This window comes from Streptomyces sp. NPDC028298 (assembly GCF_055565895.1).
In genome coordinates, this window is the sequence record NZ_JBVHTL010000010.1 from 58,059 (window position 1) to 115,729 (window position 57,671).

General features: G+C 71.8%; 44 protein-coding genes and 1 pseudogene (2 of these 45 cut by a window edge). 18 read left to right on the forward strand and 27 right to left on the reverse strand.

Annotated features, from left to right (window positions below; genetic code table 11):
- Positions 1–394, reverse strand: partial view of a hypothetical protein gene (locus tag ACZ4TO_RS34935; RefSeq protein ID WP_468026305.1) — the 5' portion only. 128 nt of this gene lie to the left of the window's left edge; 394 of the gene's 522 nt are visible here — the first part of the coding sequence; the start codon lies at positions 392–394; the stop codon falls past the left edge of the window.
- Between the two features lie 298 nt (positions 395–692).
- Here ACZ4TO_RS34935 and ACZ4TO_RS34940 point away from each other — a divergent pair, with 298 nt between their 5' ends.
- Complete coding sequence (locus ACZ4TO_RS34940) at positions 693–1,070, forward strand: nuclear transport factor 2 family protein (protein WP_468026306.1); 378 nt, start codon at positions 693–695, stop codon at positions 1,068–1,070.
- Positions 1,071–2,554: 1,484 nt separating this feature from the next.
- Here the strand turns inward: ACZ4TO_RS34940 and ACZ4TO_RS34945 are convergent.
- The 4 genes from ACZ4TO_RS34945 to ACZ4TO_RS34960 all read right to left on the reverse strand — a co-directional run bounded on the left by ACZ4TO_RS34945 (position 2,555) and on the right by ACZ4TO_RS34960 (position 8,899).
- Positions 2,555–2,716, reverse strand: coding sequence for a hypothetical protein (locus ACZ4TO_RS34945; RefSeq protein ID WP_385047366.1), 162 nt, complete (start codon positions 2,714–2,716; stop codon positions 2,555–2,557).
- 159 nt (positions 2,717–2,875) lie between these two features.
- On the reverse strand, positions 2,876–4,321 hold the full coding sequence (locus ACZ4TO_RS34950; protein WP_382790587.1) for an aldehyde dehydrogenase family protein: 1,446 nt from the start codon (positions 4,319–4,321) through the stop codon (positions 2,876–2,878).
- A gap of 275 nt (positions 4,322–4,596) precedes the next feature.
- Complete coding sequence (locus ACZ4TO_RS34955) at positions 4,597–6,264, reverse strand: PucR family transcriptional regulator (protein WP_382790590.1); 1,668 nt, start codon at positions 6,262–6,264, stop codon at positions 4,597–4,599.
- A gap of 205 nt (positions 6,265–6,469) precedes the next feature.
- A complete protein-coding gene (locus ACZ4TO_RS34960) occupies positions 6,470–8,899 on the reverse strand; it encodes an ATP/GTP-binding protein (protein ID WP_468026307.1) in 2,430 nt (809 codons plus the stop codon).
- A gap of 301 nt (positions 8,900–9,200) precedes the next feature.
- Here ACZ4TO_RS34960 and gabT point away from each other — a divergent pair, with 301 nt between their 5' ends.
- Together gabT and ACZ4TO_RS34970 are read left to right on the forward strand one after the other, a co-directional pair.
- Positions 9,201–10,535 carry a 4-aminobutyrate--2-oxoglutarate transaminase gene (gene gabT / locus ACZ4TO_RS34965; protein ID WP_382790597.1) on the forward strand — a complete coding sequence of 445 codons (1,335 nt, stop codon included), beginning with the start codon at positions 9,201–9,203 and terminating at the stop codon, positions 10,533–10,535.
- 525 nt (positions 10,536–11,060) lie between these two features.
- The gene (locus ACZ4TO_RS34970) at positions 11,061–11,711 is read left to right on the forward strand and encodes a phosphatase PAP2 family protein (RefSeq protein WP_385047354.1); all 651 of its coding nucleotides are present in this window, start codon (positions 11,061–11,063) and stop codon (positions 11,709–11,711) included.
- Here the strand turns inward: ACZ4TO_RS34970 and ACZ4TO_RS34975 are convergent.
- The 8 genes from ACZ4TO_RS34975 to ACZ4TO_RS35010 form a co-directional block, all read right to left on the reverse strand.
- Entirely contained in the window at positions 11,650–13,485 is a 1,836-nt protein-coding gene (locus ACZ4TO_RS34975) for a chitinase (protein WP_468026308.1), read from the reverse strand. The two genes, ACZ4TO_RS34970 and ACZ4TO_RS34975, sit on opposite strands and share 62 nt — an antisense overlap.
- A 121-nt stretch (positions 13,486–13,606) precedes the next feature.
- Positions 13,607–14,065 (reverse strand): hypothetical protein, encoded by a 459-nt coding sequence (locus ACZ4TO_RS34980; protein ID WP_382790604.1) that lies wholly within the window; start codon positions 14,063–14,065, stop codon positions 13,607–13,609.
- A gap of 239 nt (positions 14,066–14,304) precedes the next feature.
- On the reverse strand, positions 14,305–15,732 hold the full coding sequence (locus ACZ4TO_RS34985; protein ID WP_382790607.1) for an NAD(P)/FAD-dependent oxidoreductase: 1,428 nt from the start codon (positions 15,730–15,732) through the stop codon (positions 14,305–14,307).
- Between the two features lie 27 nt (positions 15,733–15,759).
- A complete protein-coding gene (locus ACZ4TO_RS34990) occupies positions 15,760–16,560 on the reverse strand; it encodes an ABC transporter permease (protein ID WP_361683034.1) in 801 nt (266 codons plus the stop codon).
- Positions 16,561–17,490, reverse strand: a complete 930-nt coding sequence (locus tag ACZ4TO_RS34995; RefSeq protein ID WP_382790611.1) for an ABC transporter permease — start codon at positions 17,488–17,490, stop codon at positions 16,561–16,563.
- Positions 17,490–18,644 (reverse strand): ABC transporter ATP-binding protein, encoded by a 1,155-nt coding sequence (locus ACZ4TO_RS35000; RefSeq protein ID WP_468026309.1) that lies wholly within the window; start codon positions 18,642–18,644, stop codon positions 17,490–17,492. Before ACZ4TO_RS35000 ends, ACZ4TO_RS34995 begins: the two co-directional genes overlap by 1 nt.
- A 5-nt stretch (positions 18,645–18,649) precedes the next feature.
- Positions 18,650–19,897, reverse strand: coding sequence for a polyamine ABC transporter substrate-binding protein (locus ACZ4TO_RS35005; RefSeq protein WP_382790617.1), 1,248 nt, complete (start codon positions 19,895–19,897; stop codon positions 18,650–18,652).
- 76 nt (positions 19,898–19,973) lie between these two features.
- Positions 19,974–21,500 (reverse strand): gamma-aminobutyraldehyde dehydrogenase, encoded by a 1,527-nt coding sequence (locus ACZ4TO_RS35010; protein ID WP_468026310.1) that lies wholly within the window; start codon positions 21,498–21,500, stop codon positions 19,974–19,976.
- A 208-nt stretch (positions 21,501–21,708) separates the two neighbouring features.
- On the opposite strand from ACZ4TO_RS35010, the gene ACZ4TO_RS35015 reads away from it, so the two are divergent.
- Positions 21,709–22,290 (forward strand): NADAR family protein, encoded by a 582-nt coding sequence (locus ACZ4TO_RS35015; protein ID WP_468026311.1) that lies wholly within the window; start codon positions 21,709–21,711, stop codon positions 22,288–22,290.
- Positions 22,291–22,417: 127 nt separating this feature from the next.
- The gene (locus tag ACZ4TO_RS35020) at positions 22,418–24,019 is read left to right on the forward strand and encodes an MFS transporter (protein WP_468026423.1); all 1,602 of its coding nucleotides are present in this window, start codon (positions 22,418–22,420) and stop codon (positions 24,017–24,019) included.
- Between the two features lie 24 nt (positions 24,020–24,043).
- Here the strand turns inward: ACZ4TO_RS35020 and ACZ4TO_RS35025 are convergent, their stop codons facing one another.
- Positions 24,044–24,877, reverse strand: coding sequence for a DUF4190 domain-containing protein (locus tag ACZ4TO_RS35025; protein ID WP_468026312.1), 834 nt, complete (start codon positions 24,875–24,877; stop codon positions 24,044–24,046).
- A 498-nt stretch (positions 24,878–25,375) separates the two neighbouring features.
- Between ACZ4TO_RS35025 and ACZ4TO_RS35030 the strand changes: the two are divergent.
- Positions 25,376–26,530: pseudogene (locus tag ACZ4TO_RS35030) on the forward strand (adenosine deaminase).
- Positions 26,531–26,548: 18 nt separating this feature from the next.
- Entirely contained in the window at positions 26,549–27,232 is a 684-nt protein-coding gene (locus ACZ4TO_RS35035; protein ID WP_468026313.1) for a glycerophosphodiester phosphodiesterase, read from the forward strand.
- A gap of 7 nt (positions 27,233–27,239) precedes the next feature.
- On the opposite strand, the gene ACZ4TO_RS35040 is transcribed toward ACZ4TO_RS35035, so the two are convergent.
- From ACZ4TO_RS35040 to ACZ4TO_RS35065, 6 genes are all read right to left on the reverse strand, one after another.
- Complete coding sequence (locus ACZ4TO_RS35040; RefSeq protein ID WP_468026314.1) at positions 27,240–27,767, reverse strand: hypothetical protein; 528 nt, start codon at positions 27,765–27,767, stop codon at positions 27,240–27,242.
- 63 nt (positions 27,768–27,830) lie between these two features.
- A complete protein-coding gene (locus ACZ4TO_RS35045) occupies positions 27,831–29,195 on the reverse strand; it encodes an FAD-dependent oxidoreductase (protein WP_468026315.1) in 1,365 nt (454 codons plus the stop codon).
- 168 nt (positions 29,196–29,363) lie between these two features.
- Complete coding sequence (locus ACZ4TO_RS35050) at positions 29,364–29,876, reverse strand: hypothetical protein (RefSeq protein ID WP_468026316.1); 513 nt, start codon at positions 29,874–29,876, stop codon at positions 29,364–29,366.
- On the reverse strand, positions 29,860–30,351 hold the full coding sequence (locus ACZ4TO_RS35055) for an RNA polymerase sigma factor (protein WP_382791272.1): 492 nt from the start codon (positions 30,349–30,351) through the stop codon (positions 29,860–29,862). Before ACZ4TO_RS35055 ends, ACZ4TO_RS35050 begins: the two co-directional genes overlap by 17 nt.
- Positions 30,352–30,446: 95 nt before the next feature.
- Complete coding sequence (locus ACZ4TO_RS35060; protein WP_468026317.1) at positions 30,447–31,085, reverse strand: class F sortase; 639 nt, start codon at positions 31,083–31,085, stop codon at positions 30,447–30,449.
- A complete protein-coding gene (locus ACZ4TO_RS35065; RefSeq protein ID WP_365485978.1) occupies positions 31,082–31,477 on the reverse strand; it encodes a sortase-dependent protein in 396 nt (131 codons plus the stop codon). Before ACZ4TO_RS35065 ends, ACZ4TO_RS35060 begins: the two co-directional genes overlap by 4 nt.
- A gap of 405 nt (positions 31,478–31,882) precedes the next feature.
- Between ACZ4TO_RS35065 and ACZ4TO_RS35070 the strand changes: the two genes are divergently transcribed.
- The 3 genes from ACZ4TO_RS35070 to ACZ4TO_RS35080 all read left to right on the forward strand — a co-directional run bounded on the left by ACZ4TO_RS35070 (position 31,883) and on the right by ACZ4TO_RS35080 (position 40,842).
- Positions 31,883–34,444 carry a S8 family serine peptidase gene (locus tag ACZ4TO_RS35070; protein WP_468026318.1) on the forward strand — a complete coding sequence of 854 codons (2,562 nt, stop codon included), beginning with the start codon at positions 31,883–31,885 and terminating at the stop codon, positions 34,442–34,444.
- Positions 34,444–37,425 carry an FG-GAP repeat domain-containing protein gene (locus tag ACZ4TO_RS35075; protein ID WP_468026319.1) on the forward strand — a complete coding sequence of 994 codons (2,982 nt, stop codon included), beginning with the start codon at positions 34,444–34,446 and terminating at the stop codon, positions 37,423–37,425. Before ACZ4TO_RS35070 ends, ACZ4TO_RS35075 begins: the two co-directional genes overlap by 1 nt.
- 81 nt (positions 37,426–37,506) lie before the next feature.
- Positions 37,507–40,842 (forward strand): ATP-binding protein, encoded by a 3,336-nt coding sequence (locus ACZ4TO_RS35080; protein WP_468026320.1) that lies wholly within the window; start codon positions 37,507–37,509, stop codon positions 40,840–40,842.
- A gap of 31 nt (positions 40,843–40,873) precedes the next feature.
- Here the strand turns inward: ACZ4TO_RS35080 and ACZ4TO_RS35085 are convergent, their stop codons facing one another.
- From ACZ4TO_RS35085 to ACZ4TO_RS35100, 4 genes are all read right to left on the reverse strand, one after another.
- Complete coding sequence (locus ACZ4TO_RS35085) at positions 40,874–41,932, reverse strand: PucR family transcriptional regulator (RefSeq protein ID WP_468026321.1); 1,059 nt, start codon at positions 41,930–41,932, stop codon at positions 40,874–40,876.
- Between the two features lie 387 nt (positions 41,933–42,319).
- Positions 42,320–43,510 (reverse strand): ABC transporter substrate-binding protein, encoded by a 1,191-nt coding sequence (locus ACZ4TO_RS35090; RefSeq protein ID WP_468026322.1) that lies wholly within the window; start codon positions 43,508–43,510, stop codon positions 42,320–42,322.
- 51 nt (positions 43,511–43,561) lie between these two features.
- Positions 43,562–44,854, reverse strand: a complete 1,293-nt coding sequence (locus ACZ4TO_RS35095; protein ID WP_468026323.1) for a sensor histidine kinase — start codon at positions 44,852–44,854, stop codon at positions 43,562–43,564.
- Between the two features lie 74 nt (positions 44,855–44,928).
- The gene (locus ACZ4TO_RS35100; protein ID WP_382790667.1) at positions 44,929–45,585 is read right to left on the reverse strand and encodes a response regulator transcription factor; all 657 of its coding nucleotides are present in this window, start codon (positions 45,583–45,585) and stop codon (positions 44,929–44,931) included.
- Positions 45,586–45,857: 272 nt separating this feature from the next.
- Between ACZ4TO_RS35100 and ACZ4TO_RS35105 the strand changes: the two genes are divergently transcribed.
- Positions 45,858–46,490 carry a hypothetical protein gene (locus ACZ4TO_RS35105; RefSeq protein WP_468026324.1) on the forward strand — a complete coding sequence of 211 codons (633 nt, stop codon included), beginning with the start codon at positions 45,858–45,860 and terminating at the stop codon, positions 46,488–46,490.
- Between the two features lie 77 nt (positions 46,491–46,567).
- Here the strand turns inward: ACZ4TO_RS35105 and ACZ4TO_RS35110 are convergent, their stop codons facing one another.
- Positions 46,568–48,007: a gamma-aminobutyraldehyde dehydrogenase gene (locus ACZ4TO_RS35110; protein WP_382790673.1), complete on the reverse strand. Its 1,440-nt coding sequence runs from the start codon at positions 48,005–48,007 to the stop codon at positions 46,568–46,570.
- A gap of 187 nt (positions 48,008–48,194) precedes the next feature.
- Here ACZ4TO_RS35110 and ACZ4TO_RS35115 point away from each other — a divergent pair, with 187 nt between their 5' ends.
- The 7 genes from ACZ4TO_RS35115 (at position 48,195) to ACZ4TO_RS35145 (ending at position 55,609) form a co-directional block, all read left to right on the forward strand.
- Positions 48,195–48,710: an Lrp/AsnC family transcriptional regulator gene (locus ACZ4TO_RS35115; protein WP_339131888.1), complete on the forward strand. Its 516-nt coding sequence runs from the start codon at positions 48,195–48,197 to the stop codon at positions 48,708–48,710.
- Complete coding sequence (locus ACZ4TO_RS35120) at positions 48,695–50,077, forward strand: aspartate aminotransferase family protein (protein WP_382790676.1); 1,383 nt, start codon at positions 48,695–48,697, stop codon at positions 50,075–50,077. The genes ACZ4TO_RS35115 and ACZ4TO_RS35120 overlap by 16 nt, the downstream gene beginning before the upstream one ends.
- A 277-nt stretch (positions 50,078–50,354) precedes the next feature.
- A complete protein-coding gene (locus ACZ4TO_RS35125) occupies positions 50,355–51,092 on the forward strand; it encodes an ABC transporter ATP-binding protein (protein WP_382790679.1) in 738 nt (245 codons plus the stop codon).
- Entirely contained in the window at positions 51,074–52,762 is a 1,689-nt protein-coding gene (locus tag ACZ4TO_RS35130) for a hypothetical protein (RefSeq protein ID WP_468026325.1), read from the forward strand. Before ACZ4TO_RS35125 ends, ACZ4TO_RS35130 begins: the two co-directional genes overlap by 19 nt.
- Before the next feature lie 119 nt (positions 52,763–52,881).
- Positions 52,882–53,289, forward strand: a complete 408-nt coding sequence (locus ACZ4TO_RS35135; protein WP_382790685.1) for a VOC family protein — start codon at positions 52,882–52,884, stop codon at positions 53,287–53,289.
- 358 nt (positions 53,290–53,647) lie between these two features.
- A complete protein-coding gene (locus tag ACZ4TO_RS35140) occupies positions 53,648–54,763 on the forward strand; it encodes an LOG family protein (RefSeq protein WP_382790688.1) in 1,116 nt (371 codons plus the stop codon).
- Between the two features lie 186 nt (positions 54,764–54,949).
- Positions 54,950–55,609 (forward strand): LAETG motif-containing sortase-dependent surface protein, encoded by a 660-nt coding sequence (locus ACZ4TO_RS35145; RefSeq protein ID WP_382790691.1) that lies wholly within the window; start codon positions 54,950–54,952, stop codon positions 55,607–55,609.
- Positions 55,610–55,718: 109 nt separating this feature from the next.
- Here ACZ4TO_RS35145 and ACZ4TO_RS35150 read toward each other — a convergent pair whose 3' ends face one another.
- Positions 55,719–56,741 carry an ABC transporter ATP-binding protein gene (locus ACZ4TO_RS35150; protein ID WP_468026326.1) on the reverse strand — a complete coding sequence of 341 codons (1,023 nt, stop codon included), beginning with the start codon at positions 56,739–56,741 and terminating at the stop codon, positions 55,719–55,721.
- Positions 56,742–57,671, reverse strand: the 3' portion of a protein-coding gene (locus ACZ4TO_RS35155; protein ID WP_468026327.1) for an ABC transporter permease. It continues 822 nt past the right edge of the window; 930 of the gene's 1,752 nt are visible here — the last part of the coding sequence; the start codon falls outside the window, past its right edge; its stop codon occupies positions 56,742–56,744.

The following is a 57,671-nucleotide window of genomic DNA, read 5'->3' on the forward strand; positions in this document are numbered from 1 at the left end:
CGCAGACCTCTTCCCCAACGACCTCGCTCCGGCCCTCCAGGGCAAAGCCGGTGTCGCAGGAGATCGAGACGTCGCCCCATCCGTTCGGCCTGCCGTTGTAGCCGAGGACCAGGGGGTTGCCCGTGGCGATCTCGATGATCTCCGAGGAGACGCTGAAGAAGTTCAGTTCGAGGTCATAGCCGCAGAAGGTCGGGCAGCCCTTCTTGTAGCCGCAGACGCGGCCGTCGGCGGCCTTGCACTCGACGTCCGCGCCGTCGTCCGAGTCGACGTTCACGCCCAGAGACGCGATGCGGTCGAAGGCGATGCCGTTGTCGGCACCGCAGACAAGCCGGCCGCAGGAGTCGAGACGCGTCAGCCGCACCGTGTCGAGGTTGGCGATCAGGGGGCAGGCCATGCCTGGAACCTCCGTGCGCCTGGAGACCCGGCCCAGAACCAGCGGCGTCATCGAAAACAAAGCTGCGCCCTGTGCTGACGGGGACTCAATGCAGCCTCGGCGGCTTGCCCGCGGATCAGGTCCGGCACGGGGGGCGGCCGGTGAAGCCGTCCCAGCCAACGAGATACGTGCAACCAGCATTGACGTGCTCCGAACAGCGGTGATACAAGATCAACACGGTTTCTAGCGATCTTCTTCACGCAAAACGCACATCTCTTTGACGTCCCGGCACACCCCTTCGAACCAAAGGCTCCCTCTCATGCGATCCATCACCGGGCGACGTGTCGCCACCCTCGGCCTTCTCGCGGCGGCCACGATGCTGACTAGCGGCTGCGGCTCTGACGGCCCCCAATCCCCGAAGGCCGCTGTCGACGCGTTCTACGACGCCGGGATAGACGACGATGTCAACGCCCTCACTGACGCCCTCTGCCCGAAGTACAAGGGCGACGCCAAGGAGGTACTGGACGAAATGTTCAGGGCGGACCCGATTACCTCCATCAAGCACCGCAGCGAGACGATGAAGAGCGATCACGCAGTGGTCGTTGTCGATGAGAACAGCCCCGGAGCCACGACCACATACGTCCGCTGGGTCGTCACCCAGGACGACGGTTCCTGGCACGTGTGCGGAAAGGCCTGATGAGGGCCGGGCGATAACCCGAGGCCCGCCTTCTCATGACGGCCTGCCAGCTCGCGGCAGGCCGTTTCCATCAGCCGTGCGCCTTCACGGCTGGATGCCGCACTCGACAGCGTGGCAGTGCACAGCGACGCCTGGGGCACACACAACCAGCCTTTAGGAGCCTTCGGCCTTGTCCCACACAATCACGTTCCACGTAACGCGATTCTTCTGAGTGTCGCTCAACGCAGTGACGGTCCCGAAGGCAGGACGTCCCTCGTCTGTAATGAGGCACACGGTCCGACCCACTGGAACCAACGCATCGTAGGCCCCCTGAGTCTTGACTAGGTCAATGCATTCAGCAGGTGTGGTCTTACTCCCTTTGGGGAGCAGGACGACAGGGATGGACAGGCCTCCAATCTGCGCTTGCCCTGCGGAAGTGACAGCCTGGACCCAGATATCGGTTCCGCCGCCACTCGTTGGAGGGACGGTGTCGAAGTCGAAATACCCGTTGAAGATGAGCTTCCCAGTCCATCGAACGGAGTACTGACCAGCAGCTTCGGGTGTTTCCGGTCCGCCAGCTCCAGACGGCGCTGCCGGTTGCGCCGAGACAGTTTCTGTAGCTGTAGCTGTAGTCGTGGTTGTAGCTGTAACCGTCGCGACGCCACCCACCGGTGACTTGACCCCAGCGGCTGGCAGACCGATAAAGCCGACTACGAACGTCAGTACGCCCACTACCGCCGTAATGAGCGCCGCCATTGCGGACCAATGTTCGGGTGTCCTCTTCGGGCGACCCGGGACGGATGGTGAAGGCGATCGTGGAGGCACCGGCGGCGGTGCAGGAAATGACATGAGGCCCCCCGGATTCATGTGTAGCTCCGGAGTGTGACAGCGAGAAGGACGTCGCACAACTAATCAGCCACCCTTGTGACACAAGGGAAAAAAGTTGACGACTTATCTTGATGTCACGGTGATCGCTCCGGGCCTGGCACGCCTCAGCCATTACCTGAAGCCAGTTCTGCTCGGGCCTGCGTTCGACGAGCGACCTGTACATACTCACGTTGGCCGCCGCGAACATTTCGATGGCTCGCGGATCCGCTTGCAACGGTCGTGCCGATCTCGCGCGGTATCGGCTGGATCCGCACGCCACGCTTCCCCACGGTCGGGGTGCGCAGCGCGGCGGTGACCGTCGAGGCCCCGTGCCGTCTTGTACGGCTGGCCGCAGTATCCGCAGGTGTGCCCGTCGGCTACCGGACTGGGTCGCTCGGGTCACTGCCGTCGTCGGCCTGGTCGACGGCAGGCACGTGTCGAGCGGGGCGAAGTCCAGCGGCGGCGGCTCGACCGCGTCCGGCCCGTACGCGGAATCCGGGACGGGCGGCAGGGCGGTGCCCGGCTCCCCGTCACGAAATCGCCGCCGGTTTCGGGCTCCGGTTCTCGTCCTCGTCCGGAGACACGTACCGCTGCCCGTCGGCCAAGGCGCCGATCAGGATCTCCTCGGGCGCCACCGTTTACAGCTCCGGGGCACAGCAGCCGAGGAGCGCACCGGCGCCCACCGGGAGGTGCCGCAGGCCGGTGCCGCCGTACTCGGTGCCCGGCCAGTCGCATTTCTCGAACTTCTCCAGGTCAACCGAGTGACAGTCGCCCGGACCGTCACTCGGCAAGTCCGGCACTACGATGCCCTCCACAGCCCAGCGGTCGAAGCCGTAGCGGTGCTCGGAGCGAGAACCAGCTGAAAATCGGACGTCTTTGCACGTCAGCACGCTGGATACGCCGACGGCCCGAACCCCCGCACAGTCGGGCTCGGGCCGTCGGCCTCGGGTGGGTCTCCGTCAGAGTGCGAGACCCGTGAGAACGAGCACGCGCTCGTAGGTGTAGTCGTCCATCGCGAACTTGACGCCCTCGCGGCCCACGCCGGACTGCTTGGCGCCGCCGTACGGCATCTGGTCGGCGCGGTAGGACGGAACGTCGCCGATCACGACGCCGCCCACCTCCAGGGCGCGGTGCGCGCGGAACGCGGTCTGCAGGTCGTGCGTGAACACGCCGGTCTGGAGGCCGTACTTGGAGTTGTTGGCGGCCTCGAAGGCAGCCGCCTCGCCGTCCACCTTCTGCACGGTCAGGACCGGTCCGAAGACCTCCTCGCAGGAGATCGTGACGTCGGCCGGAACGTCCGCGAGCACGGTCGGGGCGTAGGAGGCACCGTCGCGCTTGCCGCCGGTGAGCAGCGTGGCGCCGGCCGCGACGGCCTCGTCCACCCAGGACTCGACGCGCTCGGCGGCGGCCTCGCTGACCAGCGGGCCGACGTCCGTCCTGTCGTCGGACGGGTCACCGGTGACCTGGGCCTCGACGGCGGCGACGATGCGCGGCAGCAGGCGCTCGTACACCGCGGCGTCCGCGATCACGCGCTGCACCGAGATGCAGGACTGGCCGCCCTGGTAGTTGGAGAAGGTCGCGATCCGGGTCGCGGCCCAGTCCAGGTCCGCGTCGCTCGCGAAGTCGGCGAGGACGACGGCCGCGCCGTTGCCGCCGAGCTCCAGGGTGCAGTGCTTGCGCGGCACCGAGTCCATGATCGCGTAACCGACCGTCTCGGAACCGGTGAAGGAGATGACGGGAAGGCGCTCGTCCTGGACCAGGGCGGGCATCTTGTCGTTGGCGACCGGCAGGATGCTCCAGGAACCGGCGGGCAGGTCCGTCTCGGCGAGCAGGTCACCGAGGATCAGGCCGGACAGCGGGGTCGCGGGCGCCGGCTTGAGGATGATCGGGGCACCCGCGGCGATGGCCGGGGCGACCTTGTGGGCGCACAGGTTCAGCGGGAAGTTGAAGGGCGCGATACCGAGGACGACACCCTTGGGGAAGCGGCGCGTGAGAGCCAGTCGGCCCTGGCCGCCCGCGTCGGTGTCGAGGCGCTGCGCCTCGCCGCCGTTGAAGCGGCGGGCCTCCTCCGCGGCGAACCGGAACACGGACACCGCACGGCCGACCTCGCCGCGGGCCCACTTGATCGGCTTGCCGTTCTCGGCGGAGATGAGCTGGGCGATCTCCTCGGTGCGCTCGGCCAGCCGGCGCGAGACGTGGTCGAGGGCGGCGGCGCGTACGTGGGCCGGGGTCGCGGCGAACTCGTCCCGCACGGCGTACGCGGCGGCCACGGCCTCCTCGACCTGGGCCTCGGTGGGCACGCTGACCTGGCCGACGAGGCGGCCGTCCCACGGCGAGGTGACGTCGAAGGCGGTCTCGCCGGTGGCCTGGCGGCCGGCGAGCCAGAAGGCGTGGGTTGAAGTCATGTGCGAGTCCCGGGCCCTTACGTAGTGGGGGTGACGACTGGGATGTTTCTGGTGGTGCTGCGCTTTCCCGTCCACGGTAGGTCCGCGAGCATCACCGGTCGTTTGTCCGACGCGTAACAGTCGGAGGGCGAGGTGCGCCGGTTTGGCCTGGTCGCCCGCGGGCGGGCGCCTCATGCCCGGGCGGGCCCCGCCGACGGCGGGACGAGGGGTCCGGGAAATCCGTGAGCGGGCCCCGTCACGGAGCCCCGTCGCGGAGCCCCGTCAGGGAGCCCCGTTCACTCGCCGGTCGCGGCCGTCGCCTTCAGGGCCAGCCAGAGTTCCATCCGGACGTCGGGGTCGTCCAGGGAGCGGCCGAGGATCTCCTCCACGCGGCGCATCCGGTAGCGCAGGGTGTGCCGGTGGACGCCCAGGTCGGCGGCCGCCGCGTCCCACTGGCCGTGCCGGGACAGCCAGGCCCGCAGTGAGGCGACGAGGTCCCCGCGGCCGGTGGCGTCGTGTTCGTGCAGGGCCCGCAGGAGGCCGTCGGCGAACGCGCGCACGGCGTCGTCCGCGAGCAGCGGCAGTACGGATCCGGCCGCCAGCTCCTCGTGCTCGACGAGGACCCTGCCGCGGCGCCTGGCGACGGACAGGGCCTGCTCGGCCTGCTTGTAGGCGGCGCGGGCGGCGATCGGCCCGGCGGGGGCCGAGAGCCCGACGACGATCTCGTCCTCGTCGCCCGCGGCCCCGGCGGACTGCTCGCGCGGGACGGCCCGCGCGGACTCCAGCCCGACGGCGTAGTCACCGCAGGCCGCGACGGCGGCGCCGCCGTCCACGGCGAGCACGACCAGCCGTTCCCCGTCGGGCACGACGAGCACGGACTCCCCCGCCCGCGCGGCGGCCGATTCGACGACCTCCGCGAGGCCGCCCAGGGGATCGCCCTTGACGTCGGGCACGGCGACGGCGGTCTTCGAGGGCGCGGCGGCGTTCACGCGCGCGTGACCGTCGGCGTGCGCCCGGCCGGCCGACCCGGACACCGACTCGGCGATGATCAGCCGGAAGGGGGCGTCGAGCAGTTCGCCGTACAGGTCCCCGGCGACGGCCCGCGCGTGGTCGGGTTCCCCGGCGAGCAGCATGCCGAGCACGGCCGCGCCGATCCGCTGCTCGGCGGCGTGCAGGGACCGCGAGCGTTCGGTGGTCAGGGTGAGCAGGGCGATGGCCGAGTGCACGGCGTAGCGCTCGGCGGTGCCGAGGGCGCCGGCGGTTCCGACGGCGAGCGCGGCGCGCGGCCTGCGTCCCGTGCCGAGGGAGTGCAGTTCGACGCGGTCCTCGCCGCCCACGACCGAGCTCGCGGGCGCGGGCCGCTCGCGCAGCCGCTCCACGTCGGGGGTGAGCCGGGCGGCGCGGCGGCCCGCCCAGTCGGGTGCGGCGGCGACGACGGCGCCGGAGGCGTCGTAGAGCGCGGCCCAGCCGTCGACCTGTCCGGCGAGCGCGGTGAGCAGTCCTTCGGGGCCGTCGTTCAGGGCCTGCTTGGTGAGTTCGCGCTGTGCTGCGAAGCCCGCGGTGACGGCGCGGTACTGGTCCGCGGCGATGGCCGCGGACACGGCCTTGCTGATGGCGAGGAAGGGGGTGCGCCGGGGCACTTCGAGGAGCGGCAGCCCCTCCTCGTCGGCGGCGTCGACGAGGGCCTTGGGGATCTCGTCGTAGTTGACCCCGACGGCGAAGCCGATCCCGACGACTCCGGCGCCGGCCAGCCGCTTCACGTACCGCCGCATGACCTCGGGGTCGTCCGCGTCCAGCTTGAGCGCGGTGATCAGCAGCAGTTCCCCGCCCTCCATGTACGGCACGGGGTCGGCGAGCTCGCTGACATGAGCCCAGCGGACGGGCACGTCCAGGCGGTCCTCGCCCGCGCGCACCGTGAGCTTGAGCGCGGAGTGGTGGACGAGCGAGGCGAGCGTGGGGGGCATGGGGCCTTCAGGTCGGTGTGAGCTCGGTGATCTCTGTGATCTTTTGGCCGCGGCGTATGAACGGCCTGTGTCGATTCTGCCTCACCGTACGGTCGCCGTGTGCGTTCATCCTCATACGCCCAGGTCAGCGGGTCCGCACGTCCTTACCTTCGGCCGACCGCCAGGCCCGCCCCGGCAGCCCTTTCACCCCGCGTCCGGCCGCCCCTCAGCCCCGCAGGTCCACCAGGAGCGGCGGGGCGTGTTCGCCGTCCACGCTGGTCAGCGACAGTACGGCGTGGCCGGGCGGGACGGCGTGGGCCAGTTCGGAGGCGGACCAGCGTTCCCGCTCGACCTGCCGCACGGTCACGGCGTCCGTGGTCACCGCCTTGCCGGTCACCAGTTTGCGCAGCGCGTGGATGGCGCGGGTCATGGGCTGGTCGGCGAAGACGGTGTGCTTGGCCACGTCGCGCGCCTCCACCCACTCGGTGCCCCAGGACTCGGCGAAGCGGCCGCCGTCCCAGGTCGTGACGCCGGAGAAGGCCATGCGGCAGCCGACCGCGCCGTACAGCGGTCCGTGCAGCGCCTCGGGGATGTCGCCGATGGTCCGCAGGGCGAGGACCACTCCGGCGTTGTGCGCCCGCAGGCCCTGGATGCGGCGTACGGTCTCGGCGGTCAGGGCGCCGGTCGCGTCGTCGAGGACGAGGCAGGCGAAGTGCCCGCGACGGTCGCCGCCGCGGACGACGGCGGCGAACTGGGCGAGCAGGAGCCGGGTGACGAGCTGCGACGCCTCTTCGTAGCCGCGTTGCGGGAGGTCTACGCGGACCCGCAGCGGATGATGGGCCACCGCCCGCAGCGAGAACGGCCGGGCGCTCGTGCCGGCGCCGAAGAAGTCGGCGAAGACGGGCCGGTCCAGCAGCGCGAGGCGGTCGGCCAGGACCGGGCCGGGGTCGTTCGGGCCGCCGCTCTGGCGCAGCCGTGCCTCCAGTTCGCGGAGCATCGCGGGGTGGCCCCCCGCCGACAGGTCCTGCCGCAGGGGCTCCAGCAGCGCGGGCACTCCTTCGAGCAGTTCGCGCAGCACGGGAATCGTGGGGAACGTGCCGTGCACGGCCCGGTAGGGACCGAGCAACTGGGCCAGGGCCGTGGCGGCGCGCCGCACGTCGACGCCGTCGGCGCCGCCGACCAGGCCTTCCGCGAGGAACGCGGCGGCCTCGTCGGCGTCGTCGCAGTCGGCGTACAGGTCCAGGTCGTGGACCGACTCGGGGTCGCCGAGCTTCACGACGACGTCGTACGACGCCTCGGGGCCGACCGGTGTCCCGGCCGCGGCCACGACCACGACGGCGCAGCGGGCGGTGAGGGCCTGCAGCCCCAGGGATTCGGCGACGGGCGCGACGAGGTGGCGGGTCTTGCCGGAACCCGCCGGTCCGACGGCGAGGAGGGAGGTGCCGAGCGTCGCCGGGCCGAGAGCGGCGCCCGCGCCGGAGTAGGCGAGCGGAGTGCGCTCCCTGGCGACCCAGCGGCCGAGCCGCACCTGGGCGGCGAGCAGGTCGTGGGAGGCGGCGCGGACGGGCAGGTCGCGGGCTCCGGAGGGATGGGTCCAGGCCGCCGCGCCGCGGCGCAGCACGGTGTCGCTGAAGACGCCGAGCTGTCCGTCGCGCCTGGCCCGGGTCCAGGCGCGCAGGATCCTGGCGCAGTCGACGTCGTTCATGCGCTCGGTCAGCACCTCGGAGGACAGCAGTTCCGCCGCCTTGTGCTGTCCGGTGGCCCTCAGTTCGGGCCATTCGGCCGGGGGGCCGGACGGCTCTTCCGGTGCGGCCGGGGAGGCCGTCACGGTGCCGGTCGCGGCGCCGGTGGCGGCCGGCCGGGATCCGAGGCGCTCCTTGAGGAGGGGCCACCAGCCGCCCAGCTTGGCGAAGGGCAGCACGACGAGCACGGTGACCAGCGTGTAGACGCCGTAGGTGATCCCGAGCGATGCGAACACGTCGTCGCCGCCGGCGATCAGCGCCACCAGGGACAGCACCGGATTGACGATCGGGAGGGGCTCCCAGCCGACGCCGGGGAAGGCGTCGGGCCACACGAACGTGAGGGTCAGCAGGGCCCCGAGGGCCGCGATGACGGCCCGGCCCGGCTGCGCGCGCTGCACGACGAAGTGGTGGGCGATCTCGCGCCAGCTTCCGAGGCGCCCCATCGTGTAGATCAGCGCGGCGAAGAAGAGGCCGTCGTAGACGACGCGGGCGTCCACGCCCTGCCAGCTCTTCGGGGCCGTCGTCCCGCCCCACCACCAGTCCTCCGGGGTGAAGAGTTTCAGGACGACCAGTTGGTAGGGGACGTTCCCCCGGCGCCACAGGGACCAGACGACGAGCCCGAGCACCAGGGGGATCACCAGGCCGACGATCGTCACGGAGGGCAGGCGCCGCCTCTCCTTCGACTCCCGGGGGGCGGTGTATCCGTACCGCCAGATCCCGAGGGCGGCCTCCGGGCGGGGCGCGTTGAGCCAGTCGCGCAGGGCGGGGCGGGCCGTCGGCGGGCCGGACGGGGCGGGCGGCGGGCTCGCGGGCCTGGGCGGAGCGCCCCCGGGGACGGCCCCGGGGGGTGCGGCCGGACGAGGCACGGGGTCGGCATGCGTGCCACGTGCGTCGCGCGTACCGTCGAAGTCCATCGTGTGCGCCCCCTGACCAGCCAGTCCGCCTGTCGCTCTCAGGCCAATCTAGTGGTCCCGCGGGGCGAGTTCACCGTTTACGCGGCCGGGCCCGCGGTGGGACGGGAGGACCGGGCGTCCGCTCCTCTATGTCCATCGCGGACAACGGATTCCTCCGACAACGCCCACATGGCGCATGCCGAGCCCCCCTCGTCGGCTCTAGCCTGCGAAGAAAGAAGGCAAGCGTCCGAAAACCCCCCGCCCGGACCGCCCCGCATCCGTCGGGGACCGTCCGGTTCGCAAGATCATCAGGGAGCCCCTCATGACCGCACTTCCGCAGGAGCGCCGCGTCGTCACCGCCATCCCCGGCCCGAAGTCGCAGGAGCTGCAGGCCCGCCGCACCGCCGTGGTCGCGGCCGGTGTCGGGTCGGTGCTCCCGGTCTTCACCACGCGCGCCGGCGGCGGGATCATCGAGGACGTCGACGGCAACCGCCTCATCGACTTCGGCTCCGGCATCGCCGTGACGTCGGTCGGCGCGAGCGCCGAGGCGGTCGTGCGCCGGGCCTCCGCCCAGCTCCAGGACTTCACCCACACCTGCTTCATGGTCACGCCGTACGAGGGTTACGTCGCCGTCGCCGAGGCGCTGGCCGAGCTGACCCCGGGCGACCACGCCAAGAAGTCCGCGCTGTTCAACTCGGGCGCCGAGGCCGTCGAGAACGCCGTCAAGATCGCCCGTGCGTACACCAAGCGCCAGGCCGTCGTCGTCTTCGACCACGGCTACCACGGCCGTACGAACCTGACGATGGCGCTGACCGCCAAGAACATGCCGTACAAGAACGGCTTCGGCCCGTTCGCGCCCGAGGTCTACCGCGTGCCGGTCGCCTACGGCTACCGCTGGCTGACCGGCCCGGAGAACGCCGGCGCCGAGGCGTCCGCCCAGGCCATCGACATGATCAACAAGCAGATCGGCGCCGACAACGTCGCCGCGATCATCATCGAGCCGGTCCTCGGCGAGGGCGGCTTCATCGAGCCCGCGAAGGGCTTCCTGCCGGCCATCAGCAAGTTCGCCAAGGACAACGGCATCGTCTTCGTCGCGGACGAGATCCAGTCCGGCTTCTGCCGCACCGGCCAGTGGTTCGCCTGTGAGGACGAGGGCATCGTCCCGGACCTGATCACGACCGCCAAGGGCATCGCGGGCGGTCTGCCGCTCGCCGCCGTGACGGGCCGCGCCGAGATCATGGACGCCGCCCACGCGGGCGGTCTGGGCGGCACCTACGGCGGCAACCCGGTGGCCTGCGCCGGTGCGCTCGGCGCGATCGAGACGATGAAGGAGCTCGACCTCAACGCCAAGGCCAAGCACATCGAGTCGGTCATGAAGACCCGCCTCGGCGCCATGGCGGAGAAGTTCGAGATCATCGGCGAGGTCCGCGGCCGCGGCGCCATGATCGCCATCGAGCTGGTCAAGGACCCGGCCACCAAGGAGCCGAACCCGGAGGCGGCCGGCGCGCTCGCCAAGGCCTGCCACCAGGAGGGCCTGCTGGTCCTGACCTGTGGCACCTACGGCAACGTCCTCCGCTTCCTGCCCCCGCTGGTCATCGGCGAGGACCTCCTGAACGAGGGTCTCGACATCATCGAGCAGGCCTTCGCCCGCATCTGACGACGACGGCACCCGCAGCACCGCGTCCCCGAATCCGCCCCCGGGCGGATTCCGCCGGGGGCGCGGTGCTGCGGCGTTCCCGTGGGGGCGTGTGAAGAAGGTGTGCGAGGTGCATGGCGGGACGCGAATCCGTCTGTCGGAGGCGCACCCCCTGCCGTAGGTTCTAACCAGATCAGGGATGCACCCGCCCGCAGGGAACTGTGGGCTGTACAGGGCCGAGGCCTCCCCAGCTTCGCCCTGGTCGTGCCCTCGCGCACACACCCGGAGCTTGCGGCTCCGGTTCTCCTCACCGATCGGACGGTCGCCCGCCCCAAACCCCCCGGGGCGCGCGGCATCTCCGGTCCTGCGGCCGCCCCGGAACCACCCCCCCTGTTCCGGGGCGGCCGACTCCTTCTCCGGCCGGCCCCCGGACCCCGCTCGTCCGCGGGCCCCTTCCTTCCGCTTGTTCGGCTCGGCCGCATTTCCGCCGTCGACGGCGGGTGGGCGCGCGCCGCGGCGGGCGCGGACAGTGGCAGGCTGTCCCCCATGTCCCGCACGCCTCTTCTGTTCGGCCTGCCCGGCCTGTGTTTCCTGCTCATCACCTGGCAGGTCGTGGCCGACGGTCCGCTCGTGCGTCTGGACGAGCGGCTGAGCGGCGGCCTCGTGCACCCGGACCGCTTCTCCGAACTGCTCGCCGACCTGGGCAGCGTCCAGGTGGCGGTCCCGGTGCTCACGCTGGCGCTGGTCCTCGTCGCCCTGCACAACCGTGCCACCGGTCTGGACCGCTGGTGGCTGCCCCCGGCCGCCGCCGCGGTCCTGATGCTTCTCGTGCCCGCGGTGATCGTGCCCCTGAAGGAACTCGTCTCCCGGCCGGGCCCCCCGGTCATGGGGCCCGGCACCGGCTTCTATCCCTCGGGGCACACCGCCACCGCCGCCGTCGCGTACGGCGCGGCGACCCTGCTCCTCCTTCCGCTGCTGCGCACCGCGGGCGCCCGCGGTGCGCTGCTGTGCGTGTGCGTGGCTCTCAACGCGGGCGTGGCCTTCGGCCTGGTCCGGCGCGGCTACCACTGGCCACTGGACGTGGTGGCCAGTTGGTGCCTCTGCGCGGTGCTGCTGTCGGCCCTGTGGCTCTTCGTCAGCCGAAGTACGCGTCGAAGTTCCGCGAGAACTCCCAGCCTCCGAACCGGTCCCAGTTGACCGACCACGTCATCAGACCGCGCAGGCCGGGCCAGGTGCCGTGGGTCGCGTACGAGCCGCAGTTGGTCTTCTTCGTCAGGCAGTCCAGGGTCTTGGTGACCTCGGCCGGGGCGACGTAGCCGTTGCCCGCGTTGGTGGTGGCGGGCATGCCGATCGCTATCTGGTCGGGGCGCAGGGGCGGGAAGACGTTGTTCGCGTCGCCCGCCACCGGGAAGCCGGTCAGCAGCATGTCGGTCATCGCGATGTGGAAGTCGGCGCCGCCCATGGAGTGGTACTGGTTGTCGAGGCCCATGATCGACCCGGAGTTGTAGTCCTGCACGTGCAGCAGGGTCAGGTCGTCGCGCAGGGCGTAGATCACCGGGAGGTACGCCCCGGCGCGCGGGTCCTGGCCGCCCCACTTCCCGGTGCCGTAGTACTGGTAGCCGAGCTGGACGAAGAACGTCTCCGGGGCCATGCTCAGGACGAACTTCGAGCCGTACTTGGCCTTGAGGGTCTTCAGGGCCGAGATGAGGTTGACGATCACCGGGGTGGTCGGGCTCTTGAAGTTCGTGTCGCTCGCGTCGAGGGACAGCGAGTGGCCCTCGAAGTCGATGTCCAGGCCGTCCAGGCCGTAGGTGTCGATGATCTTCGAGACCGAGGAGACGAAGGTGTCGCGGGCGGCCGTCGTGGTGAGCTGGACCTGTCCGTTCTGCCCGCCGATCGAGATCAGCACCTTCTTTCCGGCGGCCTGCTTGGCCTTGATCGCGGCCTTGAAGTCGGCGTCGCTCTCCACCGTGGGGCACTCGCTGACCGGGCAGCGGTTGAAGCGGATGTCGCCCGAGGTGACCGAGGTGGGTTCGCCGAAGGCCAGGTCGATCACGTCCCAGCTCGCGGGCACGTCGGCCATGCGTGTGTAGCCGGCGCCGTTGGCGAAGCTCGCGTGGAGGTAGCCGACGAGCGCGTGCGTGGGCAGGTCGGAGGAGCCTCCGCCGCCTCCGCCCGAGCCCGCCGAGGTGGTCGCGGTGACGGTCGCCGACTTCGCGGACTCGCCCGCGTCGTTGGTCGCGGTGACCTGGAAGGAGTACGCGGTGGAGGCCGTCAGCCCGCTCACGGTGGCCGAGGTCCCGGTGACGCTCTGGACCTTCACCCCGTCGCGGTAGACGTTGTAGCCGGTCGCGCCGGACACCGCCGTCCAGGACAGGCCGACCGACGAGGACGTGACCGTGCCGGCCGTCAGACCGCCGGGCGCGGCCGGCGGCTGTCCCACGTCGACGCCGGGGCCGGTCAGCGAGAGGTCGTCGGCCCAGTAGGAGCCCGTGCCGTACCAGCCGTGCGTGTAGATCGTGACCTGGGTGGTGGACGCGCCGGTGCGGAAGGTGGTGGCGAGCTGCTGCCAGTCGGCGGCGGACGGGGTCCAGGTGCTGACGTCGGTGGTGCCGGTGCCGCTCGCGCCGAGGTAGACGTAGGCGCCGCGGACGTAGCCGGAGAGGGTGTACTGCGCGTCCGGCTTCACGGTCACGGTCTGCGAGCACTGCGCGTAGTCGCTGCCGGCCGGGGTCGCCATCATCGCCGACCCGCCGCTGTGCACAGGCGAGTTGACGATCGTGGACGCCGTGCAGGTCCAGTTGCCCAGGCCCGACTCGAAGCCGCCGTTCTTGGCCACGTTCACGTCGGCCGCCTGGGCGGTGGTGGAGAGCGCCACCAGTCCGGGCACGGCCAGGACGGTGGCCGCGCAGGCGGCGAGCAGCCTGCGGCGGCGGGGTGCGAGGGGTCTGTCGTGTCTGGTGGGGGCCATGAGTGCCTCCGGGCAGGGGGGAGTTGGGGGATGGAGCGCGCGCCCAACTTGGTCCAGACCAATTCGGTTGTCAAGACCCCTGGCGGGCAACGGAGTTCACGTGACCGCCGGAACCTCCCCCTCACCACCGCCGGCCCTCCTCACCGGCGAGGCCGGCCGCGGCCTCGTGCATGGCCAGTTCGAGCAGCGCCGGATCCGTGAGCGTGCCCGAGCCGTCCGGCGCGACGAGCCAGCGGACCCCGCCGGTCGACCGTCCCGGGTAGGGCACCACGATCCAGGTGCCGAGGCCGGCCGTGCGCACGCCCGTGCCCAGCCACCGGGCGGCGGTGCCCGCGGGCACGAAGAAGCCCATCCGGGCGTCGCCGAAGTCGACGAGCACCGGCCCGGGCTGGTCGAGCACCCGGGTCAGGACGTCGAGGGTGGGATAGCCGAGCCCGGCCGGCAGGATCAGGACGTCCCAGGCCTTCCCCGCCGGCAGCAGCGCGACCCCGCGGGGGCTGCGCTCCCATTCCCATCGGCAGGCCTCGGGGTCGGGTGCCACGGATGCCAGCCACTCGACCGCCGCCTTGGGCCCTGTCATGACGGAACCTCCCTCTCGTGTCGACGCGGGTCGCGTCACAGAGGAGAGGGAGGTCCGGGCGGTTCATTACGCGGGTTCGGACGACGAATTGACAGAAATTCAGTTCGCCGGTCCCGCACGGGGCCGGGCGGTGCGCCGTCGTCGGCGGCCGGCCGCCGCGCCACCGGCGCCGAGCCGCCCCCGGTCACCGGTCACCGGTCACCGGTCACCGGTCACCGGTCACCGGGACGCGCGTGACCCTAGCTGTCGAAGCCGAGGCCGAGTTTGTCCATCGTCTTCAGCCACAGGTTGCGCCGGCCGCCGTGCGTGTCCGCGCGGGCCAGCGACCACTTGGTGAGCGCGATGCCGGTCCAGGCGAACGGCTCGGGCGGGAACGGCAGCGGCTTCCTGCGGACCATCTCCAGCTCGGTGCGTTCGGTGCGCTCCCCCGCCAGCAGGTCGAGCATCACCTCGGCGCCGAACCGGGTGGCGCCCACACCGAGGCCCGTGTAGCCGGCCGCGTAGGCGACCTTGCCCTGATGAGCGCTACCGAAGAACGCCGAGAACCGGGAGCAGGTGTCGATGGCGCCGCCCCAGGCGTGGGAGAAGCGCAGGCCCTCCAACTGCGGGAAGCAGGTGAAGAAGTGCTCGGCGAGCTTGGCGTACGTCTCGGGCCGGTCGTCGTACTCGGCGCGCACCCGGCCGCCGTAGGGGTAGATCGCGTCGTACCCGCCCCACAGGATGCGGTTGTCGGCCGACAGCCGGAAGTAGTGGAACTGGTTCGCCGAGTCGCCGAGGCCCTGGCGGTTCTTCCAGCCGACGGAGGCGAGCTGGTCGGCGGTGAGCGGTTCGGTCATCAGCGCGTAGTCGTAGACCGGGACGGTGTACGGGCGGACGCGCTTGACCAGGTTCGGGAAGATGTTGGTCCCGAGGGCCACCCGGCGGGCACGGACGGAGCCGTACGGGGTGCGGACGGCCATGCCGGCACCGGCCGGCCTCAGTTCGAGGGCGGGCGTGTGCTCGTAGACCCGCACGCCGAGCTCCACGCACGCGCGCTTGAGGCCCCAGGCCAGCTTGGCCGGGTGGAGCATGGCGACCCCGCGCCGGTCGTGCAGCCCGGCCAGGAAGGTCGGGGAGTCGACCTGTTCGCGCACCGCGTCGGTGTCGAGGAACTCGATGCCTTCGGCGAGGCCCCTGCGTTCCAGTTCCTCGTGCCACTCGCGCAGCTCGGCCGCCTGGTGCGGTTCGGTGGCGACGTCGATCTCGCCGCTGCGCTCGAAGTCGCAGTCGAGGGAGTAGCGGGCGACGGCCGCCTCGATCTCGTCGAGGTTGCGGGCGCCCAGCTCCTCCAGCTTCGCGATCTCGTCCGGCCAGCGGGTGAGCCCGTTGGACAGACCGTGGGTGAGGGAGGCGGCGCAGAAGCCGCCGTTGCGGCCCGAGGCGGCCCAGCCCACCTCGCGCCCCTCCACCAGGACGACATCCCGCCCGGGGTCGCGCTCCTTGGCGATCAGCGCGGTCCACAGTCCGCTGTAGCCGCCGCCGACGACCAGCAGGTCACAGGTCTCGGCGCCGGTGAGCGCGGGCTCGGGGTGGGGTTTGCCGGGGTCGTCCAGCCAGTACGGGACCGGCTGGGCGTCGGAAAGGGATTTCGTCCACTGATTACCACGGGTCATGGCGCTTGGGGCCATGATTTCAACTCCCTACAAGGGTGACGGTTATGCCTTCTGCCTGTTCCGGCGATTTCCGATGATCATTCCGGACAGGACGAACAGTACGGCGACGAGGAACATGGCCGTACCGATGACATTGATCTGAACGGGTGTTCCGCGCTGCGCCGAACCCCAGACGAACATGGGGAACGTGACGGTCGAGCCGGCGTTGAAATTGGTGATGATGAAATCGTCGAAGGAGAGCGCGAAGGCGAGCAGCGCGCCCGCGGCGATTCCGGGGGCCGCGATGGGCAGGGTGACCCGCAGGAACGTCTGCGCCGGTCCGGCGTAGAGGTCCTGGGCGGCCTGTTCCAGCCTCGGGTCCATCGACATGACGCGGGCCTTGACGGCCGTGACGACGAAGCTGAGGCAGAACATGATGTGGGCGATCAGGATCGTCCAGAAGCCGAGCTGGGCGCCCATGTTGAGGAACAGGGTGAGCAGCGAGGCGGCCATGACGACCTCGGGCATCGCCATCGGCAGGAAGATCAGCGAGTTCACGGCGCCGCGTGCGCGGAAGCGGTAGCGGACGAGCGCGAAGGCGATCATCGTGCCGAGGACGGTGGCCCCGATCGTCGCCCAGACGGCGATCTGGAGGCTGAGCCCGAGCGAGCCGCACATGTCGGCGACGCCGCACGGGTCCTTCCAGGCGTCGGTGGAGAACTGCTGCCATTCGTAGTTGAAGCGCCCCTTCGGTTTGTTGAAGGAGAACACGGTGACGACGACGTTGGGCAGCAGCAGATAGGACAGCGTCAGCAGTCCCGCGATGACGACGAGATGGCGCTTGAGCCAGTTGACGAAGGGCATTTAGACCAGATCCTCCGTCCCGGACCGGCGGATGTAGACCGTGACCATGAGGAGAATCGCGGCCATGAGAATGAAGGAGAGCGCGGCGGCCGTCGGATAGTCCAGGATCCTCAGGAACTGGGTCTGGATGACGTTGCCGATCATGCGGGTGTCGGTCGAGCCGAGGAGTTCGGCGTTGACGTAGTCACCGGCCGCCGGGATGAAGGTGAGCAGCGTTCCGGAGACCACGCCCGGCATCGACAGCGGGAAGGTGACCTTGCGGAAGGTCGTCCAGGGCCTGGCGTACAGGTCGCCCGCGGCCTCGTGCAGCCGGCCGTCGATGCGCTCCAGCGAGGTGTAGAGCGGCAGGATCATGAACGGCAGGAAGTTGTACGTCAGACCGCACACCACGGCCAGGGGTGTGGCGAGGACGCGGTCGCCCGCGGTCCAGCCGAGCCAGTCCGTGACGCTCAGGATGTGCAACGAGTTCAGCGCGTGCACGACCGGACCGCTGTCCGCGAGGATCGTCTTCCAGGCCAGGGTGCGGATCAGGAAGCTGGTGAAGAAGGGCGCGATCACCAGGATCATGATCAGGTTGCGCCAGCGGCCCGCGCGGAAGGCGATCAGGTAGGCCAGCGGGTAGCCGAGCAGCAGGCACAGGACCGTGGCGGCGGCCGCGTAGGAGACCGAGCGCAGGAACTGCGGCCAGTACTCGGCGAGCGAGTCCCAGTAGGTCGCGAAGTGCCAGGTGACCTTGTAGCCCTCCTCCAGGGAGCCCGTCTGCACGGACGTGGAGGCCTGGTAGATCATCGGCAGCGCGAAGAAGACGACCAGCCAGAGCAGGCCGGGCAGCAGCAGCCAGTACGGGACCAGGCGGCCCCGCTTCTTCGGCGGCTTCTGCTCGGGCGCCGGCGCGAGGGGTGGCGCTTCGGCCTCGGTGACGGTGGCCATCAGGCGGCCTCCTCCTCGGCCGTGTCGACACCCGCGTCGATGTCCTGGGCCGCGTCGAGGCCGAAGGTGTGCGCCGGGCTCCAGTGCAGGACGACGTCCGCGCCGGGGACGAGCCGGGAGTCGCGCTCGATGTTCTGGGCGTAGACCTCGAACTCGGGGCAGACGGCGCTGTCGATGACGTACTGCGTGGACACACCGATGAAGCTGGAGTCGGCGATCTTGCCGGTGATCCGGTTGCGGCCGGCGGGTATCGCGCCCGCGTCGTCGGCGTGCGTGAGGGAGATCTTCTCCGGGCGGACGCCGACGAGCACCTTGCCGCCGGCCCCCGTCGGTGCGGAACATCGCGCCTGGGGCAGCACCAGCTTGCCGCCGCCCGCCTTGAGGACGATGTCCTCGCCGCTCCTGGTGTCCACCTCGGCCTCGATGAGGTTCGAGGTGCCGAGGAAGTTGGCGACGAACGTGGTCTGCGGGTTCTCGTACAGGTCGGCGGGCGAGCCGAGCTGTTCGACGCGGCCCGCGTTCATCACGGCGACCGTGTCGGCCATGGTCATGGCCTCCTCCTGGTCGTGCGTGACGTGGACGAAGGTGATGCCGACCTCGGTCTGGATCCGCTTGAGTTCGAGCTGCATCTGGCGGCGCAGCTTGAGGTCGAGGGCGCCGAGGGGCTCGTCCAGGAGCAGCACCTTGGGGTGGTTGATGAGCGCGCGGGCGACCGCGACGCGCTGCTGCTGGCCGCCGGAGAGCTGGTGGGGTTTCTTGCGTGCCTGCTCGCCGAGCTGGACGAGGTCGAGCATCTCCTCGACCTGCTTCTTGACGCTCTTGATCCCGCGCCGGCGCAGGCCGAAGGCGACGTTCTCGAAGATGTCCAGGTGCGGGAAGAGCGCGTACGACTGGAAGACGGTGTTCACCGGCCGCTTGTACGGCGGCAGGTTGGTCACCTCCTGGTCGCCGAGGTGCACGGTGCCGGAGGAAGGTTCCTCCAGACCGGCGATCATGCGCAGGGTGGTGGTCTTGCCGCAGCCCGAGGCACCGAGCAGGGCGAAGAAGGAGCCGTGCGGCACGGTCAGGTCGAGCGGTTGCACGGCGGTGAAGCCGTTGTCGTACGTCTTGCTGATTCCGGAGAGGCGGACGTCGCCGCTGTTTTCTGTCGTCATGATCGTCACGCCCCTGTGAGCTTCGCGAACTTCTCTTCGTAGGCGGTCTCTTCCTTCTGGCTCAGCGCGCGGAAGGAGTGGGACCTGGCCTGCATGGCCTTGTCGGGGACGATCAGCGGGTTGTTCGCCGCGTCCTGGTCGATCTTGGCAAGGTAGGGCTTCACGCCTTCGACCGGCGTCGCGTAGTTGATGTACGCGGCGAGCTCGGCGGCCTGCTGAGGCTCGTAGTAGAAGTCGATCAGCCGCTCGGCGTTCGTCTTGTGACGCGCCTTGTTGGGGACCAGCAGGTTGTCGGTCGACGTCATGTAGCCGCTGTCGGGGATGACGAAGTCGACGTCCGGGCTGTCGTTCTTGAGCTGGACGATGTCGCCGGCCCAGGCGACACAGGCCGCGATGTCGCCCTTGGTCAGGTCGGACGTGTAGTCGTTGCCCGTGAAGCGGCGTATCTGGCCCTTGTCGACGGCCTTCTGGAGCCGGGCGATCGCCGCGTCGAAGTCGTCGTCGGTGAACTTCGCCGGGTCCTTGCCCATGTCCAGCAGGGTCATGCCCATGGTGTCGCGCATCTCGGACAGGAACGAGACGCGGCCCTTGAGCTTCGGGTTGTCGAGGAGGTCGGAGACCGACTTCACCTCGATCCCGTCGAGGGCCTTCTTGTTGAAGGCGACGATGGTGGGAATGCCCTGCCACGGGTACGAGTAGGCGCGTCCCGGGTCCCAGTCGGGGTTGCGGAACTGCGGCGACAGGTTGGTGTAGGCGTGCGGCAGGTTGGACGGGTCGAGTTTCTGCACCCAGCCCAGGCGGATCACGCGCGCGGCCAGCCAGTCGGTGAGGACGATCAGGTCACGGCCGGTGGGCTGGCCCGCGGCGAGCTGCGGCTTGATCTTGGCGAAGAACTCGTTGTTGTCGTTGATGTCCTCGGTGTACTTGACCGAGATGCCCGTCCGCTTGCGGAAGGTCTCCAGCGTCGGGTGGTGCTTGCCGCTGTCGTCGAGGTCGATGTACTCGGTCCAGTTGGAGAAGTTGAGGGTCTTCTCCGTGGCCGAGTGGTCCTGGGCGGACGTGCCGCCCTGGGTCCTGCCCGCCGCGGGGATCCCGCAGGCGCTCAGCGCCCCGAGTCCGCCGACGGCCAGCGCGCCGCCCGCCGAGGCGCGCAGCAGTGAACGACGGGTGAGGGACGCCCTGCCGTTGCGGAAGCTGCGCCGCATGGCGGCCAGTTGCACCGGGGACAGGCGTTCGGGCTCGTACTGCTCCATGCTCTGGTGCCCTTTCGAGAGGGTCGCGGCCGTGGTCGCGGCCTGGTCTGCCACAGGGCCGTAGCCGGTGAACGGACTACGGCCGGTCCCCGAAGACCGTGCGGTGCCAGTCCTTCCTGGCGACCGCGGTGTTGTCGAACATGACGTGCTTGACCTGTGTGTACTCCTCGAAGGAGTAGGCGGACATGTCCTTGCCGAAGCCGGATGCCTTGTAACCGCCGTGCGGCATCTCGCTGATGATCGGAATGTGGTCGTTGACCCATACGCAGCCGGCCTGGATCTCGCGGGTCGCGCGGTTGGCCCGGTAGACGTCGCGGCTCCAGGCGGAGGCGGCCAGTCCGTAGGGGGTGTCGTTGGCCAGCGCGATGCCCTCGTCGTCGGTGTCGAACGGGAGCACCACGAGGACCGGGCCGAAGATCTCGGCCTGCACGATCTCGCTGTCCTGCCCGGCGTCGGCGACGAGCGTGGGCGCATAGTACGCGCCGCTCTTGAGGTCTCCCTGTGGAGCCTCACCGCCGGTCACCACGCGCGCGTAGCCGCGGGCCCGGTCGACGAATCCGGCGACGCGGTCGCGCTGGGTGTGCGAGATCAGCGGGCCGAGGTCGGTGCCGGGCGCGAACGGGTCGCCCACGCGGACGGTCGCCATCAGGGCGGCGGTGCGCTCGACGAACGCGTCGTAGAGCGGCCGCTGCACGTACGCGCGCGTGGCGGCCGTGCAGTCCTGGCCGGTGTTGATGAGCGACCCGGCGACCGCGCCGTTCACGGCGGCCTCCAGATCCGCGTCGTCGAAGACGAGGAAGGGGGCCTTGCCGCCGAGCTCCAGGTGGAGGCGCTTGACGGTCGAGGTGGCGATCTCGGCGACGCGCTTGCCGACGGCGGTCGACCCGGTGAAGGACGTCATGGCGATGTCGGGGTGGCCGACGAGGTGTTCGCCTGCCTCCTTGCCAAGACCCGTGACGATGTTGACGACACCGTCCGGGATGCCCGCGTGGGTGGCCGCCTCGGCGAACAGCAGGGAGGTGAGCGGGGTCAGCTCGGCGGGCTTCAGCACGATCGTGTTGCCGGCCGCGATGGCCGGGAGGATCTTCCACGCGGCCATCTGGAGCGGGTAGTTCCAGGGCGCGATGGAACCGACGACCCCGATGGGCTCGCGGCGTACGTACGAGGTGTGGTCGCCGGAGTACTCACCGGCCGACTGGCCCTGCAGATGCCGGGCTGCGCCCGCGAAGAACGCGGTGTTGTCGATGGTTCCCGGGACGTCGAACTCGCGGGTCAGCTTGAGGGGCTTTCCGCACTGCAGCGACTCGGCCTGCGCGAACTCCTCGGCCCGCTCGGCGAGCACGGCGGCGAACCGGTGCAGCGCGTCGGACCGCTCGCCCGGGGTGGTGGCCGCCCAGCCGGGGAAGGCCGCGCGGGCGGCGGCGACGGCCGCGTCCACGTCGGCGGTGCTCGCCAGCTCGTAGGTGTACACCTCCTCGCCGGTGGCGGGGTCCACGACCGCGTGCGTGCGACCGGAGGTGCCCTGGGTGAGACGGCCTCCGATGTACTGCGCGCCGTCCGCGAGGCGGTCCTGCGCCTGGAAGCGATGGCCCGGATTGTGCATGTCGCTCTCCTCCGCCGTCCTCCCCGTCGAGACGGGGGTCGGCGTAGCTCCAGCTCGATTTGAGTGCCGATCCTGGCAGAGCAAAGGGACTCCAACAAGTGATTCCGTTGTTGCCTTTTGGTTACGCGACGGAATCCTTTGACCAGGTGTCGAGTCCTCCCGGAAAAGGCGGGACGGTGTGTCAGTGGTGCGTGCCAAAGTGGCGTGCATGGGGATGATCGACACTCGGGACGCGCTGGTCAGTGCTGTCGCGTCCGGGACACCGGTGAAGTATCTGCATTTCTGGGGGCACCGCCCGAGGCCGGACGGCCAGGTGGGGACGAGCTGTCTCAGCCAGTGGTGGCCGTCACCCTTCGTGGTCGAAGGGATCGCATACGCTACGGCCGAGCACTGGATGATGGCGTCCAAGGCCCGCCTCTTCGGCGACGCCGAGGCCGAGCGGCAGGCGGTCGGCGCGGCGAGCCCCGCGCTCGCCAAGAAGGCCGGACGGCTGGTGCGCGGCTTCGACGAGACCGTCTGGCGGCGCGAGCGGTTCGGGATCGTCGTCGAGGGCAGCGTCCACAAGTTCTCCGCCGACCCCGGCCTGCGGGCGTTCCTGCTGGGCACGGGCGGGCGGGTGCTGGTCGAGGCGAGCCCCATGGACCGCATCTGGGGCATCGGGCTCTCCGCGAACGACGACGGCGCCTTCGACCCGCGCCGCTGGCGGGGTGAGAACCTGCTGGGCTTCGCCCTGATGGCGGCACGGGAGCGACTGCGCGCGGCGCCGACGCCCACGGAGGCGGGCGCCTAAGAACCGCGCCCGAGGGCGGTACCCCAGGGGCAGGGGCGGCGGTCACCGGAGGCCGGGGGCGGCTCCGGGGTGGCGATCACCGGATGCGGCAACGCCCCCACCGGCCAAAACTGTCCGTGTGACGGGCATGTACGCGAAGCAGAACCACGTCTCGTCCACCGCGCCCGGCGCGCCCCGCCAGTCCCTGGCGCTGGCGGCGATGCTGTTCGCGGTGGCGATGACCTTCATCGACCAGACGATCGTCTCCATCGCGGCGCCGGACATCGTCCGCGAACTGGGGCTCTCGGCGTCCGGCATGCAGTGGGTGGTCAACGCCTACCTGCTGTCGCTGGCGGCCTTCTTCGCCCTCGGCGGGCGGCTGGCCGACCTGCTCGGGCCGCGCCGGGTCGTGGTCGTCGGCACCCTCGTGTTCGTCGTCTCGTCGGTGCTGTGCGGCTGTGTGCCCAAGGGAGACTTCGCCCAGACGTGGCTGATCGTCTTCAGGGCGACCCAGGGCCTGGGAGCCGCCCTCCTGTTCCCCGCGGCACTGGCCGTGGTCGTGGCCGTGTTCCCGGTGGAGCGGCGCGGCCGGGCGCTGGCGCTCTTCTTCGGGCTGTCGGGAGCGCTGACGGCCATCGGACCGCTGCTGGGCGGCTGGCTCACGGCATGGACCTGGCGGGCGATCTTCTGGGTCAACGTGCCCGTCGCCGTGGTGGCGCTCGTCCTGACCGTGCTGGCGCACATCCCCGACCGGCGGCGCGACGAATCGCTGGACGTCGTCGGGGCCGTGCTCATCGCGGTGGGCATGGGAGTGAGCGTGCTCGGCTTCCAGCAGGCCGCGTACTGGGGCTGGGGCAGCGTGGCGACCTGGGCCTGCATCGTGGGCGGCCTCGTCGTCCTGGTCCTCTTCTGCCGCTACGAACGCGACCGGCGCCACCCGCTGGTCAATCTGGCGGTCTTCCGGGACAGGGCGTTCACCGTGGACTCCCTGGTGCTCTTCTTCGCCATGCTGGCGTTCGTCCCGGTCTTCTTCTTCGCCTCGGTGTACGCGCAGGTCTCCCTCAGCGCCTCGCCCAACCAGGCGGCGCTCTACCTGCTGTACTTCTTCGCCGGCTTCGCGATCGCCTCCCAGTGGGGCGGCCGCATGCTCGACCGGCAGGGACCGCGGCCGGCGCTGAAGATCGGCACCATCCTGGGCGCGGTCGGCTTCTACCTCTGGGCCGGCAAGCTGACCGACCTGTCCATGCACGACCAGTGGCCCTACGTCGCCCTCGCGGGAGCCGGGATCGGGTTCATCCTGGCGCCCGCCTCCACCGACGCCGTCAACCGGTCCATCGGGGCCTCCTACGGCGAGGTCACCGGCATCACCCAGACCGTCCGCAACTACGCGGCCAGTGTCGGGCTGGCGATCTTCGGGACGATCCTGACGCACAGGATGACGGACAACGTCGTCTCGACCCTCACCTCCCACGGTCTGTCGTCGGCCAGGGCCCACGACGTCGCCGACGACATCGCCCAGGCCGTCACGGGCAACGCCGACGCCCAGCAGCCCACCGGCACCGGCGCCGCCGCGTCGACCATGCGCGAGGTGATGTCGAACGTGCGGATGGACTTCGCCGAGGCCAACCAGTACGTCTTCTACGGCATGGCGATCGCGCTCGCCGTCGGCTTCTTCTGCGCCCTGCGCCACCCCGGGGGCCGCGGCGGGACGACGGAGGAGGAGCAGGAGGAACCCCCGCCGTCCGGCTGACCCCACCGCGTCATCGCCGGTGGGTCACCAGGGAAGCCGGTGTGTCACCAGGGAGGTGGAAAAGCCGTCGTCGCCACCCGTGTCGCTGCCGCCGTCGTCCGGTGCGTAGAGGATGACGAGGACGAACACGGCGACGGCGAGGAGCAGCCCGACGGCTCCGCAGATGACCCCGGCCAGCGCCTGCCCGGCGTTCGTGGCCTCGCCGCGACGCGCCTTGGCCCCGCCGACGAGCCCGAAGATCACGGCGAGGACGCCCAGCACGATCGCCAGCGGCCACACGATGAAGAGGACCGCCGCGATGATGCCCAGCACGAGGCCGGCGGTTCCTAGCCCGTTGCTCGGCATCGGCTGCCCCACGGGCCAGCCGTATCCGGGCGCGCCCGGGTAGGCCCCACCCGCGGGAAAGCCGGGGTACTGCGGGTAGCCGTAGCCGTACGGGAGGCCGGGGCCGCCGGGGGCGATCGGTGGCGGCGGGACGGGCTCGCCGGGTGAGGGCTGCGGGTAGGGGGTGCGGACCGCCGGTGGTGCGAAGGGGTTGTCCCAGGGACCGCCGGGGTTCCCGGGTCCGGACGGGGCCGGCGCGCCGGGCAGCGAGGTGATCGTCGGAAGCCCGTACGCCGGTGGGGGCGTGGCACTCCCCCGTACGGTCCTGGAGGGCGAGGCCATCTCCTCGGGCGGGGCCCAGGGGTCGAGTTCGGCTCGCGGGCCGGGGTCGGGCTTCCCGAGCGAGACCCGGGTGTCGGGTGCGGCGAAGGGGCCGCCGCCCTGCGCGGGCACCGAGGCCGCGGGCGCGGCACCGAAGGCCCCGCCCGTCGAGGGCGCCGCGTGCCCCGGTCCCTCGTCAAAGGCCCTGTCCACCCACAGCGCGGCCTCCTCGGCGCCGGAGCCGGCTCCACCGCCCGAGCCGCCGGCCGGACCCTCGTCCCTGCCGGGGTCCGACTGAGGTGCCGCCCGACCGGGGCCGGCGGCGGGTGCCGTGTGCTCAGGGCCGGCCGCGGACGCCGCGTGGTCCCGGTCGGCGTGGTCCCGGTCGGCCGCGGGTATCGCTCGGTCCGGACCTGCCGCCGACGCGCGATCCGCGCCCGGTGCCGCGTCCTCGGCGGGACCGGGCTCGGTGCCCGCACCGGACGCTCCACGCCCCTCGGGTGACCCGTGCCGGTCCGGCGTCGGGTTCGACCCGCCCGGTGGAGCCCACGTACCCGCCTCGCGTGGGGCTGTCGGCCTCTGGGCGTCGTCGGACATGGTCGAGTCCCCTCTCTCGTACGTTCCGTCATGCTACGGCCCGTGCCGCGGCGGCGGATCTCCCTCGTGCGACGGCCCGCTCGCCCCGCGTGGGGCCCACGGGCCCGGACGGCGGTGGCCGCCTACGATGATCCCGAACCGTCGATCAGCCGATCACCCGCGTCCGGACCCACACGGCCCAGGGACGCCGTTCCGGGGAGGAACCCGTTGACCGAGCACATCACCGCACGCGACGACGCCCGCGACCTGCACACCTTCATCGCGGGGCTGCCCAAGGCCGAACTGCACGTCCACCACGTCGGCTCCGCCTCCCCGCGCATCGTGTCCGAACTCGCCGCCCGCCACCCCGACTCCAGGGTGCCCACCGATCCCGAGGCGCTGGCGGACTACTTCACGTTCACGGACTTCGCGCACTTCATCGAGGTGTACCTGTCCGTCGTCGACCTCATCCGCACCCCCGAGGACGTGCGGCTGCTGACGTACGAGGTCGCCCGCGACATGGCCCGTCAGCAGGTGCGCTACGCCGAACTGACGATCACTCCGTGGTCGTCCACCCGGCGCGGAATCGACGAACGCGCCTTCATGGACGCGATCGAGGACGCCCGCAAGGCCGCCGAGGCCGATCTCGGTGTCGTGCTGCGCTGGTGCTTCGACATCCCGGGCGAGGCCGGTCTCGAGGCCGCCGAGGAGACCGTGCGGCTCGCGACCGACGACCGGCTGCGGCCGGAGGGGCTCGTCTCCTTCGGACTCGGCGGCCCCGAGATCGGCGTGCCCAGGCCCCAGTTCAAGCCCTACTTCGACCGTGCCCGCGCGGCCGGACTGCGGTCGGTGCCGCACGCCGGTGAGACGACGGGCCCGGAGACGGTCTGGGACGCGCTGAACGTCCTCGGCGCCGAGCGCATCGGCCACGGCACGAGTTCCGCCCGGGACCCCCGGCTGCTCGCCCACCTCGCCGAGCACGGCATCGCGCTGGAGGTGTGCCCGACCTCGAACATCGCCACCCGCGCCGTGCGCACCCTCGACGAACACCCCGTCAAGGAGTTCGTGGCGGCCGGGGTGACGGTCACCGTCAACTCCGACGACCCGCCGATGTTCGGCACCGACCTCAACACGGAGTACGCGGTCACCGCCCGCCTCCTGGGTCTCGACGAGCCGGGCATCGCGGAGCTCGCCAGGAACGCGGTGCACGCCTCGTTCCTCGGCGAGGCGGAGAAGGCTGCACTCGCCGCGGAGATCGACACGTACACCGCGGCCTGGCTCGCGCTCTGACCCGGTCACAATGGCCCCATGCGCACCGTGACCGCCGTCGCCCACCGCGGCGACCCCTATCGCGTCCGTGAGAACACGATCGACTCACTGGCTTCCGCGCTCCGACAGGGCGCGGACGCCGTCGAGATCGACGTACGCCTGACGCGCGACCGTGTACCCGTCCTGCTGCACGACGCGACGCTCAAGCGTCTGTGGGGACACGACCGGCCGCTGAGCTCGCTCTCCGGCGACGAGGTGCGCGGGCTCACCGAGGGCGGTGTGCCGACGCTGGCGGACGCCCTCGAAGCGACCGGGGACAGCAGGGTCATGGTCGATCTGCCGGGAGCGGTGGACGCGCGGGTCGCGCGCGAGATCGTGGACGTGGTGCGGGCGTGCGGGGCCGGCGAGCGGGTGTACTACTGCGCGTCGGCCCCCGCCATGCTCGCGGTGCGGGCCGCCGACGCGTCCGCGGAGATCGCGCTGACCTGGACGACCGTGGCCCCGCCGCGCCCGGGCCTGCTCGACGTCGTACGCCCGCGCTGGCTCAACTACCGCTTCCCCCTGGCGAGTCGCGAGCTCGTGGCCCGGGTCCACCGCGACGGCCACCTGGTCTCCGTATGGACGCCGGACACCCGGCGCTCCATGCGCCGCCTGCTCGACGCGGGGGTCGACTCGATCACGACCAACCGGATCGACACGCTGACCGCCCTGCGCCGGGACTGAGACGAGGTCAGCCGGCGGGCGCCGGCACGGGCACCGGTCCGGCGCCGAGGGCTTCCAGGCGCTTGATCTTCTTCCGTACGACGTACAGCGGGATCACCCCGAAGATCCCGAAGGACATGTCGACGACCGTCCACCAGAAGGGAATTCCGCGGATCGGTCCGCAGATCAGGGCGAGCGGGACGATGCCGGCACAGGCGATCATCCCGAACTCGACGACCCAGATGTTGCGGACCGGATCGCGGTACGGGCCGTAGAACGCGACCGCGATGACGAGATGCGCGAACGCCAGCCAGTCCGTTCCGTAGAGCAGGAAGGGGTATTGGGCGTCGGCGGTGTCGAGGCCGCGGCTCACGCGTTCGATCCAGTCCATCAGGACGGGCAGGTGTTCCGGCACGGACAGGGTCCGCAGCAGGCCCTCGGTCCAGTGCAGCTCGTGCACCAGCGGGAAGGCCGTGGCGCCACTGAGCACCAGGCTGACGACGAAGAAGGCAAGCCAAACGCGAATGCCCCGGAGCAGGGCGGCTCTGTCGCTCATACCGGGAGCGTACGCCCCGACTTGAACGTGTTCAAAACCGCCCCGGTCCGGGGCTCCGGTGACTCAGGCGCCGCTCTCCCGCAGCATGTCCTCGCGCTCCACCAGCTTCACGCGCTCACGGCCCTGCGGTTCGCCCAGCGCCTTCTCGGCGGCGTCGAGCCGGTACCAGCCCTCCCACGTGGTGAAGCGGACGTCCCGCTCGCCGAGGAAGGCGTCGACGGCCTCCGGGTCGGGCGAAGTGGGCGTGAGCAGAAGGCCGTTCGCGTGGTCGTCGAGCAGGCTCGCGACCGTCTCGTTGGCGTCGCCCTTCGTGTGACCGATCAGACCGATGGGACCGCGCCGGATCCAGCCGGTGACGTAGGTGGAGGACAGGTGCTCGCCCGACTCCTCCAGCACCCGGCCGGCCGCGTCCGGAACGGTGCCCGAGTCGACGTCCCAGGGCAGCTTGGGCAGGCTGTCGGAGAGGTAGCCCACCGCGCGGTAGACCGCGCTGACGTCCCAGTCCTTGAACTCGCCGGTGCCCTTGACGTTCCCGGTGCCGTCGAGGGCCGTGCGCTCCGTGCGCAGGCCGACGACCTCGCCGTTCTCGCCGAGGATCTCGGTGGGCGACTCGAAGAAGTGCAGGAACAGCTTGTGCGGGCGGTCGCCGGTGTCGCGGATCGCCCAGTTCTCCAGGGTCTTGGCGACCATGTCGGCCTGCTTGTTGCCGCGCCGGGTGGCGATCGAGCCCTCGTCGTAGTCGATGTCCTCGGGGTCGACGATGACCTCGATGTTCGGCGAGTGGTCCAGCTCGCGCAGCTCCATCGGGCTGAACTTCGCCTGCGCGGGGCCCCGGCGGCCGAAGACGTGGACCTCCAGCGCCTTGTTGGCCTTGAGCCCGTCGTACACGTTCGGCGGGATCTCGGTGGGCAGCAGCTCGTCCGCGGTCTTGGCCAGGATGCGGGCCACGTCGAGCGCGACGTTGCCGACACCGAGGACGGCGACCTTCTCGGCCTCCAGCGGCCAGGTGCGCGGGACGTCCGGGTGACCGTCGTACCAGGAGACGAAGTCCGCCGCGCCGTACGAGCCGTCGAGGTCGATGCCGGGGATGTCGAGGGCACGGTCGGCCGTCGCGCCGGTGGAGAAGATCACCGCGTCGTAGAAGGCGCGCAGATCGTCGAGGTTGATGTCGCGCGGGTAGTCGACGTTGCCGAAGAGGCGGATCTGCGGCTTGTCGAGCACTTGGTGCAGGGCGGTGATGATGCCCTTGATCCGGGGATGATCGGGGGCGACGCCGTAACGGATGAGACCGAACGGGGCCGGCATCCGCTCGAACAGGTCGATGGAGACACCGGGCTCGGCGGCCACTGCGGATTTCAGCAGCGCGTCGGCGGCGTAGATTCCGGCGGGGCCGGCTCCGACAATGGCTACCCGCAGAGGGCGAGGCATGATCAGATTCCCTTCGAGCAGGGGCAGGGGACTCGTCGGGAAGCCTAAACTGAGGCAAACCTAAGTCAGTAGGCGGGTCCGGGCTATGACCTCATAAGGCCGACTTATGGCTCCTGAAGGACCGCTTTATGGGTGGCGGCGTCCTCTGCCGCCGGCCCCCCTGAGCAGTCACCTCTGGTCCGCCCTGGACGGCGTGGGAACGGCCCCGGTGCGGGCGGCGGACGGGCGGGCGGTCGCGGGGGCGGAAGCGGACGCCCGCGTGGCCGACGGAGTGCGGGTGAGCGTCGGAACGGCGGTCGTACGGGCCGTGGGCACGGTAGCGGGCGCCGACGTCCGGCGCGAGGGACCGCTCCCGCGGGGACGGGGGACGGCGCTCTCGGGCGAGACCGACGGAGTGGGCTCGGGCGACGGGCCGCTCGCGGGCGGCGGGGCCATCGGGACCACCGGGGACACGGGCGCCTCGGGCGCGGCCGACCGGAGCGGCAGCACCACGAGCGCGCCGAGCGCGCACGCCACGGCCGCCCCGGCGGCGGCGCGCAGCAGCCGGCGCCGGGCCGCGCCCCGGCGGATCGCCTCGTAGCGGCCGGGCGGTGGCGAGAGGTACTCGGACGGGGGCCGCATGATGACGGCGAGCGGGTCGTCGGGGCCGAAGTCCGGACCGTCGTCAGAGTGTGTGATCAAGACTTCTCCTCAGATGGGCGCGGAGCGTTTCGCGGGCCGCGTGGAGATCGGCCTTGATCGTTCCTTCCTTGCGCCCGGTCAGCGCGGCCACCTCCCGGATCGGCATGTCAGCGTAGTAGTGCAGCAGGATCGGGACGCGCAGCCGTTCGGGCAGCGACTGCACGAGCAGGCGCACGGAGGGATCGGCCTGTTCGTTCGGCGGGCCGACGGCGGCCTCGGCGGTGGCCCGGTGCACGGCCCTGCGCTCCCGCTCCAGCTTGCGCCAGTGGTCCCGGACGAGGTTGGCGGCCGTGACGTAGAGGAATCCCCGCGGCTCGGCCACGGAGGTCCAGCGGGACCACAGCCGGGTGAACGCCTCCGAGGCGATCTCGTGGGCCGTGCCGTCGTCGTCGACGAGACGGCGGCACCAGCCGGCGAGGCGCGGGTAGAGGGCGGCGAACAGCTCGGAAGCCGCCTTCTCACGGGACCCTTTCAACATTCTCCATGGTCGTGACGGTGCCGGGAGCGGACGATCCCGGGCCGCGGGGGGTACGGTCCTGCGGCCCAGGATCCCGGACTGCCGGCCGGGGGTCAGGGGCTCGCGGACGTCAGCTCCGCGAACACGATCACGTTGTCGCGGTAGCCGCTTCCGGAGCGGGGACCTCCGCAGGTGATGAGCCGCAGCTCCGGGCGGTCCACGTCGCCGTAGACCGCGTCCGACGGGAAGTCGGCCTTGGCGACGGTACGGACGTCGTCGACGGTGAACCCGGCCGACCCTCCGTTCTCCAGGCGCACGACGATCCGGTCGCCGTGGCGCAGGCGCGCGAGGTGACGGAAGACGCCGTCGCCGTACGGGCCGACCGTCACATGACCGAGGATCACCGAGGGACCCTTCTGGCCCGGCGTCGGCGAGTACCGGTACCAGCCGGCCCGGTCGTGTGCCGTGACCGGCGGCACCTGCACGCCGCCGTCCGGTGCCAGCCCGAGCCGCGTCAGCGGGGTGTCGACGCCGATGGCCGGTATCCGCAGCCCGACCGGCGCCGAACGTGCCATCGCACGCACGGGCTTCGCGGCGGACGGCGAGGCCGTGGAGCCGCCACCGGCCGGCGCGGTCGCGGGTGTGCCGCCGGGCTTCGGCTGCGCGGACGAAGTGGCCGGACGGCCGCCGCACCCCACGAGCAGCGCGGCCGCCGCCGTGGCGACGAACGCGCGCCTGGAGAAGGAGGTCATGCCCCGGTCGCCCGCCGACGGCGTACGGCGAAGACGCCCGCGCCCACGGCGAACACGGCGGCGGCGCCCCCGCCGACCAGCCCGGCCGCCGGGCCGGAGGACGGCGTCGCGGTCGGGGCCACACCGGTGTCGGGCGCTCCGTTCGGCCGGACGGAGACCTGCCGCGAGGCCGGCGCCCGCGTCGGCGCGGCGCTGGGCACGGCGGAGGGTGCCCGGGTCGCGGTGGGGCTCGCCGGGGCGGGGGCCGTGGTGGGGCTCGCGGAGGCCGGGGCCGCGCTGACGCTCGGTCGGGTCGAGGGGCGCGGGGACGCCCCGTCGGCGAACGCGGGCACCGTGCCCACCAGCACGGCGGTGCACGCGAGTGCCGTGGCACTGAAGACGGTTCGGCGCATGGATCGCTCTCTTTCGTCGGTCCGCCCGCCGGTGGAGCGGCGGGCCGGTTACGGATCGAGCGGAGAGACGAGCGGGCGGTGGACGGGGTTGTAAAGAGCGGGCAAAGACGCTGAGGGGAGGGCCGGTTCGCCTTCGGCCGGGGCGACCCGCTCGCGTTCGGTGCTGACCTCGGCCGGGGCGACCCACGCCTGTTCCCACGCCAACTTCGGTCAGGGCGACCCGCTCGCGTTCGGTGCCAACCTCGCCCGGCGCGCTCGGCGTTGGTGTGAGGGTTGGGGCGGGCGAGGTCTGGTTCGGCCTGGAAAGAGGGCAGTTGTACGGCCGGGCCGAGCCCTGTAATGCCCGAGTAACGGCGTCTGCCTAGCGTCCGTGCTCCCCCTACCGTTCCCGGAGGAGCACCCCCGATGCACCTGCCCCAACCGCCCCGGCGCAGAGGCGCCGTCTGGGTGGCGGCCGCGTTCACCGCGACCGCCCTGCTGACCGCGTCGACCCCCGCACTCGCCGCCGGCGCCGCCCCGTCGTCGGCCGAGGTCGACTCCGCGCTCACCGCCGCCGTGGCCAAGGGCGGTGACGCGACGTTCTTCGTCGTCCTGAAAAACCAGGCCGACCTGTCCGGCGCCAAGAAGCAGAAGACGCACGCCGCCAAGGCCAGGGCCGCCTTCAAGGAGCTGCGCGCGAACGCCGCGGACAGCCAGACCTCCCTCAAGTCCTTCCTGGACAAGAAGAAGATCGGTCACCAGGACTACTGGATCGCCAACGCGATCCAGGTCACCGGTGGCCAGGACCTCGTGAACGAACTGGCGAAGCGTCCGGACGTCGCGTCGATCGTCAAGGAGCAGCACTACAAGCTCGACGACATCGAGACCGCCGACAACAAGATCACCACGTCGCGCACGGACTCCTCCGCGAACGGAGACGACACCCCCGAGTGGGGCGTCGCCGACATCAACGCCGACGACGTGTGGAACCAGTACGACGACCGCGGCGAGGGCATCGTCATCGCGAACGTCGACTCGGGCGTGCAGTACAACCACCCCGATCTGGTCGCCCAGTACCGGGGCAACAACGGCGACGGCTCCTTCACGCACGACTACAACTGGTACGACCCGACCGGCCAGTGCGGCACCAGCGGCGTCCCCTGCGACAACAACGGCCACGGCACCCACACGATGGGCACGATGGTCGGCAAGCACGGCATCGGTGTCGCGCCGAACGCCAAGTGGATAGCCGCCAAGGGCTGCGAGTCCTCCTCCTGTTCGGACGAGTCGCTGCTGGCGGCCGGCCAGTGGATCCTCGCGCCGACCGACCACAACGGCCAGAACCCGCGCCCGGACCTCGCGCCGAACATCGTCAACAACTCCTGGGGCGGCGGCGACACGACGTTCTACCAGGACATCGTCGAGGCCTGGAACGCCGCCGGCATCTTCGAGGCGTTCGCGGCCGGCAACGACGGTGACGGCAAGACCTGTTCCACCGCGCACGCCCCCGGCTCGCAGGCCCCGTCCTACGGCGTCGGCGCCTACGACTCCACCGGCACCATCGCCTCCTTCTCCGGCTTCGGCCCCTCGCTCGTCGACGGCTCGATGAAGCCGAACATCTCGGCTCCGGGTGTCAAGGTCGAGTCCACGTGGCCCGGTTCGTCCTACACCACCGAATCCGGTACGTCGATGGCGACCCCGCACGTCGCGGGCGCGGTCGCGCTGCTCTGGTCGGCGGCCCCGTCGCTGATCGGCAAGATCGACGAGACCCGTGCGCTGCTGAACCAGGGCGCGCGCGACGTCGACGACACCCACTGCGGCGGCACCGCCGACATGAACAACGTGTGGGGCGAGGGCAAGCTCGACATCCTCGCCTCCGTGGACAAGGCCCCGCACACCGCGGCCATCGTCACCGGCAAGGTCACCGACAAGGCGACCGGCGCGGCCCTCGCCAACATCACCGTCAAGGCCACCGGCACGGGCGGCGACGTCCGCACGGTCACCACCGCCGCCGACGGCTCGTACAAGCTCCCCCTGCCGGCCGGCACGTACTCCTTCGCCTTCAGCGGCTACGGCTACGCGAACGGCTCGGCCACCGGCGTCACGGTCGCCGAGAACCAGGCCCTCACCCAGGACATCGCGCTGACCGCGGTGGCCTCGCACAAGGTCGGCGGCACGGTGCTCGACGTCACCGGAAAGGCGCTCGCGGGTGCCACGGTCGAGGTGACCGGTTCCCCGGTCGCCTCCGTCACCACCGACGCCAAGGGCAAGTACTCCTTCGCGAAGGTCGCCGAGGGCAGCTACGGACTGACGGTCAAGCCCGCGGCCCCGGTCCTGTGCAACGGCGTCTACACCGGTACCGCCACCGTCACCGCGGCCGACCTGACCAAGGACGTCCAGGTTCCGGCCCGCACCGACAACTCCGGAAACAGTTGCGCCCCGGCCGCCTACTCCTGGATCGCCGGCACCAAGAAGGTCTCCCTGACCGGTGACGAGGACTCCGCGACGGTCTCCCTGCCCTTCCCGGCGAAGCTGTACGGCGTCTCGTACTCCTCCGCCTCCGTCACGACCGACGGCCTGGTGAACTTCCTGTCCTCGCGCGTCGGCGACTACTCCAACACCGCGCTGCCGACGACCGGCGCGAACGGCGTCAAGGGCATCGTCGCCCCGCTGTGGGACGACCTGACCCTCGACAAGAAGTCGTCGGTGCAGACCGCCACCACCGGCACCACGGGCAGCCGCAGGTTCGCCATCGTCTGGAACAACGCCGCCTACGCCAACGGCACTTCGGGCCGCTCCACCTTCGAGGTCGTCTTCGACGAGGCGACCGGCGCGGTGACGGTCCAGTACCAGTCGGTCGCGGACAAGGGCGCGGGTGCCACCGTCGGCATCGCGAACCAGTCCGGCACCGACGCCCTCCAGTACTCCTTCAACCAGTCCGTGATCGCCGACGGCACCGCCGTCCGCATCGCGCAGGGAGCCAAGTGATGAGAGCCCCCCAGTCCCGGCGGGCCCTGCGGCTCGCCTCCGCCCTGGTCGCGGCGGGCCTGTGCCTGAGCGTGAGCCCGCAGGCCCTGGCGGCCGACGACAGCGGCACGGCCATGAAGCTGACCAGTGCCGAGGCCGAGACCCTGGCCGCCCACGTCGCCCTCGACCCGAACGCCGGTGCCGGCGACACCGCCGCGGTCAGCCCGAAGTCCCCCGACTCCCCGAAGCCCGCCGACGACGGCACCGGAACGGACACCGGCTCCGGCTCCGGCACGGACACCGGCAGTGGCAGCGGCTCGCAACTGGACGGCGCCTCCACGGACGCCGACGCGAGCGCCAAGGTCACCCTGACCGCCGGGGCCACGCTGGAAGGCGTGCGCGGCATGGGCGCGACCGTGCCCGTCGGCAGGAACGGCGACTACTTCACCTTCAACAGCATGGGCTACGTGCAGCGGCACGCGGCCGACGGCAGTGAGGTGTGGGCCCGCACCAGCAGTTCGTTCTTCCCGGAGTGGCAGGTCAAGCCGACGCAGCCGTGGCGGATCGAGCCGTACCCGGCGCAGATCCTCATGGGCTACAACGCCGTCTCGCCGTTCTCCGCCAACTCGGACAACGGCTACTCGACCGGCGACCTGACCGGCGACGGCGTGCCGGACGTGGTCTTCTCGGCGCAGGTCGGCACCACGCCGTACCCGCGTCCGTTCACCTCTCCGGGCTCGTCGCTGACCACGGGCACCTTCGTCACCATCCTCGACGGCAAGACCGGCAAGACCATGTGGTCGAAGCTGTACAACCGCGCGTCCATGGTCAAGATCGTCGATGGCACCCTGCTGGTGGCCGACGCGCCGCGGATGAGCGGCGACTCCAAGGTCCCGGCCGCCGCCACGATGACCCTGACGGGCATCCGCTTCTCGTCCGCGGACGGCGTGCTGACGCCGGCGACGACCTGGACGTACGACACCGGCGAGGCCCGCAGGGGCAACTGGGGCGACATCCAGGACCTGGGCAAGGGCAAGGTCGTCGTCTCCTGGAACCTGGCCAAGGCCACGGGCGTCGACGCGCGCGGCCGCACCCTCGTGCTCGACACCGCGGACGGCTCGGTCACCTGGCAGACCGACAGCATGCTCTACAGCCGTCAGCTCCGCGTGGACGCGGGCCGCAAGCGGATCGTCGCGCTCGACCAGCAGGACTCCACCGACGCCGTGCGCTACGAGGTCGCCTCCTACGACCTGAAGACCGGTCACCGCGCCACGCTGGAGACCCGGGACAACGTCCTGCCCACCGCGCTGACGGTCGGTGACCTCACCGCGAAGGACGGCGACGAGTACGCGGTCGCCGAGTCCTCGCTCGACGAGGACTACTACGTCAACGCCAGCACGGTGCGTGTGCTCGACGGCACCGACCCCGACAAGCTCCTGTGGTCGAGCACGGTCAAGCGCGACGCCGGCAACGCCAAGGACGCGGCGAGCGTCTGGCGCCTCGCGGTGGCCGACGGCAAGCTGGTCACCTCCGCCCAGGACGACCGCGAGATCAACGGCGCGGGCAACCCCGGCGGCGGCCGGTACGCGTCCCTGACCGTCTACAACGCCAAAGGTGTGGTCGGCTGGCAGAGCAGGGGCGTCGCGGCCGCGCCGATGTACCAGGACGTGTTCAGCGACGCCGCGGGCACGCACGTGCGGATCGTCGACCAGGCGGAGAACATCCGCACGTTCAAGCTCGCGAGCGGCAAGGCCGAGGACGTGACGCCGCTGATGGGCGACATCGCGTACGCCAAGGCCGCCGACCTGAACAAGGACGGCAGGAACGACGTCGTCATGGCGGGCCAGTCCGACGGTGTGTGGGCCTACTCGGGCCCGTCGCTGGTGAGCGGCAAGCCCGAGAAGCTGTGGCAGGCCACCGTGCCCGGCGCGGTGCACGACATCGAGACCGGTGACGTCAACGGCGACGGCAGGCCGGAGATCGTGGTCGCGGCCGACACCGCCGTGGTCGTCCTCAACGGGAGGACCGGCAAGACCCTCGCGACCATCGAGGGCGGCGCGGGCCAGTACGTCCGCTCCGCGAAGCTGGCCGACCTGGACGGGGACGGCGAACTGGACATCCTCGTCCCGACCGACGCCCTGCGCGCCTACTACGGCGACGGCCACGCGCTGTGGACGTACAGCGCGCCCAAGAGCGCCGGCGACGTCCGCTTCACCGACCCGTCGGTGAACGACGGCCAGGTGTACGCGGCCTACGCCAGCCTCGACGCGTACGACCTGGACAGCCCGGTGACCGACGCCGTCGCGCTCAACGCCAAGAACGGCAAGGTCCGCTGGGACCTCGCGCCGAAGGCCCCGGCCGACGCGGTGGGCCCCGTCCGCACCGCCACCCCGAACGACGGCATCCTCGCTTCCGAGGAGATCCCGTACGCGGACGGGCACGCGGTCGTCTACCAGTGGAACGTCACCGCCCCGATCAACATCGACGGCGCCGAATCCCTCAACCCGCGCAACTACTTCGAGATCCGCGACGGCCGCACCGGCGCGGTGCTGCACTCCGGCTACGACGGCGGCCTGTGGACGCACTTCAGCTACTGGGCCGAGGACGGCGCACTGTACGAGGGCGGCACCGCCGCCTTCCGCCGGTACGAGGCCGACGGCAAGGACAGCAAGGCCGGGACCGTCGCCCAGTCGTACGGCGGCGGCTTCATGACGGGACCCGGCGGGCGCAAGCTGCTGGTCGCCGGTGCCGACGGCGGGCTCGATCTGTGGGACCCGAGCATCTTCGACAGCCCCGACACCTGGTCCAACAGTGTCGGCGGCGTCACCCTGATGGGCGCGCGCAACTATCTCGCCGCCGACCTGGACGGCGACGGGGTCGACGAGGCGCTGTCGCTCGCGGGTGACGACAACGGTTTCGACCGGACGGCCGAGGAGTTCGGCGGCCGCTACTACATCCCGAACAACGCCATCCACCAAGTAGCCACGTACAAGCTCTCCTGACCGGCTCCACACCGGTCCGACCGGAACCCCCTGGGCCTCGCCCAGGGGGTTCTCGGCCTGCTCGGCTACGCTGTCGCCCCTATGAGCACGCGCCAGACGAACGGGACGGAATCCAGCCCTCCGTTGCTGCGTCTGCACCTTTTCGACGGCTTCCGGGCTTCACGTGACAGCGGCCCCGAGCCCGCCGAACGCTGGCCGCGGCCCGGCGCCCGCACCCTGGTGAAACTGCTCGCCGTCGTCCCCGGCCACCGGCTCCACCGCGGCCAGGCCATGGACATCTGCTGGCCCGACGCCGACCCGCAGGCCGCCGCGGGCAGCCTGCGCGTCGCCCTGCACGCCGCACGCCACGCCCTCGAACCCGAACTGGCCAAGCGCGCCGCCTCCTCGTACCTGATCTCCGACGGCACGCTGCTCCACCTCGACCCGGCCACGGTGTGGATCGACGCCGACGACGCCGAGACGGCGGCCAGGTCCGCCCTCGCCGACGGCGGCGTGGACGAACTGACCGACGCGCTGGGCCGGTTCACCGGTGAGATCCTGCCGGAGGACCGCTACGCGAGCTGGGCCGCGGAACGCCGCGAGCAACTCGCCCTGCTGCGTGAGCAGTTGCTCCTCCGGCTCGCCGAAGCGCACCTGGAGCGGGGCGCCGCCGCCGAAGCGGCGGCCGTGGCCGAACAGGTCCTCGCACAGAGCCCGGCCGAGGAACTGGCGCACCGCGTGCTCATCGACGCCCTGCTCCGCCAGGGGCTGCGCCGCCAGGCCGTACGCCAGTACCACGCGTGCCACGAGGTGCTCTCGGCGGAACTGGGCGTACGGCCCGGGCCGGAGACGGAGCGGCTGCACCGGGCCGCCCTGGCCGCGGCACCCGCCCCCGTCCCCACCGCCCCGCCGCTCCCCGCCCTGCTGCGGGCCACCCGCAGCGCACCGCCGCTGCGGGGCCGGGACACCGTGCTCGCACGGCTCCTCGCGACGGACGGGCCGCCCGTCACCCTGCTCACCGGCGAGGCGGGAGTCGGCAAGACCCGCCTGGTGAGCGAGGTCGCCCGGCGTGCCGCCGCGGAGGGCACGGCCGTGCTGTGGGGCGGCGGCCAGGACGCCGAGGGGCACACGCCGTACGGGGTGTTCGCGGAGGCGCTGGAGGGCTGGCTCGCCGGGCACGGCGCCGCCGAGCGGGCCCGGGTCGGGTCCGAGTACCCCGAGCTGGCCTCGTTCCTCCCCTCGCTCGGGCAGGTGGGAACCTCCGGCGAGCGCAGCCCGGAGGAGGAACGGGACCGGCTGTTCCGGGGCATCACGGCACTGCTGGGCGACCTCGCCGCCGCCCGTCCCGTACTGGTCGTCCTCGACGATCTGCACGCCGCCGACACGGGCTCGTACCGCCTGCTCGGCCATCTGGCCCGGCGGGCCGTGGAGCGGGACACCGCCCTGCGATTCCTCGCGACCTACCGCGAGGAGGAGCTGCCCGACGGCGACGCGCGCCGCTCGGCCGTGGCCTCCCTCCTGCGCCGACGTCACGGCGTACGCGAGGAGCTGAGCCGCCTCGACAAGGAGGCCTGCCTGGCGGTCGTCCGCGACGCGGCCGCGGACCCCTCGCACGAGGAACGGGTCCACCGGGTGTGGGAACTCTCCCTCGGCAACCCGCTGTTCGCCCTCGAACTCGCCCACGGCCTGGCCGACGGGGACGGCGGAGGCCTCGCCCCCGAAGGGGTACGGGGGCTGGTGGCCGACCGGCTCGTACGGCTCGACGCCGACGCCCGCCGCGTCGTCGAGGCGCTCGCCGTCGCCGGCGGCGACACCGCGCTGTCCGAACTCCTGGACGTCGCCGAACACGGACTGCACCCCCCGGTCGCCGGGGCCGCGGCGGCCGACGCCCTGGAACAGGCCATCGCCGCCTCGCTCGTCGAGGAACGGCCCGTCGTGGTGGCCGGGCGGTCCGAGGAAGGCGTGGCCTTCCGGCATCCGCTGGTCCGGCTCACCTGCTACGAACAGCTCGCGGCGGTCCGCCGCCGGCAACTGCACGCCGCGTTCGCGCAGGCGGTCAGACGGCGGCGTCCCGACGCCGTCGACACCCTGGCCTCCCACTTCGCCCGCGCCGACGACCCGCGGGCGGCCGAGTACCTGCGCCGGGCCGCGGAGCGGGCCGCGGCCCTGTACGCGAACGACACCGCCGACCGCTATTACCGCGACCTGGTGGCCCGGCTCGACGTCGACGCGGCCCGCGCCCGGCTCGCCCACGCCCATGTCCTGCGGCGGATGGGCCACTTCGAGCAGGCGGCCGACGCCCTGCGGCTCTCGCTCGCGGAGTTCGAGCGGCGCGAGGACTGTGACGAGGCCGTCCTCGCCTCGGCGCTGCTCGCCGAGACCCTGGCCAGGACGAGCGCACCGGCGGCCGCCCGCCGCACCCTGCGGGAACATCCGGTGACCGCGGACACCGGTCCGGAACCGGCAGCCAGTCACTTCCTCGCCCTGTCCGTGGTCCGCTGCGTCCAGGGGCGGTACACCGCCGGGCACGAGGCCGCCCGGCAGGCCCTGACCTCGGCGCGGAACGTACCGGGAGCGTCCGGCCAGCGGCTGCTGGCCCGCGCCTTCGCGATGCAGGCCGCCAACCTCGGGCTCGCAGGCCGCTTCGACCAGGCACGCGAGGCGGGCGACCAGGCGCTGGCACCGGCCGAGGCCTACGGCGATCCGACCCTGCTCGGCTCGGTCCTGTCGATGCTGCGCGAGAACGCGCGGCGGGCGGGCAGGCTGCGGGAGGCGGTCGACATCGGAACCCGCGCGCTCGGCCTCGCCGAACAGTCGGGTGATCCCACCGCCGCCGCGTTCGAGCGCGGGAACCTCGCGGAGCTGCGGCTGCTGCTGGAGGAGCCGGGGCCTGCCCTCGCCCTCGCGGAACAGGCGGTCACGGGCGCGGAGGCGTACGACGCCTGGTGCCTTCCGTACGCGCTCGCGACGCTGGCCCGCGTACGGGTCTTCACGGGCGCGGCGGAAGCGGCCGTGCCCCTCCTGGACCGCGCGGAGGCGGTCGCCGCCGAGCTCGGGGACCGGCAGGCGGAGCACGAGGTGCGCACGGCGCGCGCCGAACTCGCCCTGCGCACCGGCCACCCGGACCGGGCGCTGCGCGCCCTGGACGGTCACACCGACGACGCGCCGGTGCTGGTGGCCTGGGCGGAGCTCCTGTCGGGACGGGCCGAGGCCGCGCTGCGGCTCGCGCGCGCCGAGGCGGCCCGGGCCGAACGGACCGGGGAACGCCTCACCGAGGTGGAGGCGCGCATCGTCCTCGGCGCCTCGCTGTCGCGGCTCGCCCCGACGCGGGAGGGCGCGAGGGAGCTGACGCGGGCGGAGTCGCTGGCCCAGGCACTTCCCTATCCGGCCGGGACCCGTCGGCTGACCCGCGCCCGGGCCCTGCTGCGGGAGCTCTGAACCCGGTCTCCTCTTGCGTCGTTCGCGGGCGTCAGAGGGCCCGGGCCGGCCAGTCCAGCAGCCGTGCGCCGATGACCGCGGTCTGGAGCATGTAGCGGTGGGCCGGGTCGGCGGGGTTGGCGCCGGTGAGCTTGTGGATGCGCTCCAGACGGTAGGTCAGGGCGCGCACGCTCAGGCTCAGGCGGCGGGCGGCCTCGGCCGCGACGCAGCCGCAGTCGAAGTACGCGGTGAGGGTGTCCAGGAGCGGCTGGGCGCCGCCGCGGCTCGTCGTGAGCGGTCCGAGGGTGTCGAGGACGAGGTCGGCCATGGCCTGGCGATCCCGGGTCAGGACCGGGTAGACCAGGAGGTCGGCGGCCCGCAGGACCGGATCCTCGAGGCCCAGGCGTTCCCCCAGTTCGAGGGCGTTGAGCGCTTCCTCATAGGAATGGACGACGCCACCGGGGCCGGGCTGGGGACGGCCGATGGCGACGCGCCCTCCCTCTGTGGCGGCGTAGGCCTGCTTGGCGAAGTAGCCGAGGACGTCGTCCTGATGGCCGGGCGCGACGCACAGCAAGCGCCCGTCCTTGGTGGTGATCAGGACGTCGCGGTCGCCGAACCGGCCGATGAGCGCCCGTTCGACCTGCCGCAGCACCGGGTCGCTCTCGTCGTACGCGGCCGGGCCCTGGGCGACGGCGACCGCGTGGGCGTGCGAGAGGCGCAGCCCGAAGCGTTCGGCGCGTTCCGCGAGGCGGCCCAGGTCGCTGCGGCCGTAGAGAAGGTCGTCGATGAACTCGCGGCGCGCGGCCTCCTCCTGACGTACGGCATGGCGCTGGGCGCGCTCGTAGCCCTCCGCGAACGCGTCTATCGCCTGCTGCACGGCGCCCAGAGCGGCGTCGGTGGAACCGGGTGAGGCGGGCCAGGCCGAACGCGCGGCGGTCAGGTGGTCGCTGACGAGGGTGCGCAGCCCGTGTCCGGCTTCCGCCGCCTGCTCACCCAGGGCGCGCCGGGACTCGATCTCCTCGCGCGTGAGGCGCCGGCCGGTGGCCGAGACCGCGGCCAGGATCTCGGCGTAGCCGTGCAGATGGTCCACCGGATGCTCGCGGTCGGTCACGTCGTCCCCCGAATCTTGACGCGCCGGTGACGGTTTCTTGACGGCCCACCGGCATGCAGACCCTAATGAACGCTGCCGGGAATCGGCAATGCGGGTGCGCGTCCCGGCCGTGCACCATGACGTGCGGGGAGCACTGCGAAGGTTCTGGTGCCGGACACCGGCAGGTGGTGCCCGGCCCGGAACCGGGAGGGGAGCAGCGCCCCGGGGTGTGTCCGGTCCGCTCACGGACCGCGCAGGCATCGGCGGCCAACGCACCGGTGAACCGCTCACGCGAGTCTCGGGAATGGTTGATAAGGCCCGACCCTGCCGGGAACCGGCAATCTCCTGGTGCTGCCGCGGTTCGGCGCCGCCGGGGTCAGCCGCACTCGGCAGGCCCGGCCCCCCGGTTCACAGGCCGGCTATCGCGTTCCAGCGCTTGGCGAACGCGGTGCGTTCGCCGGCGGTGATGTCGCGGGCGATCGCGAGGCGCTTGCGCATGGTCGCGTCCGGGAAGATCAGCGGGTCCTCGGCGAGGGCCGCGGTGTCCTTGTCCTTGGAGGAGGCGAGGACGTCCTGGGCGGCGGGGACCGGACAGACGTAGTTGACCCAGGCCGCCAGCTCGGCGGCGACCTCCGGCTGGTAGTAGTAGTCGACGAGCTTCTCCGCGTTGGCCTTGTGCCGGGCCAGGTTGGGGATCATCAGCGACTCGGCCCACAGTTCGGCGCCCTCCTCGGGGACGACGAAGCGGATGTCGGGGTTGTCGGCCTGGAGCTGGATCACGTCGCCCGAGTAGGCCTGGCAGGCGAGGACGTCCCCGCTCGCGAGGTCCTTGATGTAGTCGTTGCCGGTGAAGCGGCGGATCTGCCCGCGGCGCACCTGCTTCTCGACCCGGTCGCACACCCGGTGGAAGTCGTCGGCCCGCCACTGGGTGATGTCGACGCCGTCGGCCTGCATGAGCAGCGCGAACGCCTCGTCCAGGCCGGAGAGCAGGGTGACCCGGCCCTTGAGGTCGTCGGCCCACAGGTCGGACACGTGCCTGATCTCGCGGCCGAGCTTGCGGCGGTTGTACGCGATTCCGGTGATCCCGGACTGCCACGGCACCGAGGACTTGCGGCCGGGGTCGAAGGCGGGCGAACGCAGCAGCGGGTCCAGGTACTTGGCGACGTTCGGCTGCCGGGACCGGTCCATCTCCTGGACCCAGCCGAGCCGGACGAAACGGGCGCACATCCAGTCGCTGATGACGATCAGGTCGCGCCCGGTCCGCTGGTGGTTCATCAGGGACGGGCTGATCTTGCCGAAGAACTCGTCGTTGTCGTTGATCTCCTCGACGTAGTCGACGGCGATCCCGGTGCGCTTCTCGAAGGCCTCCAGCGTCGGCCGCCGGGTCGTGTCCTCGTCGTCGGTGTCGATGTACAGCGGCCAGTTCGCCCAGGTCAGCCGCTTGTCCGAGGCGGAGAGGTCGGCTCCGGACCGGTCGCCGGGTGCCACGTAGGCGGCCGGTACGCCGCATCCCGCGAGGGCTCCGAGGGCGGCACCGCCGCCCAGGGCGCGCAGCAGGGACCGGCGGGACGGGGGCGAGGTCTTCCGATTCACGGGCACGCGCGCAGCATGCCGAACCCGGCTCCTTCCGGACAATGGACGCTGCGTCGATCAGTCGCCCGCCGACCCGACACCCTGTCGATCCGTTTCCGGGCGGCGTTTCGAGGACTCCGGACGCGTGACCGGCGGCCGGCCCCGGCCCGGCTCACGGCCCGGGACGTTCGCGGGCGGGGCGCACGGCGGGAACGTGACCCGTACCGACAGGCCGCCCTGCGGACGGGGCCACGCCTCCACCGTGCCGCGGTGGGCGGTGGCGACGGCCGTGACGATGGACAGGCCGAGGCCCAGCCCCTCACGGGGGCGGCCCTGCCCGTGCGGGCGGGTCCGGGGCCGTGCGCGGGTCCGTTCCGTGCCGAGCCGCCGGAACGGCTGGAAGAGTCCGGCCACCTGGTCGCGCGGGATCACCGGGCCGGTGTTGTCGATCCGCAGGACCGGGAGCCCCGCCTCCGTCCCGGTCCACACACGGACCCACCTCTCACCGGCCCCGCCCGCGTTGTGCCGTACGGCGTTGTCCGCGAGGTTGACCACCAGGCGCTCGATCAACTGGGGATCGCCCAGCACGGGAGCCGAGCCGAGGTCGGCCCGTACGGTCGGCGCACCGGCCTCGGACCCGGCGTCCGGCAGCAGTTCCCGTACCGTCTCGGCGAGGTCGAGGAACTCCCTGCGCTGCAGACCGCGTTGGCTGCGGGCGAGGGTCAACAGGGCGTCGATGAGCCGCTCCTGTTCCTGCCCGGCGACCCGGACGCGCAGGCACGCGGCCCGCAGGGTCTCCACCGACGCGCCGGGGTCGGCGAGCGCGACGTCCACGATCGCCTGCTGGAGCGTGAGAGGCGTGCGCAGTTCGTGCGAGGCGTTGGCGACGAACTGCTTCTGCGCCTCGAACGCGCCCTCCAGCCGCCCCAGTACGTCGTCGAAGGTGTCCGCCATCGCCTTGAGTTCGTCCTCGGGTCCCGGCACGGCCAGCCGCTGGCGGAGGTTGTCCGCGGAGATCCGCCGGGCGGCGGCGGTCATCGTGCGCAGCGGGGCGAGGACCCGGCCGGCCATGATCCAGCCCAGGGCCACGGAGGCGAAGGTCATCACGGCGAGCGCGACACCCGCCTCGACGAGCAGTTGGTGCAGTTGGTCGGCGCGCAGGGCCTCGGCGTACGTCGTGAGCGCCGGCGGGTCGGGCGTGGTGAGGGCCTGGCCCGCGGGCAGCCCGGGTTCGATGGACGAGACGACGCCTGCGGAGGGCTGGGACCGTGACACCAGGAAGTAGGTGAAGCCGAGCAGGGCCGCGCCCGCCGCCACGAACAGCGCGCTGTAGAGCAGGGTCAGCCGCCACCGGATACTGCGCGGCACCATTGGCCGGGGCACCCCGGCGGGCCCCGGCCGCCGGAGACCCCGGGGGCTCCACCGCCGGCTCCCACCCGTGTTCGTCATGCGATGCGGTATCCCGCCCGGTCCACCGTCGCGATGAGCGGCGGCTCCCCCAGTTTGCGGCGCAGCCGGCTCACCGTGACCTTCACGGTCTGGCTGAAGGGGTCGGCCGCCTCGTCCCAGGCCCGCTCCAGCAGTTCCTCGGTGGAGACCACGGCACCCTGCGCGGCCAGCAGGAGTTCGAGCACGGCGAACTCCTTCGGGCTGAGGGCGAGGCCCGAACCGCTCCGGGTCGCCTGCCGCCGTGCCGGGTCGAGCCGCAGTTCGCCGCGGACCAGGACGGGAGGCAGGGCCGGTTGCGCCCGGCGCGCCAATGCCCTTATCCGCGCGACGAGTTCGGCGAACGCGAACGGCTTGGAGAGATAGTCGTCGGCTCCGAGGCCGAGTCCCGTGACCCGGTCGGCCACCGTGCCGGACGCTGTGAGCATCAGCACCCTCGCGCGGCTGCCGCCCGCGGCCAGCGTCCGGCACACCTGGTCGCCGTGGACGCCGGGCAGGTCGCGGTCGAGCACCACGACGTCGTACCCGTTGACGGTGGCGCGCTCCAGCGCCGTGGGCCCGTCCAGCGCGAGATCGACCGCCATTCCCTCGCGGCGCAGCCCGGCGGCCACGGTCTCGGCGAGCTCTTCATGGTCCTCGACCACCAGCACACGCATGGCGGTCAGTGTGACGCGCCGCTGGTTACACGGGGATAAGGGCCCGTTGACAGGGTCCCCCGTCGCGGGAGCCCGGCCGGGCCTGTCGCGGTGCCGTAAGGAAGACCGTTCCCGTGCCGTAACCGCCCCCCGGCTTGGCTGGAGCGCAGCACGGCACCGGACGTCCCGCCCCGACCCGCCGGACCACGGCGCGTGACGGCACGGCGGTGCGTCACCGTGCGCCATCGCGTCCGAACCGGCGGCACCGCCGCCCGCCCCATGGAGGAAAGCCCATGCGTGCACCGGCCACCCGGCCCCAACGACTCGCCCTGGCCTGCGCCTTGATCTCGGCCGCCACGCTGGGGACCGTCAGCGCCTCGGCGGCGACGGCCGCCTCGGCGTCCGACCGGACCACCGTGACCGCCGCGACGACGGGGACCGCCGGCGCGCCCCTGCTCACGCGGCACGGCGGGACCGGGGTACCCCCCAAGGGCGGACTGCCGTCCGGCGGAGCCCTGCCGGCCATCGCCTACCGTCCGACCTCGCACGCTCCCGGTGACGTGAACACGGCCGACGACGCGTTCGCGGCCTGCATGCGCGACCGCGGCCAGAAGTACTTCCCGGCCTTCCACGCCTCGAAGGACGGGCGGGGCCGGATCCGGTTCGACGTGCGGATGAGGGCGGGCAAGGGGTTCGACCCGGCCTCGAAGAGCTACCGGACCGCGCAGAAGGCGTGCGCGCCGATCCTGAGGAAGGCCGGCGTCACCTTCTCGACCGGGTCCGGGCTGCCGCCGGTGACCGTGCCCGGCAGGCCCGGCAAGGGGTCGGGAGGCGGCGTCGGCGAGCTGCCCGGCTTCCACACGGAGAAGGGTGAGCCGGGCGCGCCCGACGGGCCCTCGCTCTCCGGCGTGACCGAGAGCGCCTGAGCCGGCGCCCAGGGGGAAAGGCGTGGCCCCGGCCGGGATCGACTCCCGGCCGGGGCCACGCTCACACCTGGGTGCGGTCAGCCGTCCAGCGACGTCATCACGTGCTTGATGCGCGTGTAGTCCTCGAAGCCGTAGCCCGACAGGTCCTTGCCGTAGCCGGACTTCTTGAAGCCGCCGTGCGGCATCTCGGCGACCAGCGGGATGTGGGTGTTGATCCACACGCAGCCGAAGTCGAGGGACTTGGACAGGCGCATCGCGCGGCCGTGGTCCTTCGTCCAGACCGAGGAGGCGAGCGCGTAGTCGACGCCGTTGGCCCACTCGATCGCCTGGGTCTCGTCCGAGAAGGACTGGACGGTGATGACCGGGCCGAAGACCTCGTTCTGGATGATCTCGTCGTCCTGCTTCAGGCCGGAGACGACGGTCGGGGCGTAGAAGTAGCCCTTGTCGCCGACCTGCTGGCCGCCCGCCTCGACCTTGGCGTGCGCGGGCAGCCGCTCGATGAACCCGGCGACCTGCTTGAGCTGGTTGGGGTTGTTCAGCGGGCCGTAGAGCACGTCCTCGTCGTCCGGCTGACCGGTCTTCGTCTCGGCGGCGGCCTTGGCGAGCGCGGCGACGAACTCGTCGTGGATGGAGTCCTGGACGAGGACGCGGGTGGCGGCCGTGCAGTCCTGGCCGGCGTTGAAGAAGCCCGCGACCGAGATGTCCTCGACGGCCTTGGGGATGTCGGTGTCCTCGAAGACGACGACCGGGGCCTTGCCGCCCAGCTCCAGGTGGACGCGCTTGACGTCCTTGGACGCCGACTCGGCGACCGAGATGCCCGCGCGGACGGAGCCGGTGATGGACGCCATGGCCGGGGTCGGGTGCTCGACCATCGCGCGGCCGGTGTCGCGGTCGCCGCAGATGACGTTGAAGACGCCCTTGGGCAGGATGCCGCCGAGGATGTCGGCGATCAGGACGGTGGAGGCCGGGGTGGTGTCCGAGGGCTTGAGGACGACCGTGTTGCCCGCCGCGAGCGCCGGGGCGAACTTCCACACCGCCATCATCATCGGGTAGTTCCACGGCGCGACCTGGGCGCAGACGCCGACCGGCTCACGGCGGACGATCGAGGTCATGCCCTCCATGTACTCGCCGGCCGAGCGGCCTTCGAGCATGCGGGCGGCCCCCGCGAAGAAGCGGATCTGGTCGATCATCGGCGGGATTTCCTCGGACCGGGTCAGACCGATCGGCTTGCCGGTGTTCTCCACCTCGGCCGCGATCAGCTCCTCGGCCCGCTCCTCGAACGCGTCCGCGATCTTCAGGAGGGCCTTCTGACGCTCGGAGGGGGTCTTGTCCCGCCACTCCGGGAAGGCCGCGGCGGCGGCCGCCATCGCGGCGTCCACGTCCGCCTGGCCGGAGAGCGGCGCGGTCGCGTACGCCTCGCCGGTCGCGGGGTTGACCACCTCCGTGGTCCGTCCATCGGCGGCATCGCGGAACTCTCCGTCGATGTAATTGCGCAGACGACGCAGCTCGGTGCTCACTGCCCGGCCCTCCTGTCGGATGTACAACGGCCCAGGTGTCCACTACCTGAGATGCCTGGACCCCACCCTAATCCGTGACTCCACGTTTTCAACACCCCCGAACGGCCCAGAGCTGCGAAATCCGCAAGACACGTACCCGTAAACAACGAATTTCATCGCCTGAACCTTGCGGAACTGTCGATACGTCGTGCACAGTGGGGTCGTGGTCAGTCGAAGCGCGGAACCAAGGGACTCCCGCGAGTCCAGGAACGGCAGTCCCCAGTTGGACACCGTCTCCCTCGCCATCATCGAGCAGCTCCAACAGGACGGACGCCGCCCGTACGCCGCGATCGGCAAGGCCGTGGGCCTCTCCGAGGCCGCCGTGCGGCAGCGGGTCCAGAAGCTGCTCGACCAGGGCGTCATGCAGATCGTCGCCGTCACGGACCCGCTCACCGTGGGATTCCGCCGGCAGGCGATGGTCGGCGTCACGGTCGAGGGCGACCTCGACCCGGTGGCGGAAGCGCTGGCTGCCATGTCGGAAGTCGAGTACGTGGTGATGACCGCGGGCTCGTTCGACATCCTCGCCGAGATCGTCTGCGAGGACGACGACCACCTGCTGGACGTCATCAACAAACGCATCCGGGCCCTGCCCGGGGTGCGCTCCACCGAGAGCTTCGTCTACCTCAAGCTCAAGAAGCAGACCTACATGTGGGGAACCCGATAACCGTGAGCACCAAGGACCTCAGCAAGACCGCGTACGACCACTTGTGGATGCACTTCACCCGCATGTCCTCGTACGAGAACGCGCCCGTTCCCACGATCGTCCGTGGTGAGGGCACCTACATCTACGACGACAAGGGCAAGCGCTACCTCGACGGTCTCGCGGGCCTGTTCGTGGTCCAGGCCGGCCACGGCCGCCGGGAGCTGGCCGAGGTGGCCGCCAAGCAGGCCGCCGAGCTGGCCTTCTTCCCCATCTGGTCCTACGCCCACCCCAAGGCCGTGGAGCTCGCCGAGCGCCTCGCGCACCACGCGCCGGGCGACCTGAACAAGGTCTTCTTCACCACGGGTGGCGGCGAGGCCGTCGAGACCGCGTGGAAGCTGGCCAAGCAGTACCACAAGCTCACCGGCAACCACACGAAGTACAAGGTCATCTCGCGCGCGGTCGCCTACCACGGCACCCCGCAGGGCGCCCTGTCGATCACCGGCCTGCCGGCCCTGAAGGCCCCCTTCGAGCCGCTCGTCCCGGGCGCGCACAAGGTGCCGAACACCAACATCTACCGCGCCCCGATCCACGGCGACGACCCGGAGGCCTTCGGCCGCTGGGCCGCCGACCAGATCGAGCAGGAGATCCTCTTCGAGGGCGCGGACACCGTCGCCGCCGTCTTCCTGGAGCCGGTGCAGAACGCCGGCGGCTGCTTCCCGCCGCCGCCCGGCTACTTCCAGCGCGTGCGCGAGATCTGCGACAAGTACGACGTGCTGCTCGTCTCGGACGAGGTCATCTGCGCCTTCGGCCGTCTGGGCACCTACTTCGCCTGTGACAAGTTCGGCTACATCCCGGACATCATCACCTGCGCCAAGGGCATGACCTCGGGCTACTCCCCGATCGGCGCCGCGATCGTCTCGGACCGCATCGCCGAGCCGTTCTACAAGGGCGACAACACCTTCCTGCACGGCTACACCTTCGGCGGCCACCCGGTCTCCGCGGCCGTGGGCCTCGCCAACCTCGACCTGTTCGAGCGTGAGGGCCTCAACCAGCACGTGCTGGACAACGAGGCGAACTTCCTGAAGACCCTCCAGAAGCTGCACGACCTGCCGATCGTCGGCGACGTCCGCGGCAACGGCTTCTTCTACGGCATCGAGCTCGTGAAGGACAAGGCCACCAAGGAGACCTTCACGGACGAGGAGTCGGAGCGCGTGCTCTACGGCTTCGTCTCCAAGAAGCTCTTCGAGTACGGCCTCTACTGCCGTGCCGACGACCGCGGCGACCCGGTCATCCAGCTCTCGCCGCCGCTGATCTCCGACCAGTCGACCTTCGACGAGATCGAGGGGATCGTCCGCCAGGTGCTGACGGAGGCGTGGACCAAGCTCTGATCGCGAGCCCCGCCGATCCCCGGCCGTGAACCCGGCCCCGCCGACTTCCCCACGGCGGGCCCGGGTCTTCCGTCCGACTGATCAACACCGGCCCCGGTGCCGCCCGTTCGAGTGAGAATGGGCGGCCCGGGGCCGCGTGCTGTCCGGCCTCCCCGCCCCGACTCCTTAGCGTGCCCTGTGACCGATCGGCCCTGCCTTCGTTCCCCCGTCCGGGGGACCGAGCGACCTCGAAGAGGTCGCCGGGCACGGCACATCAGCTCTGAACGAGGTGTACGCGATGGTGGCCCCGCCTGACAACGACGTGCTCTGGGCACGCGCCCTGCACGTCAAGCACAACGGCTCGCCCGCGCTCAGCGGTGTCTCGCTCGGCATCCGTGAGGGCGAGATCCTCGCCGTCTGCGGCCCGCGCGGCAGCGGCAAGACGACCCTCCTGCGGTGCCTGTCCGGCCAGCTCCTGCCCCAGCAGGGCGAGGTCTGGTTCAACAGCTCGCCCGTGCACACCATGGGCCCGCTCACCCGCGAGCGGCTGCGCCGCGACCGGTTCGGCTGGATCGACCCGGTCCCGACCCTGATCCCCGAGCTGAACGCCTGGGAGAACACCGCCCTCCCGCTGATGCTGCGCGGCTGGACCCGCCGGGCCGCCAAGACCGCCGCCCTTGAGTGGCTGGAGCGCCTGGACGTCGGCCGCTGCGCCCGCAAGCGCCCGCACGCCCTGCTCCAGGCCGAACGGCAGCGCGTGGCCGTCGCCCGCGCCCTCGCCCCCACCCCCACCGTGCTGTTCGCCGACGAGCCGACGGCCCCGCTGCACCGCGCCGACCAGACCCAGGTCCTGCGCACGCTCACCTCGGCGGCCCGCTCGCACAACATCACCGCCGTCCTCGCCACCCACGACCCGGACACCGCGGCCCTCGCCGACCGCACGATCTCGCTGCTCGACGGACGGCGTGTGAACACCGTCCACCTGCCCCCGGTCACCGAGACGGAAGGCCGGGCCGCGTGCTCGCTCTCCGTCTAGCCCGCGGGGGCCACCCCCTCGTCCAGCTCCGCCGGCTCCTGGTCGCCGCCGCCTCCGCGGGCACCGGGTTCCTGCTGCTGTGCACGCTGGGATACGCGATGAGCCACCCGGACGCCTCGGCCGCCGGCGCGCTGCGCCTGGCCTGGTGCGTCGTGCCCCTCGCCGCCACGGTCTACTTCGCCGTCGCGGTCGCCCGCACCGACCCCGCCACCCGGCCCCGGCCCGGCCTGTCCGCCGTCGGCCTCGGCCCCGGCCGGCTGATGGCGATCTCCGCCGCCACCACCGCCCTGTCCACCCTCCTCGGCTCGCTGATCGCCCTGCTCCTGTTCCTCCATCTGCGCGGCGACCTGACCGGCGGCCCGATCGGCGGCGCGGCGGAGGACTTCCTCGCCTCGGGCCTCTCGCTGCCCCTGCCCGCGGCGCTCACGCTGCTCGGCCTGGTTCCGGTCGCGGCCTCGGGCGCGGCCGCCCTTTCCCTGCGCCCCCGGGACAGCGGTCCCGTGCGCGCCGCGTGGTCCTACGGCCGTACGTGGATGTCGACGCGGCAGAACCCCGTCGCGAGCACTCCACGGACCGTCGTGCGCCGTGACGCCCGCCCCATCGGCAGCGCTCCCGGCACCCTCGCGCCGTTCACGGCACCCGGTGGGCCCACGGGCTTCGCGACGGCCGGCCTGACCGAGGGGCTCACCTCGACCGGCACGGGCGACGGTCTCACCGTGACCGGCACGGGCGACGGGTTCCGGACCCCCTCGGCCGCCCCCGGCGGCGCCGCCCTGCCGGCACCCGACCCGCTCGCCCCCGGAGCGAACGGCTCCGGCGGCCCCGACTTCCACTGGACCGCCGAGGCGTACGCCTCCGGGGAGACCGGGACGACGGCGGCCGAGGGGCACCGGGCCGCCGTCACCCACGGAACGCCGTCCTCGTACCAGCGCGTGGACCTGCCGTACGTCGACACGGACGCGGTGTACGAGGACCCGCGACCGGCGTACGAGGGCGCCGCCGTGCCCGGGGCGCGCCCGGACCCGCGCCGGGTCGCCGAGGCCGGCGGGCTGCCCGCCGCGCCGGGCTACCCGAACGGTCTCCCCTGGGGCGCGGCCACGCTGGCGGCCGGGCTGGCCGTGGAGACGTACGCGAGCCGCTCGGGAGCGGCGCCCGCGCTCGCGCTGCCCGGCGGATTCGCCGGCGGTCCCGCAGGGGTGCTGCTCGGCTGGGTGCTGACCGCGGTCGGTCTGGCCCTCGCCGGGCCCGCGATCACGTATCTGTGCGGATGGCTGCTCCAGGCCGTACGTCCCGGCGCGCTGCGGCTGCTGGCCGGGCGGGTGCTCCAGTCGGAGGCGCGGCGCATCGGACAGCCGCTGGGCGTGGTGTGCGCGGTGGCGTCGGGCGCGTTCGCCATGACGACGCTGTACACCGGCGCCCGGCCCGACTTCGGTCCGCTGACCACCCTGGGCGCCGCGCTGGTCGCCGGGTGCACGGTGCTGACGCTCGCGACCGCCGCCGTCGAGGCGCGGCAGGCCCGGGCCGACACCACGGCGGCCCTGCTGCGGCTGGGGGCGCCCGCCACCCTGCTGCGCGGTGCGGCGGCCCTGCGTGCCGGGGTGCTGTTCCTCGCGTTCGCCCCGCTGACCTGGGCGGTCGCCGAGCTGGCCGCGCTTCCCCTGATCCGCTGACCGGCCCGCGGAGCACTCCGCGCGACGTACGGGAAAAAGGGTCCGCGCCGGGCGATGAGTTCCGGGCGGACCCCCGGTCTATCCCTGCGAACAGCACGACACCGACGGGAGAACCTCGCATGTACCAGCAGATGATCTTCGTGAACCTGCCCGTGTCCGACGTGGCCGCATCCAGGAAGTTCTTCACGGAGCTCGGCTACTCGATCAACCCCCAGTTCTCCACGGACGACTGCGCCTGCGTGGTGATCAGCGACACGATCATCGCGATGCTCCTGAGCAAGCAGCGCTACGCGGACTTCACCAAGAAGGAGATCGCGGACGCGACCAGGACCAGCGAGGTGCTGCTGTGTCTGAGCGCCGAGAGCCGCGAGAAGGTCGACGAACTGGTCGACGGCGCCATCGCGGCGGGCGGCTCGGGGTCCGGCGAGGCACAGGACCAGGGCTTCATGTACGGCCGCGCCTTCGACGACCTGGACGGCCACACCTGGGAGGTCATGTGGATGGACCCGGCAGCGGTCCAAGGCTGACCCTCCCTCCCCAAGGCCCGGCGCGCGGTACAGGGGTCCGCGCGCCGGACCTTGGGGACGCCCCCGCCGGGAAAGGTCCAGCTCTCAGCACCTCGGCCCCGCGGGGTCAAATCCAGGCACTCCGGCCGGGGAATCTCAGACGCTCCGGAGAAGATTCAGCCCCTCCGGCGTTTGAGGAGCGGGGTCTGGGGCGGAGCCCCAGGGGGTGGAACAGGGTCCGGGGCGGAGCCCAGTTAGGGAGCGGGATCCGGGGCGAAGCCCCAGGCAGGGAAAGGGGGTCCGGGGCGAAGCCCCAGGTAGGCAACGGGTGGCCCGGAACCCCGGTGTCCCTCGGGCGGCAGCCCCTAGCATGGGCGGGATGCTGCCACCTCCCCCGCACGTCTCCCCCGACCGCGAGATCGAATCCCTCGCCGAGTTCGACAAGGTCGTCTCGACGGACGCCTCGCTCGCCGGATTCCGCGTCCAGGCGGTCGATCTGACGGCCCGTACGGCGGACCTCCTGTCCGTGGACACCACGGGCGCCGTCTTCCTCGGCTGCCCGATGGAGCCCGAGGCCGCCGAGCGGGTCCGCCTCTCCGGCGCGCTCGTCTTCCCGCCCGTACCGGGCCTCCCCCTCGACCCCTACCGGGGTCACCTCTACTCGCCCGACGAACTCTTCGCGTCGCTCGACGCGGGGTACGAGTCGACACCCGACGCCCGCGCGTACGCCTGGTTCCAGAAGACCAAGGCCGACGGCGACATATTCGCGTCGATGGTGCGCGCGGTCCACGACGACTCCGTCTCGGACGCCCTCGACGAACTCCTCACCGGCGTACGGGTCGTGGGCGTGATGGGCGGCCACGCGATGGCGCGCGGCACGGAGGCGTACGCGGGAGCCGCACGCCTCGGCCGCACCCTCACGCGCTCCGGCCTCATGGTCGCCACCGGCGGCGGACCCGGCGCCATGGAGGCGGCGAACCTCGGCGCGTACGCGGCCCCGTTCGACGACGGCATGCTCGACGAGGCCCTGCGCATGGTGGCGGCCGTCCCGTCGTTCACCCCCTCCGTCACCGACTGGGCGCGCGCGGCGTTCGAGGTGCGCGAGCGCTGGCCCTCCGGCGGCGCCTCGGTCGGCATCCCCACCTGGTTCTACGGCCACGAACCGCCGAACGCGTTCGCCGCGCACATCGCCAAGTACTTCGCCAACGCGACCCGTGAGGACGGGCTGCTGGCCCGCTCGAACGCGGGGGTCGTCTTCCTGCCGGGCGCCGCCGGGACCGTACAGGAGATCTTCGACAACGCGACCCCGAACTTCTACGGGTCCAGGGGCGAGCCGACCCCCATGGTCCTGGTGGACCGGACGCACTGGACCGAGAAGTACCCCGCCTGGGACCTGCTCACGTCGCTGGCCAGGGAACGGGCGATGGAGTCACGGATCGCCCTCGTCGACGGCGTCGATGACGCTCCGGAAGCGCTCAAACACTTGGGACGTTAACAACTCGGCAAAGCCAACAGCGAGGCAGGACCTACGCATTGACAGCACTTAGGTCGCGCTTATAGACCTGTGAGACTCCTGGGGGCGCTGTTGCTGGAAAGACCGCAGCAAATCCCCCCACACCCCCCGCAGTTGCGCAACCTGTGAAGGGCAATCGTGTCCATATCTCGACGCACCGCACGTACCGTGCGAATCCTCGGCGTTGCCTCCGCCTCTGCCGCGCTCGCGCTCGGCGTCGCCGGCAACGCACTCGCCTGCAACATCAAGGACTTCTCGGCTGCCGCCACTTGTGACGGCAACGGGAAGGGCATCATCACCGTGACCGACGTCGACTCCTCCGCCAAGGAAGCCACCATCACGGTCTTCCTGGAGCGCAACGGCGCCGACGACCACCAGGTCGGAGACGCCCAGAAGGTCACCGGCAGCAAGGACGGCGCCACCGTCTCCTTCTCGGAGGACTGGGCGCCCAAGGCCGAGTACCGCATCCACGTCAGTGTCCCGGGCATCGTGGACAAGGACATCTCGCCGAACCTGGTGACGAAGGACGAGGCCTGCAGCACCAAGTCGGAGTCGCCGTCCCCGTCGGCGAGCCCCGAGCCCTCGGAGTCCGCCCCGTCGGACACCCCTTCGGACTCGGCCACCCCGTCCGACTCGGAGAGCAGCGCCGCTCCGGCCACCCCGGGCGACAACCAGCCGTCCGCCGCCGCCGGTGAGTCCAACCTCGCCGAGACCGGTGCGAACTCCAACACCCCGATGATCGCCGGTATCGCCGGCGCGTTCGTCGTCGTCGGTGGCGGAGCGGTCTACTTCGGCATGCGCCGCCGCGGCGCCTCGAAGGCGAGCTGACCCGCTTCCCGAACGACCGTGTGGCCCGCCCCCGTTTCGAGGGGGCGGGCCACACGCCTGTCCGGACACCGCGCTCGACCGGCGTGCCGCGCCGGTCCTTTCCCCGGGGTCACGCCCCGAGGACGACGATCTCGCCCGCGTCGAACTCCACCCCGACCACGTCCCCGGACTCCGGAGCGTCCCGCAGCGCGCACGCCGCCTCCAGCTCGGGCGCGCCCTCCGGCCGCAGCCGTACGGCGACGTGCGTGCCCCGGAAGGTGCGCGCGGCGACCGTGCAGCGCAGCCCGTCCGCCGCGGCCACGAGCCGCACCCCGGCGGGCCGTACGAGGAGCGTCCCGGGCCCCTGGGGGGTGCCCTCGGGCACGGGGACCTTGCCCCACGGGGTGTCGGCGACGCCGGCGCCCACCGTCGCCTCGACGACGTTGTCGAAGCCGAGGAAGCGGGCCACGAAGGCGTCCGCGGGCCGCTGCCAGACATCCAGGGGCGTACCGGACTGGGCGATCCGCCCGTCCCGCATCACCACGACCCGGTCCGCGAGCGCGAAGGCCTCGCCCTGGTCGTGCGTGACGGCGAGCACGGTGGTGCCCAGCGCGCCGAAGAGCTGGCGCAGTTCGACGACGAGCCGTTCGCGCAGCGAGCGGTCGAGCTGGCCGAGCGGTTCGTCGAGCATCAGCAGCCGGGGGCTCGGGGCCAAGGCGCGGGCCAGCGCCACGCGCTGCTGCTCCCCGCCGGACAGCGAGGCGACGGCGCGGTCACGCGCTCCGGGCAGACCGACGAGGTCGAGCAGCTCCCCCACGCGGGCCGCCTGCCCGTTCTTCGACGTGCCGTGCATCCGCAGCCCGAAGGCCACGTTGCCGCCCACGTCCCGCTGCGGGAAGAGCTGGTGGTCCTGGAACATCAGGCCGACGCCCCGCTTGTGCGCGGGGACACCCCCCTGGTCCCGCCCGTCCAGCAGCACCCGGCCCGCGTCCAGCGGCTGGAGTCCGGCCACCGTCCGCAGCAGCGTGGACTTGCCGCTGCCGCTCGGCCCGAGCACGCAGACGATCTCGTGTTCGGCGACGTCGAGGTGGACGGCGTCGAGCACGGCCCGCCCGCCGAAGCGTACGGTCGCGCCCTGAAGGCTCAGCAGCATCTAGAACTCCCCGGTCCGGTCGGTCCGTACCCGCTCCAACAGCAGCAGCGCCACCGCGCAGACCACCATCAGGATCGTCGAAAGGGCCATGGCCTGGCCGTAGTTGAGGTCGCCCGCGCGTCCGAGCAGCCGGGCCACGGCGACCGGGAGCGTGGGGTTGTCGGGGCGTGCGATGAAGACGGTCGCGCCGAACTCGCCGAGGGAGACGGCGAAGGCGAAGCCGGCCGCGATCAGCAGGGCCCGCCGCACCATCGGCAGATCGACCTCGCGCCACACCCGCCACGGCGACGCCCCGAGGACGGCGGCGGCCTCCCGCAGCCGCCCGTCCACCGCGCGCAGCACGGGCAGCATGGTCCGTACGACGAAGGGGACGCCGACCAGCGCCTGGGCCAGCGGCACCAGGATCCAGCTCGCGCGCAGGTCGAGCGGCGGTTCGTCCAGGGCGATCAGGAACCCGAAGCCCACGGTCACCGCGGAGACGCCGAGCGGCAGCATCAGCAGGGCGTCGAAGCCCCGCATCAGCCGGCCGGCGCGGCGGGTGAGGGCGGCCGCGGCGAGACCCCCGATCAGCACGGCGATGGCGGTGGCGGCGAGCGCGTACTCGAGCGAGTTGCCGACCGCCTCGATCGGGGCGACGAGGAAGACGCCTCCGTCGGCGTCGGCCAGGGCCCGGTAGTAGCCGAGTCCCGGGGCGTCGAGGGAGCGCTGGACGAGGACCGCGAGCGGCAGCACGAGCAGCACCGCGATGCTCACGAGCACGCCCGCGAGGAGCGCCCACTGTCCGCCGCCGCGGGGCCGGCGCGCGGTGGTGTCCGGGGCCACCAGCCGCAGGGCGGTCTCGCGTCGGCGTACGGTCGCCGCGTGCACGGCGAGGATCGCGCCGACGGCGGCGAACTGGACGATCGTCAGCACGGCCGCCGTCGTGAGGTC

Bases quoted from the DNA above. Each gene is read 5' to 3' on its own strand.
- ACZ4TO_RS34940 (WP_468026306.1), top strand. From the start codon at position 693: ATGCGATCCATCACCGGGCGACGTGTCGCCACCCTCGGCCTTCTCGCG.
- ACZ4TO_RS34950 (WP_382790587.1), bottom strand. From the start codon at position 4,321: ATGACTTCAACCCACGCCTTCTGGCTCGCCGGCCGCCAGGCCACCGGC.
- ACZ4TO_RS34955 (WP_382790590.1), bottom strand. From the start codon at position 6,264: ATGCCCCCCACGCTCGCCTCGCTCGTCCACCACTCCGCGCTCAAGCTC.
- ACZ4TO_RS34960 (WP_468026307.1), bottom strand. From the start codon at position 8,899: ATGGACTTCGACGGTACGCGCGACGCACGTGGCACGCATGCCGACCCC.
- gabT (WP_382790597.1), top strand. From the start codon at position 9,201: ATGACCGCACTTCCGCAGGAGCGCCGCGTCGTCACCGCCATCCCCGGC.
- ACZ4TO_RS34970 (WP_385047354.1), top strand. From the start codon at position 11,061: ATGTCCCGCACGCCTCTTCTGTTCGGCCTGCCCGGCCTGTGTTTCCTG.
- ACZ4TO_RS34975 (WP_468026308.1), bottom strand. From the start codon at position 13,485: ATGGCCCCCACCAGACACGACAGACCCCTCGCACCCCGCCGCCGCAGG.
- ACZ4TO_RS34980 (WP_382790604.1), bottom strand. From the start codon at position 14,065: ATGACAGGGCCCAAGGCGGCGGTCGAGTGGCTGGCATCCGTGGCACCC.
- ACZ4TO_RS34985 (WP_382790607.1), bottom strand. From the start codon at position 15,732: ATGGCCCCAAGCGCCATGACCCGTGGTAATCAGTGGACGAAATCCCTT.
- ACZ4TO_RS34990 (WP_361683034.1), bottom strand. From the start codon at position 16,560: ATGCCCTTCGTCAACTGGCTCAAGCGCCATCTCGTCGTCATCGCGGGA.
- ACZ4TO_RS34995 (WP_382790611.1), bottom strand. From the start codon at position 17,490: ATGGCCACCGTCACCGAGGCCGAAGCGCCACCCCTCGCGCCGGCGCCC.
- ACZ4TO_RS35000 (WP_468026309.1), bottom strand. From the start codon at position 18,644: ATGACGACAGAAAACAGCGGCGACGTCCGCCTCTCCGGAATCAGCAAG.
- ACZ4TO_RS35005 (WP_382790617.1), bottom strand. From the start codon at position 19,897: ATGGAGCAGTACGAGCCCGAACGCCTGTCCCCGGTGCAACTGGCCGCC.
- ACZ4TO_RS35010 (WP_468026310.1), bottom strand. From the start codon at position 21,500: ATGCACAATCCGGGCCATCGCTTCCAGGCGCAGGACCGCCTCGCGGAC.
- ACZ4TO_RS35015 (WP_468026311.1), top strand. From the start codon at position 21,709: ATGGGGATGATCGACACTCGGGACGCGCTGGTCAGTGCTGTCGCGTCC.
- ACZ4TO_RS35020 (WP_468026423.1), top strand. From the start codon at position 22,418: ATGTACGCGAAGCAGAACCACGTCTCGTCCACCGCGCCCGGCGCGCCC.
- ACZ4TO_RS35035 (WP_468026313.1), top strand. From the start codon at position 26,549: ATGCGCACCGTGACCGCCGTCGCCCACCGCGGCGACCCCTATCGCGTC.
- ACZ4TO_RS35040 (WP_468026314.1), bottom strand. From the start codon at position 27,767: ATGAGCGACAGAGCCGCCCTGCTCCGGGGCATTCGCGTTTGGCTTGCC.
- ACZ4TO_RS35045 (WP_468026315.1), bottom strand. From the start codon at position 29,195: ATGCCTCGCCCTCTGCGGGTAGCCATTGTCGGAGCCGGCCCCGCCGGA.
- ACZ4TO_RS35060 (WP_468026317.1), bottom strand. From the start codon at position 31,085: ATGACCTCCTTCTCCAGGCGCGCGTTCGTCGCCACGGCGGCGGCCGCG.
- ACZ4TO_RS35065 (WP_365485978.1), bottom strand. From the start codon at position 31,477: ATGCGCCGAACCGTCTTCAGTGCCACGGCACTCGCGTGCACCGCCGTG.
- ACZ4TO_RS35070 (WP_468026318.1), top strand. From the start codon at position 31,883: ATGCACCTGCCCCAACCGCCCCGGCGCAGAGGCGCCGTCTGGGTGGCG.
- ACZ4TO_RS35075 (WP_468026319.1), top strand. From the start codon at position 34,444: ATGAGAGCCCCCCAGTCCCGGCGGGCCCTGCGGCTCGCCTCCGCCCTG.
- ACZ4TO_RS35080 (WP_468026320.1), top strand. From the start codon at position 37,507: ATGAGCACGCGCCAGACGAACGGGACGGAATCCAGCCCTCCGTTGCTG.
- ACZ4TO_RS35095 (WP_468026323.1), bottom strand. From the start codon at position 44,854: ATGGTGCCGCGCAGTATCCGGTGGCGGCTGACCCTGCTCTACAGCGCG.
- ACZ4TO_RS35100 (WP_382790667.1), bottom strand. From the start codon at position 45,585: ATGCGTGTGCTGGTGGTCGAGGACCATGAAGAGCTCGCCGAGACCGTG.
- ACZ4TO_RS35105 (WP_468026324.1), top strand. From the start codon at position 45,858: ATGCGTGCACCGGCCACCCGGCCCCAACGACTCGCCCTGGCCTGCGCC.
- ACZ4TO_RS35125 (WP_382790679.1), top strand. From the start codon at position 50,355: ATGGTGGCCCCGCCTGACAACGACGTGCTCTGGGCACGCGCCCTGCAC.
- ACZ4TO_RS35135 (WP_382790685.1), top strand. From the start codon at position 52,882: ATGTACCAGCAGATGATCTTCGTGAACCTGCCCGTGTCCGACGTGGCC.
- ACZ4TO_RS35140 (WP_382790688.1), top strand. From the start codon at position 53,648: ATGCTGCCACCTCCCCCGCACGTCTCCCCCGACCGCGAGATCGAATCC.
- ACZ4TO_RS35150 (WP_468026326.1), bottom strand. From the start codon at position 56,741: ATGCTGCTGAGCCTTCAGGGCGCGACCGTACGCTTCGGCGGGCGGGCC.